A 57671-nucleotide genomic window follows, 5' to 3' on the forward strand; every position below is an offset into this window, starting at 1 on the left:
CCCCCGGTGTCAGGATAGTTGTCGTGTCTTCTGATCGAGTGAGTTGATGGTCCGGGGGCGGGAAAGAAGAAAGGAATGGCTCGTTACTCATCCGAGCGCAAGGCCGCGTTGCTGAAGAAGCTGTTGCCGCCGCTCAACCTGTCGGTGGCGGAACTGGCCCGGCTGGAGGGAATCTCGGAACAGACTCTGTACAATTGGCGCAAGCAAGCTAAAGCAGAAGGGGCCGCTGTGCCAGGAGACAAGAAGTTACCCGATGACTGGCCAGCCGAAGCCAAGTTCGCCGTTGTGGTCGAGACCGCGATGCTGTCCGAGATCGAGCTGAGCGAATACTGCCGCAGCAAGGGGTTGTATCCGGAACAAGTCAAAGCCTGGCAGCAAGCGTGCATTGCCGGCCAGCAGTCGAGTCGTGAACAGAAACTGGCCGAGCAGGCGCAGGCGCGGGCCGATAAGAAACGGATCAAAGAGCTGGAACGTGAGCTCAAGCGTAAAGAGAAGGCACTGGCCGAGGCCGCCGCGCTACTGGTGCTGCGAAAAAAACTGAATGCCTATTGGGGGGACGACAGCGAGGAAGAATGACCTCGTTGCCGGATAGGCAGCAATTCGTCACCTGGTTTGAAGAAGCGGTGGCGGCGGGCGCCAGTCAAACCGCTGCCTGCGCCGAGTTGAATCTGTCGTTACGGACGATTCAGCGCTGGACACAGGAAGGCACGGTGCGGGCCGATGCCCGCCCCAGCGCGGACCGGCCGACGCCGGCCAATGCGCTGAGTCAGGACGAGCGGGACGCCATCCTGGCGCTGTGCAACAGCCCGGAGTATGCAAGCCTGCCGCCGAGCCAGATCGTGCCGAGGCTGGCAGACAAGGGCCTCTACCTGGCATCGGAGTCGACCTTCTACCGCGTGCTGAGCGCGGCCGATCAGCAGCATCGACGCGGGCGTAGCCAGCCGCCGCAGCGACGTGAGCCGCCAACCACGTACGTGGCGACGGCGTCCAGGCAAGTGTGGTCGTGGGACATCACGTATCTGCCGTCGCCGGTGCGGGGCCAGTATTACTACCTGTACCTGATCGAGGATGTCTACAGCCGCAAAGCGGTCGGTTGGGAAGTCTACGAGCAGGAGTGTGGCGCGCGGGCTGCTGCGCTGTTGCAGCGGACGGTGCTGCGCGAATCATGCCTGTACCAGCCGTTGGTACTGCACTCGGACAACGGTGCGCCGATGAAGTCGGCAACCATGCTGAGCAAGATGTACGAGCTGGGCGTGACACCGTCACGCGGGCGTCCCCGAGTGAGCAACGACAATCCGTACTCGGAATCGCTGTTTCGCACGCTGAAGTACTGCCCGCAATGGCCGAAGGATGGCTTTGCCGATCTGGAGGCGGCACGGGCCTGGGTGAGGGAGTTCATTCGCTGGTACAACCACGAGCACCGGCATAGCCGAATTCGCTTCGTGACGCCGGCGGAGCGGCATGACGGTAAGGACAGGGAAATCCTGGCGAAGCGGGATGCTCTGTATCGGCGAACCCGAGAATGCCGTCCGGAGCGCTGGTCTCGCAATACGCGCAATTGGCAACCGGTCGGTGCTGTGGCACTGAATCCAGAACGGGTAGAAATGCCGCTGAGGCTTGCAGCCTAAAAACGGTTTACGCGACAACTACGTTGACAAACGCCGNGCTCTCGATGCAGCCGAGCGAAGTCGGGTTGGACATGGTCACGCAGTTTCTGAGGCGCGACCAGAAGTCGCCGTTCCAGCTCGACCTCCTCCAGGGTCTGGACGGTGGGCCAGTCGAGTCCGGCAGCGGCGGCCAGACCGACATACTTGGTAACGACGCCCTTGGAGAGCTGCAACACCTTGGCGATCTGCTCGTGAGAGAGCTTGGCGTCGAGTTTGAGCCGCAGTACATCTTTCATCTTACGCATAGAGATCCTTGGTGCGGGCATGCTCTCTCCGTGCAAATGGGAGGAGCGTACCCGTTCAGGTTGCTGATATGCGTAATACCAATGCAGTGCAGTACGATGCCGTTCCGGCATCGTGACCGGTGATTCCGGTATCGTGACCGATGATTCCGGAAGGCGCCGAAATCGGTCACGTTCGACCGGAATGGGCGGTCACGATAGACCGGAAAGACCGGTCACGTTCCTCCGGAATCAGCGGTCACGTTGGTCCGGAATACTCAGAATCAGGTCAACAAGCTATTTGGAGAGCTCATCCGCAACTGCACGAACTCGAGCTGCCAAAATTTCAGCTGGAATATGCGACTTGTCTAGTGCCCCGGAAGCTACAGCTGCAGTATCAATTTGCTGACATGCGGCTAGGCAATTGCGCAACAAAGTAGCTTGGTGATACTGCTGTTTGCCCGGTTCGCTGTGTGCACGGGCATCAGCTTCGCACACAAGAAGGAATTCATGGAACCGCTTGGGGCGGCGGAATGCATCGGTGTGGGTCAGTAGCTCGACCACGAGTTGGGCATCCAGTTCTACCGACAGATGAGCCTCTAGGTGATAACGGCAAGCTAGGACCGCCAAGTCTCGGCATTCGGTGGGCACCTTGAGACGGTCCGAAACCTCCTTAACCTTCTTCCAATTGGTATTTGGAACAACATGGTCGCTATCCGGCCTAGGAGCCCAGAACCCGACATTCAGCAACATTAAAGCGAATCGTGCAGTCAGCGGGAAGTCACATTTAGCTGCGTAATCTAGAACCCAACAAACCCTCTCTGCAATGGTGGAATCGGAAAGAGGACTAGTTGAGTCAAATAGTTGCATGTCGCCATCTAACTCATTGTTTTCATTTTGGTAGTTGCCATATTGGGGTGTATAAGGGTGATAGTCGGCGCGTTGCGGCACGCCGAACAGCGCGTCCAGCTCCGGTAGCAGCCGTGCCAGCGCGCCGCAGTCGCGCAGCACGGTGAACATGCGCGACGGCCTGGCCGTCATCAGGCCCTTGGCCAGCTCCTGCCATACCCGTTCCGCCACCAGCGCGTCGGCCTCGCCGACGGCCACCATGTCACGCATCAGCTGCATGGTCTCCTCGGCGACGGCGAAGTCGAAACGCGCGGCAAAGCGCGCCAGGCGCAGGATGCGCACCGGGTCTTCGGCGAAGGCCGGGCTGACGTGGCGCAGCAGCCGCGCCTGCAGGTCGGCCTGGCCGCCGTAGGGGTCGGTCAGCTGGCCGTGTTCGTCCTCGGCGATGGCGTTGATGGTGAGGTCGCGGCGGATCAGGTCTTCCTCCAGCGTCACCTCGGGCGAGGTGTGGAACACGAAGCCGTGGTAGCCGCGCCCGCTCTTGCGCTCGGTGCGCGCCAGCGCGTACTCCTCCTGCGTTTGCGGGTGCAGGAAGACCGGGAAGTCCTTGCCCACCGGGCGGAAGCCGCGCGCCTGCATCATCTCCGGCGTGGCGCCGACCACCACCCAGTCGCGGTCGGCCACCGGCAGCCCCAGCAGGCGGTCGCGCACGGCGCCGCCGACGATGTAGCACTTCATCGGCGGGCCGCCTGCGCGCGGTAACGGTCGAGCTGGCGGTTGAACTCGCGCTCGCCCAGATAAAGCGGCGCCACCGCCTCCAGTGCCGCCGGGCTGAAGCCGAGCAGTGCCGGGAACGGCTGCTGGCTGACGTTATCGACCCGCAGCGAGCGCACGTTGTCGCGGCTCAGCGGCGGCGTGCCCGGCAGCAGTTCCATCAGCGTCGCCTGCAGCATGGCGAGGCCCTCCGGCAGCGCGATCAGCGTGCGCGGATGGCCGGCAAGGTTGGCCGCATAGGCCACCAGCTGGCGCAGGGTGTAGGTGTTGGGGCCGGTCAGCTCCAGCGTCTGGCCGATGCTGGCGTCCTGTTCCAGGCACACGCGCACCGCGCGGGCGACGTCTTCCACCCACACCGGCGCGAAGCGGGTGTCGGCGCCGGCCAGCGGGATGAAGGGCGCGACGGCGGCCAGGTGGGCAAACAGGGTCAGGAAGCTGTCGCCGGCGCCGAAAATCACCGACGGGCGCAGGATGGTGACGTCCAGGCCGCTATCGCGCAGCAGGCGCTCGGCCTTGCCCTTGGTCTGCTGGTAGTCGCTGGGGGCGGTCTCGCCGGCGCCCAGCGCGCTGATGTGGACGACGCGGCGGATGCCCAGCTTCTGGCAGGCGGCGATGATCTTGCCAACCAGCTGCACGTGCGCCTTCTCGAAGTCGCTGCGCGAGCCGTGCAGGATGCCGACCATGCTGACCACCGCGTCGTGGCCGGTGAGGAATTGCTCCAGCTGTGCGGCGTCGTGGACGTTGGTCTCGATCAGGTCCGCGCCCGGCAGGTGCAGCAGCAGGCCCTTGTGCCGCTCGCGGCGGCGGGTGGCGATGCTCAGCTGCGCACCGTAGCGGGTCAGCTCTTCGGCCACGTAGCTGCCGACAAAGCCGGTGCCGCCGATCACGGCGATTCTGTTGAATTGGTGCATGTTCTTGTCCTTTCGGAGCCTTGGTCAGCGTGCCGGGATGGTGCCCAGCCGCGATTTCAGCGTGTTGCCGGGCTGGCGGAACGCGCCGGCGTAATAGACCGCATTGGCCATCACCTTCTGAACATAGTCGCGGGTCTCGCTAAACGGAATGGTTTCCGCGTAAATGGCGCCTTCCAGCGGCATCGCCGCCTGCCAGCCGCGGGCGCGGCCTGGGCCGGCGTTGTAGGCGGCGGTGGCCAGTACCGGGTGGCTGGACAGGTTGTCCAGCACGTGGCGCAGGTACCAGGTGCCGAGGCGGATGTTGGTGTCCACGTCGTTGACCTGGTAGCTCGGCAGCCCCATCTTGCCGGCCACCCATTTCGCGGTTGCCGGCATCAGCTGCATCAGGCCGCTGGCGCCGACGCCGGAGCGGGCGACGTTGAGGAAGCGACTCTCCTGGCGGATCAAGCCGTAGACCCAGGCCTCGTCGATTTCCAGCTGGCTGGCGTAGCGGCGGGTGGTGTCGCGGTACGGGGTCAGGAAGCGCAGGCTGAAATCATGGGTACGCACGGTGCGTTCAGCGGCGTAGATCGCCATGTCGTAGAGGTGGCGCTCCAGCGCGATCTCGGCGGCGGCCAGCAGCTGCTCGTCGTTGCGACCGCGCAGCGCCCAGCGCCACACGCGGCGGCCGTCTTCGCGCCATTCCGGCTTGTTGTTGCGCAGCGACAGCTCGAACAGCGCCAGCGCGTGCTGGATGTCGGGATCGGCCAGCAGCTGGCGCTGCAGGGCCGGTGGGGTCGGGCTGCGGCTGAGCGGCGCTTCCAGCGTGGTGCCCAGTTCTTCCTTGGCCAGCAGGCCGTAGTAGTTATGCTCGAAGCTGATCCTGATCAAGAGCGGCGTGGCTTCGTTGCCGCGGCCCAGCGCCTGCAGGCTGCGCGCGCGCCAGTACTGCCAGGCGCCCTTGCCGGCCAGTTCTTCCGGCAGGCGGCGGCTCAGCTGCTCCAGCCGCGCCCAGTCCTGCTGGCGCAGCGCGACGCGCAGCCACCATTCCCATTGCTCTTCAGTCAGCTGCTGCGGGTCGGCGCGCTCAAAGGCGTCCAGTGCCTGCGGCATGTTCAGCCGCTGCGCGCTGCGCAGTGCCAGCTGGCCGTAGAGGAAGCCGCTTTGCGCCTTGCTGAACATCGCCTCGCTGGCGGCGGCCCGTTCCAGCGCCGCTACCGGGTTGTTCTTGCCGAGGGTCAGCAGCTGCTGCACCTGCTGTTCGGCACCGCCGGGGGTGAAGAAGCGCTCGCCAAGGTTGGCCGCAGCCGCCAGCCGTCGTGCCACGGTCAGATAGTTGCCGGCCAGCAGCAGGCGCATGCGTGCCTCGGTCTGTGCCGGGGGCAGGATGCCGCGGGTTGCCTGTTCTTCCACCAGTCGCGCGCAGCCGTCGGACAGGCGCACGTTCTGCCACAGCTCCGGTGCGCTGGCCACGGTCTGGCGGCGGTTGAGGGTGGCGACGTCCAGCCAGCAGCCGCTGTCGGCGTCGCGCGCCTCGCTGCCCAGTGCCGGCGCCACGCGCAGGATGCCGTCCCAGTCGCCGCGCTTGCCCAGCGACTGTACCCAGTCGTTGAGCAGCCGCTCGCGCAGGAAGGCGTTGCCGCCGTTGCTGATGAAGGCGCGGCTCGGGTTGTCGTCGCCGTTGTCGAGCGCCAGTCGCGCCTGCCAGTAGCCGGGCCACGCGGCGAGCGGATCGCGGTCGCCGCTGCCGTCGCCGAGGCTGGCCAGCCGGGCGCTGTCGTTGTTGCGGAAGGCTTCGCGCGCGGCCTGCAGCGTGCTGTCGCTGACGGCGTGGGCAAAGCAGGGCAGCAGGGCGAAAGCCAGCAGGGTCAGGGGGTGTCGCATGGTCATTTTCGCCAGAAGGTTGGGGTAAACAGGATCAGGATGGTGAAGATCTCCAGACGGCCCAGCAACATGGCAAAGGTGCAGACCCAGGTCTGAAAATCACTTAGACCGGAATAATTGCTGGCAGGTCCCACCTGTCCCAGGCCGGGGCCGGCGTTGTTGATGCAGGCCACGATGGCGGTGAAGGACGAGATGAAATCCAGGCCGCTGGCAATCAGGGTAAAGGTCAGCAGCACCACGCTGATGAAGTACACGAAGATGAAGCCGAGCACGGAAAAGGCCACGCTGTCCGGAATGGTCCGTCCGCCCAGCATCAGCGGCAGCACCGCGCGCGGGTGCAGCAGGGTGCTCATCTCGCGATAGCCCTGCCGGGTCAGGATCAGGGTGCGGATCATCTTGATGCCGCCGCCGGTGGAGCCGGAGCTGGCGGTCAGGCAGGACAGGAACAGCATCCACAGCGGCACCAGGATCGGCCACTGCGCGTAGTCGGTGCTGGCAAAGCCGGAATCGGTGGCGATGGATATCAGGTTGAAGGAAACATGGCGCAGCGCGGCCGGCAGGCTGTAGATGCCCAGCCACCACAGCCACAGGCTGAGCACCAGGATGCTGCCGGCCAGCAGGGCGACGATATGGCGGGCCTCGGTATCGTGCAGATAGCTCTTCAGGCTGCGGCTGCGCCACGCCAGGAAGTGGGTGGCAAAGTTCAGCGCCGCCAGCACCATGAAGCCGGACAGGATGACCTCGATCGCTACCGAGTTGAAATAGCCGACGCTGGCATCATGGGTGGAGAAGCCGCCCAGCGACAAGGCCGCAAACGCGTGGCAGACGGCGTCCAGCCCGTTCATGCCGGCCAGCCACAGGCTCAGTGCGCAGGCGGCGGTCAGCCCGGCGTACACGTACCACAGGTTGGCCGCAGTCTGGGCGATGCGCGGCGCCAGCTTGCTGTCCTTCATCGGGCCGGGCGTTTCCGCCTTGTACAGCTGCATGCCGCCGATGCCCAGCATCGGCAGGATAGCCACCGCCAGCACGATGATACCCATGCCGCCGACCCAGTTCAGGAAGTGGCGCCAGAAATTGATGGCCGGCGGCAGCCGGTCCAGGCCGGGAATCAGCGTGGCGCCGGTGGTGGTCAGCCCGGACATGGCCTCGAAAAAGGCATTGGTGAAGCTCATGCCCGGGATGTAGAGCAGCAGCGGCACGGCGGACATGGTGGCAAAGGTCAGCCACAGCAGGGTGACCAGGGTAAAGCCGTCGCGTGGCTTCAGCTCGCGCTCGAAGCGACGGGTGAGCAGCCACAGCACGCTGCCGAAGGCGCCGCCGGCCAGTGCTGAGTAGGCAAAGTCGATGGCAGTGCCGTCGTCATACAGCCAGGACACCGCGCAGGGGATGGCGAACAGCAGCGAGTACAACAGCATCAGCTTGGACAGCACGTGCAGGATGGGCAGCAGCTTGCTCATTCAATCCACCTGCTCGTAAAGCTCAATCGGCAAGCCGTCCGGATCGGCCAGAAAGGTAAAGCGCTGGCCGGTGTATTCGTCCACCCGCACCGCTTCGCACTCGACGCCGGCCGCCTGCAAGCGGGCGATTTCCTCGTCCAGGTTGTCCACGCGCAGGGCCAGGTGGCGCAGGCCGCAGGCCTCCGGCCGGCTTGGCCGCGGCGGCGGGGTGGGAAAGCTGAACAGCTCGATCTGGCTGCCGTCGGGCAGCGCCAGGTTGAGCTTCCACGACTCGCGCGCCTGGCGGTAGTGCTCGGACAGCACGGCAAAACCCAGCGTGGCGGTATAGAAGGCACGGGCGCGCGGGTAGTCCGCGGTGATGATGGCAAGGTGGTGGATGCCGCGAATGGCCATCAGAAGAACCCCAGTTTCACTTGCGTGAGTTTTTCGATCTGCCGCACCTTGTGGCGGCCGTGCACAAAGAAGATCACGTGGTCTTCCGCCTGCAGTTGCAGGTCGTGATGCGCCATCAGCACCTGCTGGCCGCGGATGACCGCGCTGATGCTGCAACCGTCCGGCAAATCGATGGCGTCCAGCCGGCAGCCAACCAGGCTGGAGGTTTTTCCGTCGCCGTGGATGACCACCTCCATCACTTCCGCCGCACCGCGGCGTACCGGTTGTGCGGCCACCACGTCGCCGCGACGCAGGTGGGCGAGGATGGAGCCGATGGTGGACAGGTAGGGCGAAATCACGATGTCGATGCGATTGCCTTCCAGCAGGTCGACATAGCTGGAGCGGTTCACCAGCGCGATCACCCGTCGCGCGCCCATGCGCTTGGCCAGCAGCGTGGACATCAGGTTGTCCTCGTCGTCGTTGGTCAGCGCGCAGAACACGTCCATCTCGTCGATGTTTTCGCTTTCCAGCAGACCCTCGTCGGTGGCTTCACCGTGCAGCACCAGGGCCTTGGGCAGGTTTTCCGCCAGCCAGCGTGCGCGCTGGCTGCCGTGCTCGATCAGCTTGACCTCGTACTTGGCGGACAGCATGCGGGCCAGCCGGTAGCCGATATTGCCGCCGCCGGCGATCATCACCCGGCGCACCGGCTTCTCGCTGGCGCGCAGTTCGTTGAGCATGGCGGCCACGTCCGGGCGGGCGGCGATGAAGAACACCTCGTCGTCCGCCTCGATCACGGTGTCGCCGTCGGGGCGCACCAGCTTGTCCTTGCGGTAGATGGCGCAGATGCGGCAATCGGCTTCCGGCATGTCCTCGCGCAGCTGGCGCAGCGGCTTGCCCAGCAGCTTGCCGCCGGCCACCGCGCGCGCCACCACCAGCTGCACCTTGCCGCCGGCAAAGTCCAGCACCTGCAGCGCGCGCGGATAGGCCAGCACGCGCAGCAGGTTGTCGGTGACGATCTGCTCCGGGCAGATGGCGTGCTCGACGCCGAACTGGCGCATCACCGGCATGTCGCCATCCACGTAGCCGGTAGCGCGCAGGCGGGCAATGCGGGTGGGGACGTTGTAGCGCTGCTCGGCCAGCGCGCAGGCAACCAGATTGGTTTCGTCATTGCGCGTCAGTGCCAGCAGCATTTCGGCTTCGCCGATGCCGGCGTCCTGCAGCACCGACGGATGTGCGGCATTGCCCGGTACGGTGCGGATATCCAGCTTGTCCTGCAACAGCTTCAGCAGGTCGCTGTCCTGATCGACGATGGTGACATCGTTGCCTTCGCTGACCAGATTCTCCGCCACACTGGCACCAACTTGTCCTCCTCCCAGAATCAGGATTCTCATCCGTATCGTGTCCTTGCTGGCCGCGATCGCGACGGCATTGTGTTGGTAGGGTGCGGTGACGCCATTGGCATCATCGCGGCGGGCCGGCCATTTTAGCGGCTGCCTGCCGCCTTGTGCCGCGGCAGGGTGATTGAAAAACATAATCGCCGGCTTGGCGATAATTAATTGGAAGGCAGGCTGCCTGCACGGCAAGATACCGGCGGTGGCGGAGGGCCGTCCGGCTGTCGCCACGGCCAGTGAGTGCTGGTTTTGCATTGGTGCTGCTTGCGTGCCCTGCGGCAGCACGGTTTTCGAGGGAGAGCTTGCCGCTCTCCCGTTTTTTTTGTGGTATAGCGCTGCGGTAGCCGTGCTCAGCGCGTGGCTGGCGGAGTGCCGGCGTCGTCGCTGGTGTCGTCGCTGGTGTCGTCGCTGGTGTCGTCGCTGGTGTCGTCGTCCATCAGGATGCGGTGCGCCGGGCCTTCCAGATCGTCGAACTGGCCGGAGCGGGTCGACCACCAGAACAGCACGCCGATGAAAAACACCAGCACGATGCTCATCGGTATCAGTAAGTACAGGCTTTCCATCATTTATCCCGTTTGATCAGACGCAGGGCGTTGCCCACCACCAGCAAGGAGCTGAGCGCCATGCCGAGGCTGGCCAGCCACGGCGTGACCCAGCCGGCGATGGCCAGCGGCAGCGCCAGCAGATTATACAGCGCCGCCCACCACAGGTTCTGGCGGATGATGTGCATGGTGCGCTGCGCCAGCGCCAGCGTCGCCGGCAGGCGACCCAGCTCATCGTGGATCAGGATCAGGTCGCCGCTGGCGCGGGCGACATCGGTACCGCCGCCCATCGCCAGCGACACGTCGGCGCGCGCCAGCACCGGCGCGTCGTTGACGCCGTCGCCTATCATCAGCACGCGGCGGCCCTGCAGCTGCAGCTGGCTGACGTAGGCCAGTTTGTCTTCCGGCGTGGCCGCGGCGCGCGCGTGATCCAGACCAAGGTTGGCCGCAAGGTGTTCGACCGCAGGCGCGGCGTCGCCGGACAGCAGGTGCAGGGTCAGGCCGCGGCGCTGCAGCTGCTGCACCACGGCGGCGGCCTCGGCGCGCGGCTGGTCGCCGATGGCGAACAGGGCGACGATCTCGTCGTCGTGGCCCAGCGCGATGCAGGTTGCCGCCGCCGGCCAGTTATCCGGAATGGCTGGCGCGCGGCTGCTGACGAACTCCGGCCGCCCCAGGCGCCAGACGGTGTCCCGCAGGCGGGCGCTGATGCCCTGGCCGGGGGTGTTGACTACGTCGCCCAGCGCCGGCAGCGGCGCCGCGTTGGCGGCCAGCAGTGCCCGTGCGATCGGGTGCTCGGAGCCGGATTCGATCGCCGCCGCCAGCGCCAGCGCGGCGCCGTTGTCGAGCGAGCCGAAGGTCTGTAGTTGCAATAGCTGCATGCGGCCGTGGGTGAGGGTGCCGGTCTTGTCAAACACCACGTCGCTGATTTTGCTCAGTGTTTCCAGTGCATGGCCGCGGGCGGTGAGCACGCCCAGCTGTGCCAGGTGGCCGGTGGCGGCGGTGAGCGCCGCCGGTGTCGCCAGCGACAGCGCGCAGGGGCAGGAGATCACCAGCACCGCGACGGTGATCCACAGCACGCGCGCCGGCTCGTACCAGTACCAGCCGGCGAAGGTGGCCAGCGCCACCAGCAGCAGCGCGGCGACAAACACGCTGGCGAAGCGGTCGGCCAGCAGCGCCAGGCGCGGTTTTTCCGCCAGCGCCTGGTCCAGCAGCCGCACGATGCCGGCCAGCCGGGTGCCCTGGCCGATGCGGTTGACCTCGATCACCAGCGGGCTGGCGCTGTTGACGCTGCCGGCGACTACTTCCTCGCCGATGCGGCGCGCGACCGGCAGGCTCTCGCCGCTGAGCAGCGACTCGTCGATGCTGGACTGGCCGTCGCGGATGATGCCGTCGGCGGGAATGGTCTCGCCGGGCTTGACCAGCAGCAGGTCGCCCAGCGCAAGGTTGGCCGCAGCCACCTCGCTGCTGTCGCGCGAGGCCGGCCAGTTGTCCAGGCGGTGGGCGAAGGCCGGCAGCAGCTTGACCAGCCGCTCGGTGGCCTCGCCGGTCTTGCGTCGTGCCACGCCTTCCAGGTAGCGCCCGCCCAGCAGCAGGAACACGAACATCGACACCGAGTCGAAGTAGATGCCGTGTTCGATGCGGTTGATCAGCGCCCAGAAGCTGGCGAAGAAGGCGGTGAGTATGCCGATGGTGACCGGGGTGTCCATGCCGGCGCGGCGTGTCTTCAGGTCGCGCCAGGTGGCGCGATAGAACGGAGTGGCGGAGTAGATCACCACCGGCACGGTCAGCACGAAGCTGGCCCAGTGCAGCAGCCACAGGTATTGCGCCTCGATCTCGCCGTCCGGCGCCATGTACACCGGCACCGCGTACATCATCACCTGCATCATCGACAGCCCGGCGACCCACAGCCGGTTCAGTGCCTGCTTGCGCTCCTTCTGGTGCAGTGCTTCCTGGCGCGAGGCGTCGTAGGGATGGGCGCGGTAGCCGATGGCGGCGATGGCTTCCAGGATGGCGGACAGCTGCAGCCGGCTGTTGTCCCAGCGTACGCGGGCGCGGTGGGTCGCGTAGTTGATGTCCACCGTCAGCACGCCGGGCAGGCGGCGCAGGTGCTGCTCGTTGAGCCAGACGCAGGCGGCGCAGGTAATGCCTTCCAGCATCAGCGCCGCTTCGCGGACCTGTCCGCTTTCGAGGTGGACGAAGCTTTTCTGCAGTTCGTCGTTGTCGTACAGCTGCATCTGTTGCAGCAGCTCGGCCGGCAACGCCTCGGCCTGGCGGCCGCCTTCGGTGCGGTGCTGGTAGTAATCGTCCAGCCCGGCGTCGATGATGGTCTGCGCCACGGCCTGGCAGCCGGCGCAGCAGGTTTGCTGGTGGAGTTGGCGGTAACGGACGGGGTAGTCGGCATCGGCGGGGACGGGAAGCCCGCAGTGGAAACAGGGTGCGCTCATGGCGTGCTATTGTAATGCAAGTGCACATGCTTAGCTTGCGGAGGGTCGATGATGTCTATGCAGGCCGTGATTCAACAGGCCCCGGGCGGGGTGGAAACGCTGGAACTGGCGTTGATCGAAAAACCGCAGCCGCAGCCGGGCCAGCTGCGGGTCAGGGTGTTGGCCGCCGGGGTGAACCGGGCGGATCTGGTGCAGCGCGAAGGGCATTATCCGCCGCCGCCGGGCGCGTCGCCGCTGCTGGGGCTGGAGGTGGCCGGCATTGTCGATGCCGTCAACGGCCCGTCGCGCTTTCAGCAGGGCGATGCCGTGTTCGGGCTGGTGGCGGGCGGGGGCTATGCCGAATACGCGCTGCTGGACAGCGCGGTGGCGATTCCGAAGCCGGACTGGCTGAGCTGGGTCGAGGCCGCCAGCCTGCCGGAGGCGTGGATGACGGCGTGGCTGAACCTGGTCGAGCTGGCCGAGCTGCAGGAGGGCGAACGGGCGCTGATCCACGCCGGCGCCAGCGGTGTCGGCGCGGCGGCGATCCAGCTGGCCGGCCTGCTCGGCGCCGAGGTGGTGGCCAGCGCCGGCAGCGAGGAGAAACGCTGCTACTGCCAGTCGCTGGGCGCGATGCTGACCATTGATAGCCGGCAGCCAGGCTTTGCGGCCAACCTCAAGGCCGCCGGCGGTGTCGACGTGATCCTCGATCCGGTGGGGGCGGCGCTGTTTGCCGACAATCTGGCCAGCCTGCGTGCCGACGGCCGGCTGCTGCTGATCGGGGTGCTGGGCGGCAGCAAGAGCGAGATCAATCTGGCGCAGCTACTGATGAAGCGCTTGCGGGTGCAGGGCTCGACCCTGCGCACCCAGCCGCTGGCGCGGCGCGCCCAGCTGGCGCAGGCGCTGGAAACGCAGGTGCTGCCGGCGCTGCAGTCCGGTCGCGCCTGCGTGACGCTGGACAGCAGCTATCCGCTGGCAGCGGTGGCCGAGGCGCACCAGTATCTGGCCGACAACCGCAATCTCGGCAAGGTGGTGCTGACGCTATTCCCTGTCACGGCAGCGTAATCTGGCGCCCCTATGATGCAGTGCATCAGCAAACGGTGTTCACTTTCTGCTGAATGGATAGGGGTGGGGGCAATCTTTGGACGGATTGCCCCGTTTTTTTTGCTCAGTCCTGTGTCGGCGCCAGCGCCTCGATCAGCGCCACTTCCTGGGTGTAGCTCAGCTGTTGCAGCTGGCGCAGCAGCGCGGCGCCATCGACGCCGTGCTTGCGGTCCAGTTCGTCCTGCAATAGCCGGTTTTCCACCGCCAGCCACAGGCCGCGGCAGGATTCGGCGGATTCGAAGGTCACGCCGCGCAATACTTCGGCGATCAGCAGCAACTCCTCGTCGCTGAACTGGCGCGACAGCAGCGCCTGTTCGCGGCGGACGATCTCGGCGTAGCGCTCGCACATCTGCTGGATGCGCGCGTCCAGCGGCGGCTCGGCCGCGTGCTGCTCCAGCGCTTCGGCGTTGAACCAGGCGGCGGCGTCGAGGGTGACGGCGTCGGCGGCTTCCTGCCAGCTGTCGCGTAGCGCGGCGGCGAAGCGGGCGTCGTCGGCGAAGCTCAACTCCGGCCAGTCCATCGCAGGCGGCTGCTCGTGCTGCAGCAGGGCGTCGTTGGCCAGCAGCTCGCCATCCTCGCTGCAGCGGACCTCGGCACGCCAGCTGCCGGCCTCGCCGGTGGCGAGGTTGTCGACCAGCACCTCCAGATAGGGCAGGGCCAGCGGCTGGCCCTCGTCGGCGGTGACCAGGCGGATGGCAATGTCGAACAGGACGCGTTTTTCCAGGCGCAGCAGCTGCAGGCCCTGGTCGTGGCGCAGCAGGCTGTAGTGGTCGCCGTGGTCGTAGACGGCGATGTCGTGCGGGTCGCGTGCGGCACGATACAGGCTGGCGCCCAACTCCCGGGCCATCTGGTTGATGTCCAGCGTCCCACTCGCAAAACGCTGCTGTTTGCCGGCATGAGTGTGCCAAAGCGCATTCCAGTCGTACATTGTGTTGCCCTCTTGATGAAACGCCGCAAGTGTACCGAAATAAAGCCACCCCAAGCGGTGAACTGTAACCTTGTTTGTGCTATGATTCGCGCGACTTTTTAAAACTACGTGTTCCCATGACCCGACAAATTCGTAACATCGCCATTATCGCCCACGTTGACCACGGCAAAACCACGCTGGTTGACCAGTTGCTGCGTCAATCCGGTACTTTCCGTGAAAACCAGCAAGTTGACGAACGTGTAATGGACTCCAACGATCTTGAAAAAGAGCGTGGCATTACCATTCTGTCCAAAAACACCGCCGTCGAGTACGAAGGTGTGCACATCAACATCGTTGACACCCCTGGTCACGCCGACTTCGGCGGCGAAGTAGAGCGCGTTCTGGGCATGGTGGATGGCGTACTGCTGCTGGTGGATGCCGTTGAAGGCCCGATGCCGCAAACCCGTTTCGTGACCAAGAAGGCACTGGCCCTGGGCCTGCGTCCTATCGTGGTGATCAACAAGGTAGACCGTCCGGGCGCACGTCCGGACTGGGTGGTAGACCAGACTTTCGACCTGTTCGACAAGCTGGGCGCCAACGACGAACAGATGGACTTCCCGGTGATCTACGCTTCCGGCCTGAACGGCTTTGCCAAGCTGGAACTGGAAGAAGTCTCCGACAACATGCGCCCGCTGTTCGAGACCGTGCTCAAGCACGTACCGACTCCGGCCGGCGATGCCGACGCCCCGCTGCAGTTCCAGATCTCCGCACTGGACTACTCGACCTACACCGGCCGCATGGGTATCGGTCGCGTGCTGAACGGCCGCATCAAGCCGGGCCAGCAAGTGGTAGTCATGAACCACGAAGACCAGGTTGCTGCCGGTCGTATCAACCAGGTACTGGGCTATCGCGGTCTGGAACGTGTACCGGTTGAAAGCGCCGAAGCGGGCGACATCATCATCATCTCCGGTATCGAAGACATCGGTATCGGCGTGACCATCTGCGACAAGGACCAGCCGGTAGGCCTGCCGGTGCTGGGTGTGGACGAGCCGACCCTGACCATGGACTTTATGGTCAACTCCTCGCCACTGGCCGGTACCGAAGGCAAGTTCGTGACTTCGCGCCAGATCCGCGATCGTCTGACCAAAGAGCTGCTGACCAACGTGGCACTGCGTGTCGAAGACACCGAAGACTCCGACGTGTTCCGCGTTTCCGGTCGTGGTGAACTGCACCTGACCATCCTGCTGGAAACCATGCGTCGTGAAGGCTTTGAAATCGCCGTGGCCAAGCCACGCGTGGTTTACAAGGACATCAACGGCGAGAAGTGCGAGCCGTACGAAAACCTGACCATCGACCTGGAAGACAACCACCAAGGCGGCGTGATGGAAGAAATCGGTCGTCGCCGTGGCGAACTGACCAATATGGAATCGGACGGCATGGGCCGTACCCGTCTGGAATACCATATTCCGGCACGTGGCCTGATCGGCTTCCAGTCCGACTTCATGACCATGACCCGCGGTACCGGCCTGATGAGCCACGTGTTTGACGACTACGCACCGGTGAAACCGGACATGCCAGGTCGTCACAACGGCGTGCTGATCTCGCAGGAAAACGGCGACGCCGTGGCCTACGCACTGTGGAAGCTGGAAGACCGCGGCCGCATGTTCGTATCCCCGGGCGACAAGCTGTACGAAGGCATGATCATCGGTATCCACAGCCGCGACAACGACCTGGTGGTAAACCCGGTCAAGGGCAAGCAGCTGACCAACGTGCGTGCCTCCGGTACCGACGAAGCCGTGCGCCTGACCACCCCGATCAAGATGACTCTGGAATCGGCCGTGGAATTCATCGACGACGACGAACTGGTGGAAATCACGCCGAAGTCGATCCGTATTCGCAAGCGTTTCCTGAACGAATCCGATCGTCGCCGCATGAACAAGGCTGCCGCCAACTAATCGGCAGGCCGGAGCCGGCAACGGTTTCCGGCAAAACCGCCCGTCAGACCAGGTCTGGCGGGCGGTTTTGCTGTGGCAAGGTTGGCCGCAAGGCTTGCGGCCAACCTTGCCCTGTGCCGGCGATCCGGCTCAGCGGTTGTGGAACACGATGTCGCAGGCAAGGCCGGTTTTCTGCAGCGCTTTCTGTGTCGCCAGATTGATGATCAGCGGGTTGCGGACATTGGCGCGCAGCTGCGACAGCGCCGGGTTGGCTTCGTCGCTCGGTGGCTCGCGGTAGATGGTCAGCAGGATGGCGGCGTCCTCCTGACGGCTCAGCGCCAGCGCCGCGACCTCGTTCTCGCTCAGCTCGATCTCGTAGCGGATGCCGAGTTTCTGCGGGTCGGTCACGCTGAACAGCACGTCGGGGTTGTCCAGCGACTGCATCCAGAATACGTTGGGGCTGTCGCTGTCGGCCTCATGGAACAGCTTGAAGCGGGTGCAGTTCTCGAAGGCGGGCAGGCCGGCCTCGAAAGTGATGATGGTGTTTTCATCGACTTCGACCTGGCCGAGCAGGCTGGAATTGAACAGCATGGTGCGTCTCCTCATGACATCGTGAACCGGCATTATGCAATAGCCGCGGGTATTGTTGGCTGACAAATGTCAGTTGTATCGGGTGCGGCAGTTGCCAGTGGCCCGGCCGGCCGATACCCTGCAGTGCTGCTTGCAATCGGGGTGTGCCGGATGGCTCACCTGCATGAATCGCAACGGGCAATGCAATGAGCGGTCTCGCCGCTTCCGGCAGCCCCTCTCAACCGGAGCGTAATCCCGATGTTGCAACAACTGTTTCGTTACTTGTGCGCGCGGCGGCCGCTGGCCATCGGCTGCATGATCATCGGCAGCCTGCTGTTCGTGCTGGCTTCTGCGCTGCAGCAAGCGGCGGCCGGCAGTGTGCCGCTGCTGCTGCTGTCCATCGTGCTGATGGTGCTGGGCGTGGCCGGCCAGATGCTGGGCCTTCTGGCGCTGATGCGCAGCGGAAAGCGCTAAAAATGCTACAAAAACAGTAACTTGATGTCGCTGTTGTGTTGTGTGGCCGGCTTGACGCTGTGCGGCGCGGCGCGCATAATCGCAGCGCAACAAAACATTCATCAAAAGGCTCCGCGACGGAGCCTTTTGCTTTGGCTTGACTCCGGGATAATCAGACATGGATGCACAGGCGTTTCTGCTGCAGCTGGAAAGCAATACCCTGCCAGTGGCCGAGTTCAATCATCGTACCCACTTGCTGGCGGCATGGTCATACCGTCAGTTTTATCCGGCGCGCGAGGCGGCAGCCCGCTGCGCACGGGCCTTGTCACGTTATGCGATGGCGCAAGGTGCGGCGGATCAGTATCACCACACGCTGACCATGGCCAGCCTGACGCTGGTCTACGATCGTCTCGACACCATGCCGGAGTGCCTGGATAGCTGGCAGGATTTCGTTGCGGCCAACCCTGACCTGCTTGATGGCCTGCCGGCATTGTTGCGGCAGCATTATTCCGAACATAAACTCAACGGCGACATCGCGCGTCGTGCTTTTGTCGAGCCTGACCTCGCCCCGCTACCGATGTCCTGTCTGTTGCACTGAACCACTGAAGAAGCCCCCGATGAAAGCTCCCGAGCTGTTACTGCCTGCCGGCACGCTGGACAAAATGCGTGCCGCCTACGATTTTGGTGCCGATGCGGTGTACGCCGGCCAGCCGCGCTATTCCCTGCGCGCACGCAACAACGACTTCAAGCTGGAAGAGCTGCGCACCGGCATCGAGGAGGCGCACGCCCGCGGCAAGAAGCTGTTCGTGGCCAGCAATATCCTGCCGCACAACAGCAAGATCAAGACCTATATGTCGGACATGGAGCCGGTGATCGAGATGAAGCCGGACGCGCTGATCATGGCCGACCCCGGCCTGATCATGATGGTGCGCGAACGTTGGCCGCATGTGCCCATCCACCTGTCGGTGCAGGCCAATACCACCAACTACATGGGGGTGAAGTTCTGGCAGAAGATGGGCGTGGAGCGCATCATCCTGTCGCGCGAGCTGTCCCTCGACGAAATCGCCGAGATCCGCCAGCAGTGCCCGGACATGGAGCTGGAAGTGTTCGTGCACGGCGCGCTGTGCATTGCCTACTCCGGCCGCTGCCTGCTGTCCGGCTACTTCAACCACCGCGACCCGAACCAGGGCACCTGTACCAACGCCTGCCGCTGGGACTACAAGGTGCACGACACCCAGGGCGACGACGCCGGTGACGTGAAGCCGCAGAAGATCGACTTCGACTTTGGCAAGGCGCTGGAAGAAGCCAACCAGAGTTTCTCGTCCTGCGGTAGCCAGCAGCGCCACCCGCTGGCCGACAAGACCTATTTGATCGAAGAAGCCAACCGCCCCGGCGAGCTGATGCCGATCATCGAGGATGAGCACGGCACCTACATCATGAACTCCAAGGACCTGCGCGCGGTGGAGCAGGTGGAGAAGCTGGTCAAGATCGGCGTCGATTCGCTGAAGATCGAAGGCCGCACCAAGAGCCTGTACTATGTGGCGCGCACCGCGCAGACCTACCGCCGCGCCATCGACGACGCCGTGGCTGGTCGTCCGTTCGACTACAGCCTGCTGGCCGAGCTGGAAGGCCTGGCCAACCGCGGCTACACCCCGGGCTTCCTCGAACGCCACCAGACGCAGGAACACCAGAACTACCTGTCCGGCCATTCCATTGCCAAGCAGAGCCAGTACGTCGGTGACGTGATGGAAGTGGACGCCGACGGCTGGGCGCTGATCGATGTGAAAAACCGCTTCGCCGTCGGCGACCGCGTGGAAATCATCCACCCGAGCGGCAACCGCACCGTGGAACTCACCGCGATGACCCGCAACGGCGAAGCCGCCAGCGTGGCGCCGGGCAACGGCGTGAAGGTGAAAATCCCCGGCATGGCCGGCATGGAGAGGGCGCTGCTGGCGCGCCTGTTCTGAGCCGTATCCCCGCCGTTGCGGCCAACCTTTGTGGTGCAAAGGTTGGCCGCAGCCACGGTTAGCCCGTACAATTTGTGCATTGCATCCCGGCCGGGCGCCCCTTGCGTCCGGCCTTTGATTTTTCAGGACCGATATGACCATTCAGCAACTGATCAATGACCGTGTGGTGGCCGCGCTGGCCGCCGTCGGCGTCGAGGGCGCCAATGCTGCGATCCAGACCGCCTCCAAGCCGGAATTCGGCGACTATCAGGCCAACGGCGTGATGGGCGCGGCCAAGGCGCTGAAGACCAACCCGCGCACGCTGGCGGAGCAGGTGGTGGCCAAGCTGGACCTGGCCGGTATCGCCAGCAAGATCGAGATCGCCGGCCCCGGCTTCATCAACATCCACCTCGACCCGGCCTTTGTCGCCGCGCGCCTGCAGACGGCGCTGCACGACGACGCGCTGGGCATCGCCAAGGCGGCGCCGCAAAAGGTGATGGTCGAGTATTCGTCGGTCAACCTGGCCAAGGAAATGCACATCGGCCACCTGCGTGGCGGCATCATCGGCGACGCGCTGGTGCGGGTGAACAGCTTTATCGGTCATGACGTCATTCGCCAGAACCACGTCGGCGACTGGGGTACCCAGTTCGGCATGCTGGTGGCGCACATGGTGGAATCGCGCGCCGCGGGCGAGGCCGAGCTGGAGCTGAAGGACCTGGACGTGTTCTACAAGCACTCCAAAAAACGCTTCGACGAAGACCCGGCCTTCGCCGACCTGGCGCGCGACTACGTGGTGCGCCTGCAGTCGGGCGACGCCGAGGTGCTGGCGCTGTGGCAGCAGTTCGTCAAGCTGTCGCTGGCGCACTGCAACGCCATCTACCGCAAGCTGGGCCTGCTGCTGACCGACGACGACGTGCGCGGCGAGAGCTTCTACAACGACGACCTGCCGGTGCTGGTGGAAGAGCTGCGCCAGCAGGGCCTGCTGACCGAGAGCCAGGGCGCGCAGGTGGTGTTCCTCGACGAGTTCAAGAACAAGGAAGGCGAGCCGGCGGCCTACATCGTGCAGAAGCAGGGCGGTGGTTACCTGTACGCCACCACCGATCTGGGTGCGATCCGCTTCCGTACCCGCCAGCTGGGGCTGGATCGCTGCCTGTACGTGGTCGATTCGCGTCAGAGCCTGCACTTCCAGCAGCTGTTCACCACTGCGCGCAAGGCCGGCTTCCTGCGCGCCGATGCGCAGTTCGAGCACATCGGCCACGGCACCATCATGGGTCCGGACGGCAAGCCGCTGAAGACCCGCTCCGGCGACAGCGTGAAGCTGGTCGACCTGCTGGACGAGGCCATCGAACGCGCCTACGCGCTGGTGTCGGACAAGAGTCCGGAGATGGCGGAAAGCGAACGCCGCCAGATCGCCGAGGCGGTCGGCATCGGCGCCCTGAAGTACGCCGACCTGTCCAAGAGCCGCAACACCGACTACATCTTCGACTGGGACGCGATGCTCAGCTTCGAGGGCAATACCGCGCCTTACCTGCAGTACGCCTACACCCGCGTGCAGAGCGTGCTGCGCAAGGCCGAGGACTACAATCCGGCGGCCGCCATCGTCATCGGCGAAGCGGCAGAGAAGCAGCTGGCGGTGGCGCTGACCCAGTTCGAGGATGTGCTGAAAACCGTGGCCGACGGCAGCCAGCCGCACCACCTGTGCAGCTACCTGTACAGCGTGGCGACGCTGTTCTCGCGCTTCTACGAAGCCTGCCCGATCCTGAAGAGCGAGGGCGAGGTGCGCCACAGCCGTCTGCAGCTGGCGGCGCTGACCGGCAAGACGCTGAAAACAGGCCTCGGCCTGCTCGGCATCACGGCACTGGAAGTGATGTAGCGCACCGTATCGGCAAGGTTGGCCGCAAGGCCGGTCGTGCTGCAGCGGGCCGTTTTTCGCGCGCTGCATCCGGGCAAGACCGGCCGTTGCGATAAAACAAGTGTCAACCGACCCTGGCGTTGCGGCCAACCTTGCGCAAGGTTGGCCGCAGATTCTGTGACAGGCTGGCTCAGCACTCGACGATGTTGACCGGTACCTCGATCACGTTGATCGCCAGGCCGCCGCGCGCGGTTTCCTTGTACTTGGTGCTCATGTCGCGGCCGGTGTCGCGCATGGTCTTGATCACGCGGTCCAGCGACACGAAGTGCTGGCCGTCGCCGCGCAGCGCCATGCGCGCCGCGTTGATGGCCTTGATCGACGCCATCGCGTTGCGCTCGATGCACGGCACCTGCACCAGGCCACCGACCGGATCGCAGGTCAGCCCCAGATTGTGTTCCATGCCGATCTCGGCGGCGTTTTCCACCTGCTCCGGCGTGCCACCCAGCACTTCGGCCAGGCCGCCGGCCGCCATCGAACAGGCGGAGCCGACTTCGCCCTGGCAGCCGACTTCGGCGCCGGAGATGGAGGCGTTGAGCTTGAACAGGATGCCGATGGCGCCGGCGGTGAGCAGGAAGCGCACGATGCCGTCATCGCTGGCGCCGGGGATGAAGCGCGCGTAGTAGTGCAGTACCGCCGGGATGATGCCGGCGGCGCCGTTGGTCGGCGCGGTCACCACGCGGCCGCCGGCGGCGTTTTCCTCGTTCACCGCCAGTGCGTACAGGTTGACCCAGTCCAGCACCGTCAGCGGGTCGCGCAGTGCGGCTTCCGGCGCCGACAGCAGCTTGCGGTGCATGTCGGCGGCGCGGCGCTTGACCTTCATGCCGCCGGGCAGGATGCCTTCACGCTCGCAGCCGCGCTTCACGCAGGCCTGCATCACGTGCCAGATGCCCAGCAGGCCGGCGCGTACTTCTTCCTCGCTGCGCCACGCCAGCTCGTTCTCCAGCATGATCTGGCTGATGCTCTTGCCGTGGCGCTGGCACAGCGCCAGCAGCTCGGCGCCGCTCTTGAACGGGTGCTTCAGCTCGGTGACACCGGGCGGCACGAAGCCGGCGTCGATTGCCGCCTCGTCGACCACGAAGCCGCCACCGACCGAGTAGTAGGCGCGCTTGGACAGGCTGCTGCCGTCGGCGGCAAACGCCTCGAAAATCATGCCGTTAGGGTGATAGGGCAGCGCCTTGCGCTTGTGCAGGATCAGGTGTTCGGACTCGATGAAGTCGATCTCGTGCATACCCAACAGCGCAATGCGTTTGTTGTTGCGGATGGCGGCCAGCATGCCGTCGACGGCGTCGGTATCGACCAGATCCGGGTGTTCGCCCTGCAGCCCGAGCAGCACCGCCACATCGCTGCCGTGGCCTTTGCCGGTGGCACCGAGAGAACCGAACATTTCGGATTTGACGCTGGCGGTCTGCGTCAACAGGCCGTCCTTTTCCAGCCGGGCGACGAATTGCCGTGCCGCGCGCATCGGGCCGACGGTGTGGGAGCTGGAGGGGCCGATGCCGATCTTGAACAAATCAAAAACACTGATTGCCATGTTGCTTCTCTTGATGTGGTGCCTGCGGGGCAGGGCCTGTTTTAACTATAGTCGGGCGCCATCGGCATGATGGCGCCCGCTGCTGCTTAGCGGTAAACCGGGAAGGCGGCGCACAGCTCCGCCACCTGGCGTTTCACGCGGGCGGCGACATCGGCGTTGTCGATGTCGTCGAGGATGTCGCACACCCAGTGCGCCACCTGGCCGGCCTCCGCTTCCTTGAAGCCGCGGCTGGTGATGGCCGGGCTGCCGATGCGGATGCCGCTGGTGACGAACGGGCTTTGCGGGTCGTTCGGTACCGCGTTCTTGTTGACAGTGATGCAGGCTGCGCCGAGCGCGGCGTCGGCGGCCTTGCCGGTGAGGCCCTTGTCGATCAGGCTCAGCAGGAACAGGTGGTCGTCGGTCTTGCCGGACACGATGCTGTAGCCACGGTCCTGGAACACCGCCACCATGGCGCGGGCGTTGGCCAGCACCTGCTTCTGGTAATCAACGAATTCCGGCTGCAGCGCCTCCTGGAATGCCACCGCCTTGGCGGCGATGACGTGCATCAGCGGGCCGCCCTGGATGCCGGGGAAGACCAGCGACTGCAGTTTCTTTTCCAGCTCCGGGTTGGATGCAGCGAGGATCAGGCCGCCGCGCGGGCCGCGCAGCGTCTTGTGGGTGGTGGTGGTGACCACGTGCGCGTGTGGCACCGGGTTCGGGTACAGGCCGGCGGCCACCAGGCCGGCGACGTGCGCCATGTCGACAAAGAAATACGCGCCGACGCTGTCGGCGATCTCGCGCATGCGCTTCCAGTCCACGATCAGCGAGTAGGCGGAGAAGCCGGCAACCAGCATCTTTGGCTGGTGTTCTGTGGCCAGACGCTGCACTTCGTCGTAGTCGATCTCGCCGGTCTCCACGTTGATGCCGTACTGCACCGCGTTGTAGATCTTGCCGGAGAAGTTGACCTTGGCGCCGTGGGTGAGGTGGCCGCCGTGCGCCAGGCTCATGCCCAGCACGGTGTCGCCCGGTTGCAGCAGGGCCATGTACACCGCGGCGTTGGCCTGACTGCCGGAGTGCGGCTGCACGTTGGCGTAGTCGGCGCCGAACAGCTGTTTGGCGCGGTCGATGGCCAGTTGCTCGGCGACATCGACGTGCTCGCAGCCGCCGTAGTAGCGTTTGCCGGGGTAGCCCTCGGCGTACTTGTTGGTCAGCTGGCTGCCCTGCGCCTGCATCACGCGCGGGCTGGTGTAGTTCTCGGAGGCGATCAGCTCGATGTGGTCTTCCTGGCGTTGCGCCTCGGCCTGCATCGCGGCCCACAGTGCGTCGTCGAAACCGGCAATCTCCATCTCTTTGGTAAACATCGTGCATTCCTTTTTCTTGGCGCGAACGGCAAAGGTTGGCCGCAACCGCGCTGGTGGTGGCGGCAGGGTCGGGCAGGGCGTTGACGCATGGATGTGCGGCGTAAAGGACAATGGCGCCCGCCCGGCGTCTGCCGGACGATGCCCCTCTGTCCCTTTGCCTGAGAGATTGCGGCGCACGGTGTACCCACCGGGCCATGCTTCCTTCGGCGAGATCCGGCCTTGCGGCTGATCTACTCTCCAGAGTGCCAGACGTCGCTGCAGTTCTTTTGCCTGAGAGTTTCCGGGGCGATTCCCCTTCGGCGCTGTCAGCGAATGACAGTCTCTCCTGCAGCGGCTTGATTGGCTGGTCGCAATCTAGTGAAGCGGCGCGCGGCTGTCAACGCGCCGACGACAGTATTCAATGTGCTGTTGCAGCAAAAAACCCTGCCGCAAACGCGCCGATCCAGTCAGATCGGGCATTCGCCAGGGTTTGCACTGCAAAACCGCACACCTATATAAGGTGCGCGGTCGCGGCGTGAATCAGACGCTGGCGACGGTAAAGCGCTGGCGATGGTGTTGCGGCTGCAGCGCCTCGTCCACCACCGCCACGGCGAGGTCGGCGTCGCTGATGCCGGCCGGCGCCTCGCCCGCCATCAGCAGCTCGTTGCCGCCGAGACGGTACTGGCCGCTGCGCGCGCCCGGCGCCAGCAGCGCCGGCGGCGACACGAACACCCAGTCCAGCTGCGTTTCCTGTAGCAGCAGGTTCAGCGCCTGGCGTGCGCCCTCGGCGCCTTCCTTGTATTCCGCCGGGAAGTGCGGGGTGTCGATCAGCTGCACGCCGGGGGCGACGAACAGGCTGCCGGCGCCGCCGATCTCGATGAAGCGCGGCACGCCGGCGGCCTTGACCCCGGCGACGATGGCCTGGTGGCCGGCGAGGAACAGTTCGCGGATGTCGGCCTTGTCCCAGCCGGGGTTGAAGGCGCTGATCACCACGTCGTGGCCGGCGACGGCACGGGCCACCGCGTCGGCGTCGTAGGCATCGGCAGCCACCACCTCAAGGTTGGCCGCAGCAGCGATGCGCTCCGGACGGCTGGCGATGGCGGTGACGGCGACATGGCGCGACAGCAGTTCTTTCAGGATGGCCGAGCCGACAAAGCCGCTGGCGCCGATCAGTGCGATTTTCATGAGTGCTCCTTGCTGCCCGCTGACGGGCGGTGATTGATGAGGGCAGTGTAATTGCCGATTTACATTCTGATAATCCGTCGTAAAATTGATTGATTGTTAATTTGAAATAATGAATATGGACGAATTGCGCAGCATAGCGGTGTTTGCCCGGGTGATCGAGAAAGGCTCGATGAACGCGGCGGCGCAGAGCCTCGGCATCACGCCGTCGGCAGTCAGCCAGCATCTGCGGCGGCTGGAGCAGCGCCACGGCGTCACCCTGCTGCAGCGCACTACGCGCAAGCTGACGCTGACCGAAGCCGGGCAGCTGTTCTATCAGGGCTGTGCCGCGATGCTGGCGGCGGCACGACAGGCGGAGCAGCAGCTGTCGGCGCTGCGCGACGCGCCGGTGGGCGAGCTGCGCATCTCCGCGCCCAGCGGCCTCGCCGGCGGCGTGCTCAGCAGCGCACTGGCGCCCTTGCTTGAGGCCAACCCCGGCCTCAGCCTGCGATTATTCTTTCACGACGAGATGGTGGACCTGCTGGAGTTGCAGATTGATCTTGCGATCCGGGCCGGCAAGCTGAAGGATTCGTCGCTGGTGGCGCGCCATCTGGCCGACTGGCGTTTTGTCATTTGCGCGTCACCGGTCTATGTTACAAAACATGGTCTGCCGCAGACGCCGGCCGAACTGCTGCAGCATGACTGGGTCGGGGTGGCGTCGCATGAAAGCCTGAGCCGCCTGCAGTTGACGCGCGGTACGGAAACGGTGGATTTGTCGATGCCGCCACGCATCAGCAGCAACAATATCCTGTCGGCGCGTGCCTTCGTGCTGGAAGGTCTGGGCCTGTCCTTGCAACCGGAGCCGGAAGTGCGCAGGGAGCTGGCTGCCGGTCTGCTGCAGCCGGTGCTGGGCGAATGGAGCCTGCCGGAGTTGCCGTTGTGGATGGTGACCCCGCGGCGCGAGGGGCAGCCTGCAAAAGTGCGACATGCCATGTCGGCATTGCAGGCGACCTTGGGCGGTGAACGTCATTTTTGACATTTGCAAGGGTGATTTGTTGCTGTATTTTGCTTTTATTGTTGTATATAAATGCTGCAAAGTGAATATTGTACGCAGAATACAAAATTCCACTCGTAACAAAATGCCATGTAATGGCTTTGTGGGTATAAACAAATAACCATGGGCGTGCTTGGTAGTACTATGCCGCACCATAACTAACAAAATTTCAGTGGGGAACTCACATCATGATGTCATTGCGTACTCGCCTGATGGCCTTCGTACTGCTGGTGCTGACGGTGCTGGCGGTCATGTTCTGTGCTGTCGCGTACTGGAAGATGAGCGATGCTCTGTCCAGTGCGATCCGTAACGAAATCACCCAGGCTGCCAATAACAAGGCGAGCTTTGTTGCCGAGTGGGTATCCACTCGCCAGAAGATCGTCGCCGCGACACTGCCGCGCTTCGGTACCGGTGAGTTGCAGCCGGTACTGGACCAGGCGCGTGATGCCGGCGGTTTTGACGACATGTACATCGGCCAGCCGGACAAGACCATGACCCAGTTCACCGGCGCCGCCAAGGTGCCGGACGGCTATGACCCGACCGGACGGCCGTGGTATCTGGCAGCCAAAGATGCGACCGGCCCGATCGCATCTCCTCCCTATATCGATGCCGCTACCAAGCGCCCGATCATCACCTTCGCCCAGGCGCGCAAGGATGGCGGCCAGCTGGTGGCTGTCGCCGGGGGAGACGTGACGCTGCAGCGCGTGGTCGATGAAGTGGTTGCCGCCAAGCTGCCGGGTGACGGCTATGCCTTCCTGGTAACCGGTGACGGCACCGTGATTGCGCACCCGGAAAAAGAATCCGGTCTGAAAAAGATCGGTGAGGTAGTGGCCGGCTACGACATGAACGCGGTGAGCAAGGAAGGCCAGATCGAAGAAGTGTCGATCAATGGTGATTCCACCCTGACCGCGCTGTACCCGGTAGGCAAGACCGGCTGGTTCCTCGGTGTGATGGTGCCGGTGGCAGCGGCAATGGCACCGGTGACACAGTTGCTGATGGTGATGGTTGGCCTGCTGGTAATCGGCCTGGTGGTGTCCGGCATTTTTGCCTACGCCGGTGTCGCAAAAATGCTGTCCGGTCTGTCGGTGCTGCGCAATGCGATGCGCGAAGTGGCCAGCGGCCATGGCGACCTGACCAAGACGCTGCCGGTTGGCAATCGCGACGAAGTCGGCCAGATTGCCGAAGCCTTCAACCAGTTCGTGGCCAAGCTGCGTGACATGTTCCTCACCGTGCGCGATGAATCCGATTCGCTGGCACGGGATGCCGCCGACCTGAACCGTGTGGCGGAGCAGATCGCCCAGGATTCGCGCGTGCAGTCGTCCGAGCTGTCGTCGACCGCCGCCACCATCGAGCAGATCACCGTCAGCATCAACCACATCGCCGATCATGTCGGCGAAACCGAGGCGCTGGTGTCGCGTTCGCGTGACAACTCGCTGGATTCGCACCGTGCGATGGCGGAAGTGGCGCACGAAGTGGAATCCATTGTCGGTGCGGTGTCGTCACTGCAGGGCGTGATGTCCAGCCTGTCCGGCCAGTCCGAGCAGATCAAGGGCATCGTCGGCGTGATCCGCGACATCGCCGACCAGACCAATATGCTGGCGCTGAATGCGGCAATCGAAGCGGCACGTGCCGGTGAGCAGGGTCGCGGCTTTGCCGTGGTGGCCGACGAAGTGCGCAAGCTGGCGGAGCGTACCGCCAGCGCCACGGTGCAGATCGCCGAGCTGATCGATACCGTGATCCAGAAAACCGGCGAGGCGATCAGCCATGCCGACGCCACCAACGCGAAAGTGGAAACCGGCGTTACCCTGTCGCGTGAAGCGGCCGGCAAGGTAGAGCAGATCAAGGGCAATGCCGAAGAGATCTCGACCCGTATGAGTGAAATCACGTCCTCCACTGCCGAGCAGGGTATCGCCACCAACGAAATGGCACGCAGCGCCGAGCGGGTCAACTCGATGGCGCAGCAGACCGACAGCAGCCTGCAGGAAGCACTGGCGACGATCCAGGTACTGGCCAGCCGCGGCGACCAGCTGAAGGCACTGGTATCGCAATTCCGTCTGTGATACATCTTGCATGCAGCAAGCCCCGGCCTGTGCCGGGGTTTTTCTTTTTGTGGAGTCTGTTCAATGTTTGCCAATCCTTTTGCCCGTTTCCAGGATGCCCCGGTCGTACTGGACGGCGCGATGGCGTCCGAGCTGGAACGTCGCGGTTGTGACCTGAATGACGCGCTGTGGTCGGCGCGGGTGCTGATCGAGCAGCCGGAGCTGATCCGCCAGGTGCATTTCGACTACTTTGTCGCTGGTGCCGATGTCGCCACCACCGCCAGCTACCAGGCGTCGTTCAGCGGCTTTGCCAGGCGCGGCCTGGATGAAGCCGCCGCCGCGGAACTGATGCAGCGCTCGGTGCAGCTGGCGCAGCAGGCGCGCGACGACTTCTGGGCCGATGCGGCCAACCATGCCGGTCGCCAGCCGCCGCTGGTCGCCGCATCGGTGGGGCCGTACGGCGCGATGCTGGCCGATGGTTCCGAATACCGTGGCGATTACGGTCGCAGTGAAACCGAGCTGATGGACTTCCATCGCCCGCGCATTGCCGCCTTGCTGGCCGCCGCGCCGGATCTGCTGGCGTGCGAGACCATTCCGTGCGCGGTGGAAGCGCGCGCCATCGCCCGCGTGCTGCAGCAGGACTTTCCGCAGGCGGCGGCGTGGATCAGCTTCTCCTGCCGTGATGACGCCAACCTGAGCGACGGCACGCCCTTACTGGCGGCGGTGGCCGAGCTGGAAGCCTATCCGCAGATCGTGGCGGTGGGCGTCAATTGCACCGCACCGCGCCATATCGTGCCGCTGCTGCAAACGTTGGCCGCACAGACCGGCAAGCGGCTGCTGACCTATCCCAACTCTGGCGAAGCCTACGACGCGGTGACCAAGACCTGGCACGGCAGCAGCGATCCTATGGCCTTCGCCGAGGCCGCGCGGCAGTGGCGGCTGGCCGGTGCCAGCTGCATCGGCGGCTGCTGCCGCACCTCGCCGGACGACATCCGTGCGCTGGCCGGCTGGCTGCGCGGTCAGCGCCGGTAAAGGTTGGCCGCAGGCTGGCCAGGCCTGCAACTGCAAACGCACATAAGAACGCCGCGCCATCATCCATGTGGTGCGGTGTTTTCTTGCTGGCTGATCGATGGCAGGCATGCAGGTACGATGGTTGCCGGATTGCTGCGTGAGAGGGCAGTTTTTGTAGCATGTTGCCGCATTTATATTGCGACGGAACGGCTTGTTGGGATTTTTTAGTGCAAGTTTTTTTGCGGCAAGGGTTTTTTTGATCCGTTTTTGTTGTTATTGGCGCCTGCTTGGCTACAATCTGCGGTTGACGTATTGGATTGTGGATATTTTGAGATGACAAGTGCCAGCCATACCCTGTTGGATCATTCACGCAGCGACGTTTCCCACACCTTGCTGGAAGACATTCTGGCGATCCTGGTCGGCACGCTGCTGGTGGCCTTCGGCGTGGCGATGTTCAAGCAGGCCGGCCTGCTCACCGGCAGCACCGCCGGCATCGCCTTCCTGATCCACTACCAGAGCGGCGTCCCGTTCGGGGTGGTGTTCTCGCTGATCAATGTGCCGTTCTACTGGCTGGCGGTGAAGCGCATGGGCTGGGCGTTCACCATCAAGACCTTTATCGCGGTCAGCCTGCTGTCGCTGTTTTCCGGGCTGCACGCGCAGTTTGCCCATTTCGGGCCGCTGGACCCGTTCTACAGCGGCGTGGTCGGCGGCCTGATGATGGGCATGGGTTTTATCGCGCTGTTCCGCCACAAGGCGAGCCTGGGCGGCATCAACATCCTGGCGCTGTACCTGCAGGATCGCCACGGCATCCGAGCGGGCAAGCTGCAGCTGGGCGTCGATCTGCTGATCCTGCTGGCGTCGCTGTTCATGGTCAGCGTGCCGGCCTTGTTCGGCTCCATCCTCGGCGCGCTGGCGCTGAACATGGTGATCGGTTTCAATCATCGTCCCGACCGCTACATCGCGATGTAAGCCTCAGGCGCCGGGCAGCGGCGGCAGCCGGCGCAGGTGCAGCGCGATGGCCAGCGCCGCCAGCAGCAACAGGCCGAGGCAGGCGGCCACGCCCGGCCAGCGGTGCGATTCCCACAGCACGCCGGACAGGGTGCCCATCACGCTGGAGCCGGCGTAGTAGGCGGTCAGGTAGCACGCCGACGCCAGCGCCCGTGCCTGCAGCGCGCGGCGCCCGACCCAGCTGCTGGCCACCGAGTGCGCGCCGAAGAAGCCGAAGGTGAACAGCGCGACGCCGCCGACCACCAGCCACAGCCGCTGCGGCAGCGTCAGCAGCAGGCCGGCCGCCATCACCACGATCATCAGCCACAGCATATTGCGCCGTCCGAGACGGTCGGCGAGGGTGCCGGCCCACGCCGACGACCAGATCCCCACCACGTACAGCAGGAACACCAGGCCGATCTGGCTCTGGCCGAGGCCGAACGGCGCCTGCAGCAGGCGGTAGCCGAGATAGTTGTACAGGCTGACGAAGCAGCCCATCAGCAGGAAGGCGGACAGGAACAGCCACGGCAGGCCGGCATCGGCAAAATGACGGCGGCCGCTGTGCCACAGCTGCGCGAGATTGCCGCGCGAAGGCTGAAAGTGGCGCGACGCCGGCAGCTGCTTCCACACCAGCGCCGCCGCCAGCAGGCCGAGACCGCCCAGTACCGCCAGCGCCAGCCGCCAGCCGGCGACATCGGCCAGCAGCGCTGCCAGATAGCGGCCGCTCATGCCGCCCAGCGCATTGCCGGCGATGTACAGCCCCAGCGCCTTGCCCAGCGAGCTGGCTTCCACTTCCTCACTCAGATAGGCCATCGCCACCGCCGGCAGGCCGGCCAGCACCATGCCGAAGGCTGCGCGCGACCAGACCAGCGTGCCAAGGCTCTGCGCCAGTGTTGCGGCCAAGGTCAGCAGCGCCCCGGCCAGCAAGGCGGCCACCATCAGCGGCTTGCGACCGAGCCGGTCGGCCAGCAGGCTGGCCGGGATCAGCATCAGCGCCAGCGACAGCGTGCCGGCAGAGAGCACGGTACTGGCGCGGGCGGCGCCGCTGCCGAATTCGGCCGAAAACAGCGGCAGCAGCGGCTGCACGCCATAGAGCATGGCGAAGGTGGCAAAACCGGCGCAGAACAGCGCCCAGCCGGTGCGGTGGTAGGCGGCGGAGCCGGCGACCAGCTTGCCGCTGATGGGCGCGACCGGCGGGGCGGGATAAGGGGACGGCTGGGGAGCGCAATAACTGGTCATGGCGAGGCACCGTGCAGGAGACCAGCCGATGCTAGGCTTGGTCGTTCAGATGGTCCAATATATATTTCAGTGGTAATTCATATCTGAAAGCGATTAATGGAGCTGCGTCACCTGCGTTATTTCGTCACCGTGGCCGAGGAGTTGCACTTCACCCGCGCCGCCGAACGGCTGCACATCGGCCAGCCGCCGCTCAGCCAGCAAATCCAGGCGCTGGAGGCGGAGCTGGGGGTGCAGTTGTTCCTGCGCAGCAAGCGGCGGGTGCTGCTGACCACGGCCGGCGAACGCCTGCTGTCGCGGGCGCGGCGCCTGCTGGCCGATGCCGAGGCCGCCGCCGAGGAGGCGCGCCGTGCCGGCCGCGGCGAGGTCGGCGAGCTGTACATCGCGTTTACCTCATCGATGCCGCTGGCCGGCGTGCTGCCGGACAGCCTGCGTCACTATCGCGAACGTTATCCGGCAGTCAGCCTCAAGCTGGAGGAAATGTTCAGCGGCGACCAGTACCTCGCGTTGCAGCAGCAGCGTCTGGATGTCGGCTTCGTGCGCTACAACGGCGACGAGGTGGTGCCCGGCGTTTCCCGTCGCGAACTGCGCCGCGACCGGCTGTGCGTGGTGATCCGTCGCGACCATCCGCTGGCGGCGCGTACCCGGCTGGCGTTTGCCGAGCTCTGCGACGAGGGCTTCATCGTCTATCCGCCGGGGGTGTCGACCGGGCTGCCGGCGCTGATCCGGCAACTGGCGCAGGCGGCCGGCTTCCAGCCGCGCATTGCGCAGACCTCCGGCGAGGCGATGACGCAGATCGCGCTGGTCGCCGCCGGGCTGGGCATCGCCATCCTGCCGTCGCCGCTGTCTTGCGTGCAGCTGGACGGGGTGTGTTACATCCCTCTTGCCGACGATGCTGCCTACCTGTCGATGGCAGTGGCTACCCGTGAGCAGGATTCATCGCCGCTGGTAACGGCCTTTCTGGGCGTGTTGCCGACGTTGGCCGCAACCGCGCCGTAGCGGGGTCTGCATAGCGCCTGATTTGCGGCAACTGTGGCCGGCGGCAGAGGGGCGGGCTATGGTGATAACACCGGCTTTGCTGTATTTTTAGCCTCACCCCGCATGTGGTTGTAGCACTGGAGCATGCTGTTACGGCAGCAAGAACGATAAGAAAAACAAAGGAGGACGCGTGAATACGTTCGACGAAAATACCACGGTGCTGATAATTGAGGATTCGTATACCGTACGGCAGTCCCTGCGCGCGATGCTTGGTCAGGTCGGCATTGCCCGTTCCGAGGCGGCGGTCAATGCCGCCGACGGCCTGCAGCGGATACGGCGCAAGCAGTTCGACGTCGTGCTGTGCGACTACAACCTGGGCGAGGGCATGAGCGGGCAGGAACTGCTTGAGCTGCTGCGCCGCAGCAATGCCTATCCGCTGACCTCGGTGTGGATCATGATCACCGGTGAGCGCAAATACGAGCGCGTGGTCGCCGCCGCCGAGGTGGCGCCGGACGACTACATCCTGAAGCCGTTCTCCAGCCAGACCCTGTTCGACCGCCTGCGCCTGGCGCTGCAGCGCAAACTGTTCCTGCGCCCGGCCCATCTCAAGCTGCTGGCCGGCGAGGTGCCGCAGGCGCTGCAAATCCTGCGCCAGCTGGAGAGTGTTGCCGAAAACAATGTGCAGGTGATGGACGTGCTGCGGCTGATGGCGGAAACCTACATGCTTAACGACCAGTTCAGCGAGGCGCGGCAGGTCTACGAGAAGATCCTGGCGATGAAGGCGATTCCGTGGGCGAAGATGGGCATGGTACGCATCCTGAAGGAGCAGGATGACATCGAACAGAGTACGGTCATTCTTAACGAGATCATCGCCGAGGCTCCCAACTATACCGATGCCTATGACGCACTGGCGCATAACCTGACCCACGGAGGCCAGTTCCAGGAGGCGCTGTCGATCCTGGAAAAAGCAGTGGCGTTGTCGCCGCGCAACTTCCAGCGCCTGTGTGCCTGTGGCGAGACGGCGCTGAACGTCGGTGACCCGTTGAAGGCGGCCACCTATCTGGAAAAAGCGGTGCTGATCGGGCGTAACAACAGCGCCTTCGGCCCCGGCGTGATGGTCGACCTGCTGCAGGCCTATAGCGAGGGCGAGCAGCTGGAGAAGATGGACCGCCTGTCGCAGGAACTGGGCGGCCTGCTCAAGGGCGAGGCCGACCAGTTCCTGCTGCTGGTCTGTCGCGCGCTGTCGGCCCTGGGGCGCAAGCGCTACACCGACGCCATGGCGCTGCTGAAGCAGGCGGCGGCCTTTTTGCTGCAGCCGCAAACCGGCTGGCGCGACGCCACCCGCTTCATCGAGGCGGTGGCCCGGCTGCCGCAGGATCTTGACGGTTACTGTGCCGGCGAATGGCTGCAGCAGCTGGCGCTGCGCTTCGTGAAAAACCACCAGGACGTCACGCTGATGACCGCGCTGTCGCGCGACAACCAGGTGATGATCGCGGCGATTGAGGCGGCGCATACCACGCTGCAGACAGCTAACGACCAGGCAGTGGCGATGACGAAGAACGGCCAGAAACAGCAGGCGGCACTGATGCTGTACGGTGTGGCGATGCAAACCCGCAACGACCGTCTCGGCATGAACGCCTGTTCGCTGCTGCTGCAGGACAGCGCGCCGGAGAGCCTGGACAAGGTGCTGCAGCTGATGCAATGGCTGCCGCAGGACCACGAACGGGTGCAGGGCTTCAACACCATCCTGGCCAGGCGCGAGATCCTGCCCGAAGGCTGAGCCGGCGGCAGGTCACGAAAAAGCCCGGATCGGCGATCCGGGCTTTTACATGGTGCGGGGCAGTGGCGATTCAGCCAACGAAGCGCATCTTGTAGCTCTTGGCCTTGATCTTGCCGGCCGACAGCCGCTCCATCGCCTGCTGTGCGATGCCGCGTTCCAGCGCGACAAAGGTGCAGAACTCGAACACCATGATCTTGCCGACCTGGCTGCCGGCAATGCCGCCTTCGCCGGTCAGCGCGCCGAGGATGTCGCCCGGGCGCAGCTTGTCACGTTTGCCGCCGCCGATTTCCAGCGTCAGCATTGGTGGCAGCAGCGGGCCGCCGGGTGCCGGTTTCAGCTCGCTGACTTCGCCCCAGATCAGCGGCGACTTCTGGTATTCCTCTACCGCCGAGGCGCGGCGCGCGTCGCTGGGGCTGACCAGGGTCAGCGCCAGGCCGTGCTTGTCGCCACGGCCGGTGCGGCCGATACGGTGGATGTGGATTTCCGGATCGTGCGCGACGTCGACGTTGATCACCAGATCAAGGTCCTTGATGTCCAGGCCGCGGGCGGCGACGTCGGTGGCGACCAGCACCGTGGTGCTCTTGTTGGCAAAGCGCGCCAGGATCTGGTCGCGGTCGCGCTGCTCCAACTCACCGTAAAGCGCCAGTGCGGAGAAGCCGGCCTGTTCCAGTTCGGCTACCAGCTCCTTGCAGCGCAGCTTGGTGTTGCAGAACGCCAGCGCCGACGTTGGCCGCACGCTTTGCAGCGCGCGCGCCACCACGTCCAGACGCTGGTCGGGGTCGATCTCGTAAAACCACTGCTCGATCTTGCTGTCGTCGTGCAGCGATTCCACCTTCACCTGCTGCGGGTTCTTCATGAACTGCTCGGCCAGCTTGCGGATATTGTCCGGGTAGGTGGCAGAGAACATCAGCGTCTGACGCTGGCGCGGGCAGGCGCGCACGATGCCGACGATTTCCTCGATGAAGCCCATGTCCACCATGCGGTCGGCTTCGTCCAGCACCAGCGTCTGCACGCCGCTGAGGTTCAGCGATTCGCGGAACAGGTGGTCCTGCAGCCGGCCGGGGGTGCCGACCACGATGTGGGCGCCGTGCTCCAGCGAGGCGCGCTGCGGTGCCATCGGCGTGCCGCCACACAGGGTGATGACCTTGATGTTGTCGATGGCGCGCGCCAGGCGGCGGATTTCCTGCGCCACCTGGTCGGCCAGCTCGCGCGTCGGGCACAGTACCAGTGCCTGTACGCCGAACCAGCGCGGATTCAGGCTGTTGATCAGGCCCAGTGCGAACGCCGCCGTCTTGCCGCTGCCGGTCTTGGCTTGCGCGATCACGTCACTGCCATCGAGGATGGCGGGCAGGCTTTCGGCCTGGATCGGCGTCATGCTGTGGTAGCCGAGGCTGTCCAGATTGGAGAGCAGGTTTTTCGGCAGGGGGAGCGAGGAGAATTTGGCTTTGTTCACAATGACTTGGCGTTGATTAATCAGCAAGGGGCGGAGTGTAGCAGCAAGGGCGGCTGCGGCCAACCTTTAGGCGGTGGCGGGTGGCAAATCGGTGCCCGGGCGCAGGGTCGGCCTGCTGCGGCGCCTGGAGTAGGGGCCGTCGGCGCCGAATGCAAACCACCCCGCCGCAGCGGGGTGGTTCACGAGGGCGACAAGCCTGGCTGCAGGCGTCAGTTCAGGCGCAGCGGCACGTACAGCGTGCTGTCCTGGCGGCGCACCAGCAGCGCGATATTGCCCTTGGCGTTTTGCAGCGCGCGCTCGAAGCTGCGGATGTTGCCGATCTCCGTCTGGTTCAGGCCGATGATCACGTCGCCATTCTGCAGGCCGGCCTGCGCCGACACGCCCTGAGCCTGCTGGATCACCAGCCCGCCGCGCACACCCAGTGCCTCCTTGTCTTCCGCGCTCAGCTCGGACAGGGTCAGCCCCAGCTGGTCGAAGCGGTAGCTCTGCGGCAGCGCCGGGCTGTTGTTGCCCTGCGGCGTTGCCAGCTGTTCGCCCGGCAGCTCGATCAGGGTGGCGTCGATATTGCGCTCGCTGCCCTTGCGCCACACGCCCAGCTTGATGGTGGCGCCCGGCGGCTGGTCGCCGACCATGCGCGGCAGGTCGCGCGAGTTTTCCACCAGCTGGCCGTTGAGGCGCAGGATGATGTCGCCCACCAGCAGGCCGGCCTTGCTGGCCGGGCCTTGCGGTTCGACGCGAACCACCAGCGCGCCGCGCGGACGGTCAAGGCCGAAGGACTGCGCCAGCTCTTTCGATACTTCCTGGATGTGTACGCCCAGCTGGCCACGGCTGACCTTGCCGCTGGTCTTCAGCTGGTCGGCCACCTTCATCGCCAGGTCGATCGGGATCGCGAACGAGATGCCCATGAAACCGCCGGAGCGGCTGTAGATCTGAGAGTTGATGCCGACCACTTCGCCCTTCAGGTTGAACAGCGGGCCGCCGGAGTTGCCGGGGTTGATCGCCACGTCGGTCTGGATGAAGGGCACGTAGCTCTCGTCCGGCAGGCTGCGGCCCTTGGCCGACACGATGCCAGCGGTGACGGTGTTCTCGAAGCCGAACGGCGCGCCGATGGCGGCCACCCATTCGCCGACCTTCAGCGCGTCCGGGGTGCCGATCTTGACGGTCGGCAGGTTGGCCGCGTCGATCTTCAGCACCGCCACGTCGGTGCGCTTGTCGAGGCCGATCAGGCGGGCGCGCAGTTCACGCTTGTCGGTGAGCATCACCTTGATCTGGCTGCTGCCGCTGACCACATGGGCATTGGTGAGGATGTAGCCGTCCTGGCTGAAGATAAAACCGGAGCCGAAGGACACGCTGTCCTGCGGCGCCGGATCCTGCTGCGCGTTCGGCGGCATGAAGCGGCGGAAGAATTCGTACAGCGGATCGTCTTCCGGCACCGGAATCGGCAGCTCGCTCTGGCGCGGGGTGTTGTCGGCGCGGCTGGCCTGGATGTTGACCACGGACGGGCCTTCGCGCTCCACCAGCAGGGTGAAGTCGGGCAGCAGCATGGCGACCTGGCCGTTTGCCTGCGCCGGAATGGCGACGGTGGAAACCGGCTTTTCGTCTTTGAACAGGCCTTCGATCTTGCCGCAGCCACCCAGGGCAGCGGCGATGGCGGCCACGATGACCAGCCTTGCGTACGGATTCACCTCGGTATTCCTTTTAATGGTGTACTTTGCAGATGAGGTTTTGCGGCGAAACTTCAACTGCGTGAAAACTATCATAACGGTTTTGCCGGATATTCGCAGAGATCCGCGATGATGCAGCGCCAGCACTCCGGCTTGCGCGCCTTGCACACGTAGCGGCCGTGCAGGATCAGCCAGTGGTGGGCATTGAGCCGGTATTCGGCCGGGATCAGCCGTGCCAGCTTGTCCTCCACCTCGCGCACGTCCTTGCCGGGGGCGAGGCGGGTGCGGTTGGCGACGCGGAAGATGTGGGTGTCGACGGCGATGGTCGGCTGGCCGAAGGCGGTGTTGAGCACCACGTTGGCGGTCTTGCGGCCAACCCCGGGCAGCGCCTCCAGCGCCTCGCGCTGTTGCGGCACCTCGCCGCCGTGCTGTTCCAGCAGAATGCGGCAGGTGGCGATGGTGTTCTTGGCCTTGGTGCGGTACAGGCCGATGGTCTTGATGTATTCCTCCAGCCCTGCCACGCCCAGCGCCAGCATCTTGTCCGGTGTCGGCGCCACCGGGAACAGCAGCCGGGTGGCCTTGTTGACGCCGACGTCGGTGGCCTGTGCCGACAGCAGCACGGCGATCAGTAGCTGGAACGGCGTCGCGTACTCCAGCTCGGTGGTGGGGTGCGGGTTCTGCGCTTGCAGGCGGGCAAAGATCTCGGCGCGGATGGCTTTGTTCATTCGGTACTCGCTACGCTTGAAATCGGGGATGCGCTCTGGCTGGCGCGCTGGGCGGCGCGGCGGCGGGCGCGTTCGTCCAGCCAGTTCTTGGCGGCGATCAGCAGCGCGAGGCCGATGAAGCCGCCCGGCGGCAGCATCGCCAGCAGGAACTGGTAGTTGGCCCCGGCCGGCACCAGGTGCAGCACCAGCGCGTGGCCGGCGTCGCCCAGCAGCAGGTGCGCGCCGTCAAACAGCGTGCCCTTGCCCAGTATTTCGCGCAATGCGCCCAGCAGCAGCAGCACCAGCGTCAACCCCAGCCCCATCATCAGGCCGTCCAGCGCCGCCGCGCGCACGCTGTTGCGCGAGGCAAACGCCTCGGCCCGTGCCAGCACGATGCAGTTGGTGGTGATCAGCGGAATGAAAATGCCGAGCACCAGGTACAGGCCGTGCAGCCAGGCGTTCATCGCCAGATCGACGCAGGTTACCAGCGTGGCGATGATGATGATGAACACCGGGTTGCGGATGTCGTTGGGGATCCACTGCCGCGCGGCGGCCACCGCGCTGCCGGAGAGGGTGGTCACCAGCGTGGTGGCCAGCCCCAGCGCCAGCGCGTTGACGGCGGTGTTGCTGATCGCCAGCACCGGGCACAGCCCCAGCAGCTGCACGAGGCCAGGGTTCTGTTTCCACAGTGCGTTGTGGCAGAGGTCGCGCCAGCGGCTGGCGCTTGCGGGTGTGGTCATGGCGTGTCCCGGGGGAGCAAGGTGGCGTGGTAGCGGTGGAAGGCGGCCACGGTGCGGCCAACCGCGGCGGTGACGGCGCGGGCGGAAACGGTGGCGCCGCTGACGTAGTCGAATTCGCCGCCGTCCTTGCGCACTCGCCACGACGGCAGGTTGGCCGCACCCTTGCCGCCGAACTGGTGCGCCCAGTCGCTGCGCGCGATGTCGATGTAATCGCCAAGGCCGGGGGTTTCCTGGTGCTTGACCACCCGTACCGCGTGCACGCTGCCATCCGGCAGCAGGCCGATCAGCAGGCGGATGCGGCCGCTATAGCCGTCCGGCGCCACATTTTCAAATATCAGACCGCTGACGCGGCCCTGGTGGCGCGCGGTGTAGAACGTCAGTGCCTCGCGGCTGCCGAAGGCCTGCTGGATGACAGTCGGCAGCGGCTGGCGGCTGGCGGGCAGCACGTTGTCGAAGCTGTCCGCGGGCAGCGTCTGCGCCAGCAGTGCACTCTGCGCCGCTATCTCGTTGTCGGCGACGGTGCGGTGGGTGGCCAGCCAGGTGCTGCCCAGCAGCAGCGTGGCGGTAGCGGCGAAGCCGGCCAGGATCAGCGCGCTGCGTTGCGCCTGTTGCCACGGGCGGCGCATCAGGAACGCCCCTTGCGATGGCCGAACACTGCGGGCCGGGTGTACTGGTCCAGCAGCGGCACCGTCATGTTCATCAGCAGCACGGCGAAGGCAATGCCGTCCGGGAAATTGCCGAACACGCGGATGACGTAAGTCAGCAGCCCGACGCCAAAGCCGAAGATCAGCCGCCCCCTGGGCGTGCTGGCGCCGGACACCGGATCGGTGACGATGAAGGCCGCCGCCAGCAGGGTGCCGCCTTGCAGCAGGTGCAGCAGCGGCGACGCGTACTGTGCCGGCTGCCACAGCCACAGCGGCAGCGCCAGTGCCAGCAGCCCGGCCAGCATCGCCAGCGGTGTCTGCCACGGGATCAGCTTCTGCCGCCATAGCCACAGGCCGCCGGCCAGCCAGCCCAGCGCGATCAGCCCCTGCGCCGACGATTGCGGCAGCAGTCCGGCTAGCGCCTGGCCTTGGCGTAGCCCGGTCTTGAGCACGTCCAGCGGCGTGGCGCTGCTGATCGCGTCCGGCACGCTGCCGGCAGGCAGCGTGTGCAGGAAGATCCACTGCCACTGCGCGGCGGCGTCCAGCGGCAGCTGCGGGCTGCCCCACTGCGCCATCTGCGCCGGGAACGACACCACCATCAGCGCAAAGCCGGCCATCGCCGGGTTGAACGGGTTGTTGCCGAGGCCGCCGTACAGCTGCTTGGCGACGATGATGGCGAACAGGGTGGCGACCACGATCATCCACCAGCCGCCCAGCGGCGGCAGCGACAGCGCCAGCAGCCAGGCGGTGACGATGGCGGACAGGTCCTTCAGCGCCGGCAGTACCGCCACGCCGCGCAGGCGCAGCATGGCGGCCTCGGCCGCCAGCGCGGTGAGGCTGGCCAGCAGCAGCTGCAGCAGCACGCCGACGCCGTGGCAGTAGACGGACAGGGCGATGCCGGGCAGCAGCGCGGCGAGGACTTTCAGCATCACCGTGGATACGGTGGCCGGCTTGGCGATATGGGTCGAGTGGATGGCGGTCATGGGTCGGGTTGCTGGTTGGCGCGGGCATCGTCGGCGGCGGCCTTGCGCGCGGCGGCGCGGGCCATCGCCGCGGCAATCGCTGCCTGCTTGGCGTCGTCGAGTCCGCTGCTGGTTGGTGGCGGGGCGGGGGGCTGGCCGCTGGCGGCCTTGGCTTGGTCGGCGGCGGCCTTGCGCGCGGCGGCACGCGCCATCGCCGCGGCAATCGCCGCCTGCTTGGCGTCATTCAGGCCGCTGCTGTGCTGCTCCGGCAGCGGTGCCGCTTCGCGCTGCGCGGCGGCCCGTGCCATGGCGGCGGCGATGGCGGCCTGTTTCGGGTCGGCAGGCACAACGTTGGCCGCAGCGCTGTGGCTGGCTGCCTGTCGCGCGGCGGCCTGGGCCGCCTTGTCGGCGAGGCGTTGCGCCTTTTCCGCCTTGTCGCGCTGCAGGCGGAACTGGCGGAACTCGTGGCGCTGGCGCGCCAGGTTGGCCGCGTTCTTGTCGCGCTCGGCGGCCCAGATCTCGCTCTTGGCGAAACGGTAGTAGTCGACCAGCGGAATCTGGCTGGGGCAGACGTAGCTGCAGGCGCCGCATTCGATGCAGTCGAACAGCTGCCACTGCTGTGCCTTGTCGAAGTTTTTGGCCTTGGCGAACCAGAACAGGTCCATCGGCTGCAGCGACACCGGGCAGGCGCTGGCGCAGTCGCCGCAGCGGATGCAGGCCTGCGCCTGCGGCCGCGGCGGGAACAGCGCCGGCGACTTGACGAGCAGGCAGTTGCCGGCCTTGGTCAGCCCGGCGGCAAGGTCGGGCAGGGTGAAACCCATCAGCGGCCCGCCCATCACCACTTCGTGGCTGTCGCGGTGTGGCCGCGCCAGCGCCAGCAGCTGGTCCAGCGGGGTGCCGATCAGCGCCTCGACGTTGGCCGCAGCCTCCACCGCACCGGTGAGGGTGACGATGCGGCTGATCAGCGGCTCGCCGTGCAGCACCGCGCGGCCGATGGCGTAGACGGTGGCGACGTTGAAACACTGCACACCGTGTTCGGTGGCGCGCACGCCGTGCGGGATGGCCTTGCCGGTCAGGATGCGGATCAGCTGCTTGGCGCCGCCGCTGGGGTATTTGGTCGGCACCGCCACCACGCCGAAACCGTGTGCGGCAGCGGCGGCCTGCATCGCGGCGATGGCCTGCGGCTTGTTGTCCTCGATGCCGATCAGCACCTGGCGCGCCTGCAGCGCATGGCGGGTGACGGCGATGCCGTCGCAGATGGCGTCGGCGCGCTCGCGCATCAGGCGGTCGTCGCAGCTGATGTAGGGTTCGCACTCGGCGCCGTTGATGACCAGCGTTTCCAGCGGGCTGACGCCGAGCTTCAGGTGGCTGGGGAATACCGCACCGCCGAGGCCGACGATGCCCATCTGCGCCAGGAAGTCGCGGATTTCGGCGCCGCTGCGCTGCGGCCAGTCGTGCAGCGGCTGGCGCTCGATCCAGCGCTCCTCCCCGTCGCTGTCGAGGGTGATGGCCAGCTCCGGCAGGCCGGACGGGTGGGCAAACGGCTGCGGCGCGATGGCGGTGACCACGCCGGAAGTCGGCGCGTGCACCGCGGCCGACAGGCGGCCGTCGGCACTGGCGATCAGCTGGCCCTTGGCGACGCGGTCGCCGACGGCGACACAGGGACGCGCGGCGTTGCCCATGCCCTGGCGCAGCGCGACGTGCAGCTGTGGCGGCAGCGGCGCCTGGCGGATCGGCGTGGCGCTGGATTGCGCCTTGTTTTCCGGCGGGTGGATGCCGCCGGGGAAGTCGAACAGCGGCATCATCGCGTGGCCCCGCTGCTGACGTTCCTGATCGGGATGGTGGGGTAGCGCCACTGCCAGTTGGTCAGCTCGCTGCCCGGCGGAATCATGCGGATGCAGTCGACCGGACAGGGCGCCAGGCATAGCTCGCAGCCGGTGCACTCGCTGGCGATCACGGTGTGCATCTGCCTGGCGGCGCCGAGAATGGCGTCCACCGGACAGGCCTGGATGCACAGGGTGCAGCCGATACAGGTAGCCTCGTCGATCAGCGCCACCGCCTTCGCTTTCGGCTGCGGTGCGTCCGCGCCAAACGGTTTGAACTCGACGCCGAGCAGCTCGGCCAGTTTGCGGATGCCGTCCTCGCCGCCGGGCGGGCACTTGTTGATGTCGTCGCTGCCGGCGGCCAGCGCCTCGGCGTAGGGGCGACAGCCGGGATGGTTGCACTGGCCGCACTGCGTCTGCGGCAGGATGGCGTCGATCTTGTCCAGCAGCGGATCGGCCTTGACGCTAAAGCGCACCGAGGCATAGCCGAGAATGGCGCCCAGCAGCAGCGCCAGCAGCAGCATCAGCGCCACCGCGATCAGCAATTGGCTCATTGCACCAGCCCCCCGAAACCCATGAACGCGAGGCTCATCAGCCCGGCGGTGACCAGCGCGATCGCGGTGCCGCGAAACGGCAGCGGCACGTCGGCGCCTTCCAGCCGTTCGCGCATGGCGCCGAACAGGATCAGGATCAGCGAGAAGCCGAGTGCGGAGCCGAGGCCGAACACCAGTGCCTCGGCAAAGCTGTGCTGCGCCTGCACGTTGAGCAGCGGCACGCCCAGCACCGCGCAGTTGGTGGTGATCAGCGGCAGGTAGATGCCCAGCGACTGGTACAGCACCGGGCTGGTCTTGTGGATCACCATTTCGGTGAACTGCACGATGGCGGCGATCACCACGATGAAGGACAGCGTGCGCAGGTATTCGAGATCGAGTGCGACCAGCAGCAGGTTGATCAGGTGGCTGCTGCCGGAGGCCAGTGTCAGCACGAAGGCGGTGGCGGCACCCATGCCGATGGCGGCTTCCAGCTTTCTGGATACCCCCATGAACGGGCACAGCCCGAGCATGCGCACCAGTACCACGTTGTTGACGAGTACGGTGCTGACCAGCAGCAAAAAGTAGTGTTGCAAATCCATTCCGGGGTCCGGTAAGCGTTATCCGCGGATTATCCGTGTTCGCCGGTGCCGCTTCAACCTTGAACAGGTTCTAAGTCGGTGGCCGGCTTCTGTCACGGCCGGGTAGGCGACATGAGCGACAGACTGGCGAAATGACTTGCGGCCAACGTTGGCCGCAATGTGCGGGCCTCTTGCTTTTTGTCGGCTGCCGCCGTCGTATGGGCTATGGTGGTACAAGCTGGCCGGCATGGCGGCGCGGTTTGACCGCAGACAAAAACGCTGCGGATGCCGCTTGAAAAGCCATGCGGGCTGCCCAAGTTTGTCATCATCAAACTGCAAGCAAGGAGCCTGTGATGCGTTTCGACAAACTCACCACCAAATTCCAGCAGGCGCTGGGCGATTCCCAGAGCCTGGCCCTGGCCGGCGACAATGCCTATATCGAGCCGCAGCACCTGCTGCTGGCGATGCTGGACGACGCCGACAGCGGCATCGTCAGCCTGCTGGCGCGTGCCGGCGTCAATGTGACCGCACTGAAAGGCAGCCTGCGCGACGCGGTGGCGCGCCTGCCCAAGGTGTCCGGTACCGGTGGCGAGGTCACCGTGTCGCGCGACCTGACCAATCTGCTGAACCTCGCCGACAAGGCGGCGATGAAGCGCGGCGACCAGTTCATCGCCAGCGAGCTGTTCCTGCTGGTGCTGGCCGAGGACAAGGGCGAGACCGGCCGCCTGCTGAAACAGCATGGCGGCAACAGCGCGGCGATCCACGCCGCGGTGGATGCGGTGCGCGGCGGCGACGCGGTCAACAGTGCCGATGCCGAAGAGCAGCGCGAGGCGCTGAAGAGGTACACGCTGGACCTGACCGAGCGCGCGCGGCAGGGCAAGCTGGACCCGGTGATCGGCCGCGACGACGAGATCCGCCGTGCCATCCAGGTGCTGCAGCGCCGCACCAAGAACAACCCGGTGCTGATCGGCGAGCCGGGTGTCGGCAAGACCGCCATCGTCGAAGGCCTGGCACAGCGCATCGTCAACGGCGAGGTGCCGGAAAGCCTGAAACACAAAAAATTGCTGGTACTGGACATGGCCGGCCTGATCGCCGGCGCCAAGTTCCGCGGCGAGTTCGAAGAGCGGCTGAAGGCGGTGCTGAACGACATTGCCAAGGATGAGGGCAGCATCATCCTGTTCATCGACGAAATCCACACCATGGTCGGCGCCGGCAAGGCCGAGGGGGCGATGGATGCCGGCAACATGCTGAAGCCGGCGCTGGCGCGCGGCGAACTGCACTGCCTGGGTGCCACCACGCTGGATGAATACCGCAAGTACATCGAGAAGGACGCTGCGCTGGAGCGTCGCTTCCAGAAAGTGCTGGTCGACGAGCCGACGGTGGAGGACACCATCGCCATCCTGCGCGGCCTGCAGGAAAAGTACGAGATTCACCACGGGGTGGACATTACCGACCCGGCCATCGTCGCCGCTGCCGAGCTGTCGCACCGCTACATTACCGACCGTTTCCTGCCGGACAAGGCCATCGACCTGATCGACGAGGCCGCCTCCAAGATCAAGATGGAGCTGGACTCCAAGCCGGAGGAAATGGACAAGCTCGACCGCCGCCTGATCCAGCTGAAGATCGAGCGCGAGGCGGTGAAGCGCGAAACCGACGAAGCGTCGAAGAAACGCCTGCAGCTGATCGAGGAAGAAATCGGCGGCCTGTCGCGTGAGTACGCCGACCTGGAGGAAATCTGGAAGGCCGAGAAAGCCAGCCAGCAGGGCAGCCAGTCGATCAAGGAAGAGATCGAGCGCCTGAAGGTGGAAATGGACGAACTCAAGCGCCAGGGCGACTGGCAGAAGCTGGCGGAACTGCAGTACGGCAAGCTGCCGCAGCTGGAAGGCCGGCTGAAGGATGCCGAGGCCGCCGGTAGCGGCGATGCCAAGCCCAACCGCCTGCTGCGCACCCAGGTCGGCGCCGAGGAAATTGCCGAGGTGATTTCGCGCATGACCGGCATCCCGGTGTCCAAGATGCTGACCGGCGAGCGCGAGAAACTGCTGCACATGGAAGAGGTGCTGCACCAGCGCGTGGTGGGACAGGACGAGGCGGTGACGGTGGTGGCCGATGCCATCCGCCGCTCGCGTTCCGGCCTTGCCGACCCCAACCGCCCGTACGGCTCCTTCCTGTTCCTCGGCCCCACCGGCGTGGGCAAGACCGAGCTGTGCAAGGCGCTGGCCGGCTTCCTGTTCGACAGCGAGGAGCACCTGATCCGCGTCGACATGTCGGAGTACATGGAGAAACACTCCGTAGCCCGCCTGATCGGTGCGCCGCCGGGCTACGTCGGTTACGAGGAGGGCGGCATGCTCACCGAACAGGTACGCCGCAAGCCGTACAGCGTGATCCTGCTCGACGAAGTGGAAAAGGCGCACCCGGACGTGTTCAACGTGCTGCTGCAGGTGCTGGACGACGGCCGCCTGACCGACGGCCAGGGCCGCACCGTGGACTTCAAGAACACGGTGATCGTGATGACCTCCAACATGGGCAGCCAGCATATCCAGGCCATGGCCAGCGACGACTACCAAGTGGTGAAACTGGCGGTACTGGCGGAGGTGAAATCGCACTTCCGTCCGGAGTTCATCAACCGTATCGACGAGATGGTTGTGTTCCATGCGCTGGCGGAGGCGCAGATCAAGTCCATCGCCCGCATCCAGCTGAAGCGGCTGGAGCAGCGTCTGGCCAAGCTGGAACTGAGCCTGCAGGTGAGCGAGGACGCGCTGAGCCTGATTGCGGAAGCTGGCTTCGATCCGGTTTACGGCGCACGGCCGCTGAAACGCGCCATCCAGAGCGAGATCGAAAACCCGCTGGCGAAGGCGATCCTGGCCGGGCACTACCTGCCGAAGGCGACGGTGCTGGTGGATGCGCGCGGCGGGCAGCTGGTGTTTGACTAAGCCGGTTGGCTGTTGACGCGTCGTAGACCAGGGTTGGCCGCAAGGCGTAGAGGCTTGCGGCCAACCTTTTTGTGCCTTAGCGGCGGATCACGCTGTCGCCCGGCTCGAAGTTGGTGCTGCGGATCGGGCTTTGTGCGCTGATGTAGGCCTTCAGCATGTCGGCGTCGACAAAGCCGGTGTCGACAAAACCGGGCTTGCCGGCGAGGCGCGGGTAGCCGTCGCCGCCGGCGGCCATGAAGCTGTTGATCGCCATGCGGTAGATCCTGGCCGGGTCGATGGCCTTGCCGCCGATGCGGGCCTGCTTCACTTCACCGTTCTCGATCAGCAGTTGCACGCCGGCAAACTGGGCGAAGGCACCGGCGCCGGCGCTCATTTTCGCGGCGGCGGCGAGGTAGTCCAGCGCGTCCTTGCCGCTGAAGTCGATGAAGGTGAGGGTGCTGCCGAACGGGAACACCTTCAGCACGTCCTTGTAGGTGAGCTTGCCGGCCGGCAGCGAGTCACGGATGCCGCCGGAGTTGACCACCGCAAAATCGGCGCGGGCCTTGTCCATCATCGCCATCGCGGTGAACACGCCGAGGCTGGTCGGCTGTTTGCGCACCTCGCTGCGGTCGCCGTTAAGCTTGCCGTCGCTGCTGCCCACTTCCACGCCCAGCGCCGCCTGGCCCTTGTCCTGATAGGGCTTGAGGAAGCCCAGCAGCGCCAGGTCCTCGGCGATCTCGGCGGTGTACGGCACCTTCTGGCTGCTGCCGTCCGCGCGCTTGACCGTCTGTTTCAGGTTGACCGGCAGCAGTTGGTACTTGAGCAGCGTCAGTTCGCCGTTGCGGTACTCGAAATCGGCGCGGCCAACGTATTTGCCCCATTCGTGCGCCTGCACGATCCAGGCGCCGTTCTGGCGGTCCGGGGCGCACGGCTGGCCGGGGACGTAGGCGTCGTTGCGCACGTTCTCGGCCTGCATGCACACCGGGTTCTGGCTGTGGCCGCCGACGATGAGGTCGAAGCCCTGCACCGCACGCGCCATCTCCACGTCGCCCGCGGCATTCACGCCGTGGTTGCCGTCGGGGTAATGGCCCATGTGGGTGGCGGCGATCACGACATTGGCGCGCGCCTTCAGCTCCGGCATCAGCGCGGCGGCCTCGGCGGCCGGCTGGCGGAATTCCACGCCCTTGACATTGTCGGGGCTGACCAGCTTCCAGGTGTCGTCGGTGGTCAGGCCCATCACCGCCACCTTGACGCCGCCGAGGTTGAAGATCTGGTACGGCTGGAACAGGCGCCGGCCGTCCTTGTAAACGTTGGCCGCCAGCATCGGGAAGTCGATCCAGCGCTGCTGTTTCTGCAGCACCGCCAGCGGCTTGTCGAACTCGTGGTTGCCGACCGCCATCGCGTCGTAGCCCAGCTTGTTCATGCCCTTGAAGTCAGGCTCGGCGTCCTGCAGGTCGGATTCCGGTACCCCGGTGTTCACGTCGCCGCCGTCCAGCAACAGGCTGTAGCCGCCCTGGGCCTTGACCTCGGCGCGGATGCCGTCGATCAGCGTCTTGCGCGCGGCCATGCCGTATTCACCATCGCTGTTTTTCCAGAAGCGGCCGTGGTGGTCGTTGGTGTGCAGGATGGTGATGCGGTAGGTCTGGTCCGGCTGATAGCCGCCCAGGCTGCTGCAGCCGCCGATGCCCAGTGCCAGCAGTGACAGGCCGATGGTGGTGATGCGTGCCTTCATCTCGTTAACCCCTCAGTAAACGCGTAATGACGAAAAAATGGCAGGACATCGAGTCCTGCCATGCTTTGCATCATTAACTTAGCGTATCTGCGGGGATCATGCCATCCCGGATGCTTATTTTGCCCAGCTGTCTTTCAGACCGACGGTGCGGTTGAACACGATCTTGCTGCCCGGCTGGTGCTCAAGGCGGTCAGTGACGAAGTAGCCGATGCGCTCGAACTGGTAGCGCGTTTCCGGCGCCGCGTCGCGGACCGCCGGTTCCACGTAGCCGGTGATGGTCTGCAGCGAGTCCGGATTGAGGAACTGCATGAAGTCGACGTATTCGCCATCTTCGCCGCGCACCGCGTCCGGACGCGGCTCGTTGAACAGGCGGTCGTAGAGGCGCACTTCTGCGGCGATGGCGTGGTTGGCCGCCAGCCAGTGGATCACGCCCTTCACCTTGCGGCCAACCGGGTTCTGCCCCAGCGTGTCGTGGTCGATGGAGCATTTCAGCTCGATCACCTTGCCATCCGCGTCCTTGATCACCTCGTCACACTTGATCACGTAGCTGTAGCGCAGGCGCACTTCGCCGCCGACGGTCAGGCGCTGCCACTTCGGCGGCGGCACTTCGGCGAAGTCGTCGCGTTCGATGTAGATCTCGCGCGCGATCAGCACTTCGCGCTCGCCGAATTCCGGGTGGTGTGGATGGTACGGCGCGCTGCGGCTGGCGGTGACGCCGTCCTGGAAGTTGGTGAGGGTGACCTTGATCGGGTCCAGCACCGCCATCACGCGCGGCGATTCGTTTTCCAGCATCTCGCGTACCGCGCCTTCGAGGATGGCCAGATCGATGATGTTTTCACCGCGCGACACGCCGATGCGCTGCGAGAACAGGCGGATGCCGGCCGGGCTGTAGCCGCGGCGGCGCATGCCTTCGATGGTCGGCATGCGCGGGTCGTCCCAGCCGCTGACCTTGCCTTCGGTGACCAGCGCGTTCAGCTTGCGCTTGGAGGTTAGCGCGTACAGCAGCTCCAGACGCGAGAATTCGTACTGGCGCGGGTGGCAGCCGATGCTGATGTTATCCAGCACCCAGTCGTACAGCGGGCGGTGGTCTTCGAACTCCAGCGTGCACAGCGAGTGGGTGATGCCCTCGATCGCGTCCGAGATGCAGTGGGTGTAGTCGTACATCGGGTAGATGCACCACGCGTCGCCGGTACGGTGGTGATGCGCGCGGCGGATGCGGTAGATCACCGGGTCGCGCAGGTTCACGTTGCCGGAACTCATGTCGATCTTCAGGCGCAGCGTCTTGCTGCCGTCGGCGAATTCGCCGTTCTTCATGCGCGTGAACAGGTCGAGGTTTTCCGCCACGCTACGCTCGCGGTACGGGCTGTTCTTGCCCGGTTCGGTCAGGCTGCCGCGGTATTCGCGCATCTGTTCGGCGTTGAGATCGCAGACGAAGGCGTGGCCGGTCTTGATCAGCTCGATCGCGTAGTCGTACAGCTGCTGGAAGTAGTCGGAGGCGTAGCGCACCTCGCCGTCCCACTGGAAGCCAAGCCAGGCCACGCTGTCCTTGATGGACTGCACGTACTCGTCGGATTCCTTCTCCGGGTTGGTGTCGTCCATGCGCAGGTTGCACTTGCCCTGGTAGTCCTCGGCCAGGCCGAAGTTCAGGCAGATCGACTTGGCGTGGCCGATGTGCAGGTAGCCGTTGGGTTCCGGCGGGAAACGGGTAACGATGCTGCTGTGTTTGCCGGAGGCAAGGTCTTCATCGATGATGGCGCGGATGAAGTTGCTGATGACGGGCGCGTTGTTTTCTACGGACATGGTGATGAATTCGGTCGGCAATAATCTGATCTTGCGATTGTACCCGATTCGCCTGTTGCCGCGCAGTGGGCGCTTCGCTTGCGGCCAACGTTGGCCGCAAGCGGCTCAGGCATTCCACAGCTTCAAGAGGAAGGCGGGGCGCACGCCGGCTTCCTGTGGCGACACCGGCTGGCTGATGGCGTAGTCGGCAAGGCCGGTGTTGCGCGGCATCGGCTCGCCGTACACCTCGCCGTTGGCGGCGCGCACGCTGGCGACGCGCGGCTGGGTGTTGTTGCCGTCGGCGGCGCGGTGGGTGACGATGGCGATTTCCTGGTTGGCCAGCCGCACGAAACTGCCGGGTGGATAGATGCCCAGCTCCTTGATCAGCAGCGCGACAAAGCGCGAATCGAACTCGCTGAATTCGCCCTTGTACAGCCGTGCCAGCGCGATTGACGGCAGCCGGCCGGCGCGGTGCGCCTGGCTGATCAGCAGCGAGGTCAGTACGTCGGTGAGGCGGATCAGGTGCGCGCCGGGATCGATCTCTTCCTTCTTCAGACCATAGGGATAACCGGCGCCATTCCATTCCTCGTGGTGCTGCTGCACCAGCAGGTGCCAGCGCTCGTTCTCCACGCCCAGGTCGCGCAGCAGCGCGGAGGACAGCAGCGGGTGGCCGTACATCTGCTGTTGCTGCTCGTTGCTGAGCTTGGCCTGCTGCTTGGTCAGCTCGCTGTGCAGCCCGGTGGCGGAGATGTTCATGGTCAGCGCCGCGCACAGCAGCACCTGCATCTCGTCGGCCGGCAGCTTCAGGCGCCGCCCCAGCACCGCGAGGATAGCGGCGGTGTGCAGGCTGTGGGTACTGCCATAGTCCTGGATCGGCACCAGCAGGCAGGCGGCAATCAGCCCGTCCGGCTGTTGTGCTGCCAGTGCGGCCAGCCGCTGCGCTACCTGTGTCACTTGCGCCTCGAACTCGCTGACGTGGAAGTAATGATTGAGCAGGCCTCGCATCTTGTGCGCCAGGCTGTCCATCTCCACCAGCGGGTTGCGGCCGCGGCTTTCGCGTTCCTTGCGCAACTGCTCCTGCTGCTTTTCGCGGCGTTCGCGCAATTCGCGTTCGGCGGCAGCCATTTTGGCATCGCTGCTGATTTCGCCGTTGGCCAGCAGGCGCTGTTTCTGTTCCTCGGTCAGCACGTAGTGGCCGCGCTTGACCAGCAGCACGCCGCTCTTGTGGTACACGTCCATCTGCAATTCCTTGCCGACGATGACGTGGCTGGCGCTCAGTTTGGTAGTCGTTGTTTCACTCATAAGCTGCGAGTCCGGCCCTTGTGATGACGTATCTGTGTGTGGGTGCGAATGGTCTTGTTATGGTGGTGTCCGGCGCGGCCGCGGCGCTGATGCCTGCATGCGGCGGCCGCGGGAGCGCGATCAGCGCAGGTTTTTCGGCAGTTCGTCCCACAGTTTCAACAGCCGCTTCACCGATACCGGATACGGCGTTTTCAGCTCCTGGGCAAACAGGCCGACGCGCAGCTCCTCAATATGCCAGCGAAACTGTTGCAACGCCAAGCTGGCACCGCCGCGCTCGTTTTCTTCCGCCATGCGCACTTCCCATTTCTGCCACAGGTCACGGATCTCGGCGCCGCGCTGGCCGTCGCGCTGCGCGTTGGCCGGCTGCTTGTCCATGCGCAGGCTCATTGCCTTCATGTAGCGCGGCAGCTGCGGCAGCTGGCTCCACGGCGTGGCGGTGAGGAAGCCCTTGTACACCAGCCGGCCTAGCTGTTGCGTCAGATCAAAGCCGAGGCGGTGCTTCTGCAGCTTGGGCAGCAGCGACTGGTATTCGGCGGCGATCTGGTTCAGGTAGCTGGTCACCGCCTGTGTCACCGCCGGCAGCCGGGTACGGGCGCGCGCCTTCTGCTCGTTGAATGCCTTTTCGGTGCGCGGCAGCTCGTCGTCGCCGATGAAGGCGCGGTCGCAGATGGCGGCGATGGCGTCCTGCAGCAGCTCGTCGACATTGCACACGTTGCGCAGCTGCAAGCCAAGCTGGGTCATGCCCGGCAGGCCCTTGTTCAGCTGCTTCATGTGCTCCTTCAACTGGTACTGCAGCAGGCGCACCACGCCGCGGCGGTGCTCAAGGTTGGCCGCGGTCTCGGTGTCGAACAGGCGGATCGCCACCCGTTCGCCCTTGGCGTCGGTCTCGATGGTCAGCGCCGGGAAGCCGGTCAGCTGCTGGCGACCGCGCGCGAACTGGATCGCCTGCGGCAGCTCGCCAAAGTCCCACGCCTCGACATTGTCGCGCTCGAACTCGGCGCTGGTGTCGCGGAAGGTCAGCTGCGCCGCCTGGCCGAACTGCTTCTGCAGCGCGAGCAGGTCGCGGCCCATGCCGATTTCCTGCTTGCCGTCATCGACGATGCGGAAGTTGAACAGCAGGTGCGGCGGCAGTTCCATGGTGGCAAATTCCAGCGGGTCCACTTTCAGCCCGCCGGTGTGGCGCAGGATGAAGTGCGCCAGCTGCGGCGCGATCGGCTGCTGGGTGTCCGGGTTGCTCAGCAGGAACTGGGTCACGAAATCCGGCACCGGTACGCAGCAACGGCGAATCTGCTTCGGCAGGCCCTTGATCATCGCCTGCAGCTTTTCTCGGATCATGCCCGGCACCAGCCATTCGAATTCCGCCGGCTGCAGGGTGTTGAGTACCGCCAGCGGCAGGTCAATGGTGACGCCATCCAGCGGGTGGTTCGGCTCGAAACGGTAGCGCAGGCGGCAGCGGCTCTCGGCCAGCTCGCGCCATTCCGGGAACTGGTTTTCCGACACGTGTTCGGCGGCGTGGCGCATCAGCTCGTCGCGGGTCAGGAACAGGATTTTCGGGTTCTGCTGTTCCGCTTCCTTGCGCCACGCCTCGAAGCTGGCGGCATCGACAACGTCTGACCCAAGACGCTCGGCGTAGAACGCGTACAGCGCGTCCTCGTCCACCAGCACGTCCTGGCGTCGCGCCTTGTGCTCCAGCTGCTCCACCTCGCGGATCAGCTGCTGGTTGCGCTGGAAGAACGGCGCGTTGCTGACGTACTCCATCGCCACCAGCGCGCCGCGGATGAACAGCTCGCGGGCTTCTTCTGGCGCGATGCGGCCGTAGCTGACCGGGCGGCGCGCGATCAGCGTCAGGCCGAACAGTGTCACCCGCTCGCTGGCCACCACCTCGCCGCGCGATTTTTCCCAGTGCGGCTCGAAGTGGTGCAGCTTGACCAGGTGCGGCGCGACGGCCTCTACCCACTCCGGCTCGATGCGCGCCACGCAGCGGCCGTACAGCTTGGTGGTTTCCACCAGCTCGGCGGTGACGATCCATTTCGGGCGTACCTTTTTCAGGCCGGTGCCGGGGAACACCAGGAAGCTGCCGCCGCGCGCGCCGGTGTAGTCGTCGCTCTCCTGCGACTTCATGCCGATATTGCCGATCAGGCCGGTGAGCAGCGCCTTGTGCAGCTTCTCGTAGGCCAGCAGATCGGCCTGCGCGCGTTTCTTCGGCGTGGTCTCAAGGTTGGCCGCAACCGCCGCCGGCGCGTGCGCCTTGTCTTTCTCGATCAGGTTCAGCTCGCTGGCGATGTCGGCCAGCTGCGCGTGCAGCTCGCGCCACTCGCGCATGCGCAGGTGCGACAGGAAGTGCTCGTGGCAGAGGTTGACCAGCTGGCGGTTGCTGGTCTTGTTGGCCAGCGCGTTGCTGAAGAAATCCCACAGGTGCAGGTAGGACAGGAAGTCGGACTTCTCGTCGTTGAAGCGGGCCTGCGCGCGATCGGCGGCCTCGCGCGCCTCGAACGGCCGCTCGCGCGGGTCCTGGATCGACAGCCCGGCGGCGATGATCAGCACCTCGCGCACGCAGTGGTGCTCGCGGCCGGCCAGCAGCATGCGGCCAACCTTGGGGTCGACCGGAATGCGCGCCAGCTCGGTGCCGACCGGTGTCAGCTGCAGCTGTTCGTCCACCGCGCCCAGCTCCTGCAACACCTGGTAGCCGTCGGCGATCAGGCGGCTGGACGGCGGTTCGATGAACGGGAATTCGTCGACCTTGCCCAGGCGCAGCGCGGCCATGCGCAGGATCACCGCGGCCAGGCTGCAGCGCACGATTTCGGGGTCGGTAAACGCCGGGCGGGCGTTGAAGTCGTCTTCGGCGTACAGCCGCACGCAGACGCCGGCTTCGATCCGGCCGCAACGGCCGGCACGCTGGCGCGCGGCCGCCTGCGAGATTTTCTCTACTTGTAATTGCTCGACCTTGGCGCGCGGGCTGTAGCGCTTGATGCGGGCGTGGCCGGTGTCGATCACGTACTTGATGCCAGGCACCGTCAGCGAGGTCTCGGCCACGTTGGTGGCCAGCACGATGCGGCGGCCACCGGACGGCTTGAAAATCTTCTGCTGGTCTTCATTGGACAGCCGTGCAAACAGCGGCAGGATCTCGTAGTGACGGATGCCGCTGCGGCGCAGCTTGTCGGCGGTGTCGCGGATTTCGCGTTCGCCGGGCAGGAACACCAGGATGTCGCCGGCGCCATGACGCGAGATTTCGTCGACGGCGTCGACGATGGCGTCCTCCATCTCCACCTCGCGCTCGTCCTCGTCGCGCTGCTTCAGCGGCCGGTAGCGTACCTCCACCGGGAAGGTGCGGCCGGACACTTCCAGCACCGGCGCGCCGTCGAAGTGGCGGGCGAAGCGGTCGGCGTCGATGGTGGCCGAGGTGATGATGATCTTGAGGTCGGGCCGGCGCGGCAGCAGCTGCTTCAGGTAGCCGAGCAAAAAGTCGATGTTGAGGCTGCGTTCGTGCGCCTCGTCGATGATGATGGTGTCGTAGGCTTCCAGGTAACGGTCGGTCTGCGTCTCCGCCAGCAGGATGCCGTCGGTCATCAGCTTGATCACGTTGCGCTCGGACTGCTTGTCGTTGAAGCGCACCTTGAAGCCGACGTGGGTGCCCAGCTCCGAGCCCAGCTCCTGCGCGATGCGCGTTGCCACCGAGCGTGCGGCCAAGCGGCGTGGCTGGGTGTGGCCGATCAGGCCGTACACGCCGCGCCCCAGCTCCAGGCAGATCTTCGGCAGCTGCGTGGTCTTGCCGGAGCCGGTCTCGCCGCAGATGATCACCACCTGGTTGGCCGCGATCGCCGCCTTGATGTCGTCCAGCTTCTGGTTGACCGGCAGCGCGTCGTCAAAGGTTGGCCGCGGCCGGTGTTCGGCGCGCACGGCGGCGCGGCCGGCGGAACGGGCGATGTGCGCGGCAATGTCGGCCAGCTGGCGGTCGGACGGCTGGTTCTTCTTCAGGCGCTGTTCGATGTCCTGCAGCTTGCGCTTGAGACCGTGGCGGTCGCGCAGCAGGCAGGTGGCAAGGGCGGCTTTGAGTTCGGGCAGGGTGGGGGTGGTCATGCGGGCTTCTTGAAAGAGCGGCGACAGAAGGGCGAGAGTATAGCAGGCGGGCCGGTGTCCGGTGGGCAGGCATGGCCGCCACCGGCCCTAATCGGCGATCAGCAGCGGCACGCCGCTGTGCTGCAGACTGGCCAGTTTGTGCGGCTCGGCGTCGGCCTCGATCACCAGCCGGCCGATGTCGCGCATGGCGGCCACCGCGAACGGTGACGCGGTGCCGAGCTTCTCGTTGGTGACGGCGAGCACGATCTGGTTGCACTGGCCGACCAGCACGCGCTTGAACGCCGCTTCCTCGGCGATGGTGGTGCCGACGCCCAGTTCGATGTCCACCGAGCAGGTGCCGAGAAAGCACACGTCGGGGCGCATGTCCTGCACCGCCAGCGTCGGGATGCTGCCCAGCGTGCCGCCGACGCGGTGATCCATGCGCCCGCCGATGACCAGCACCTCGAACTGGCTGCGGCCGAACAGCACCGCGGCGATCGGGATCGAGTTGGTGGCCACCGTCAGCGGCATGTCCGGCAGCGCGCGCGCGATTTCCAGATTGGTGGTGCCGGCGTCGAGGAACACGAACTGCCCCGGTTGCAGCAGGCGCACCGCCGTTGCGGCCAACCTTGCCTTGCGCGCCACGTTCTCGTGGCTGCGCTCGATAAAGCTGCCGGTATTGGGTGTCATCGCGATGGCACCGCCATAGACACGCTGGCAGATGCCGGTGGCGGCCAGCTCGCGCAGGTCGCGGCGGATGGAGTCCTCGGACACGCCCAGCGTCTGCGCCAGTTCGGCGGCCAGTACGCGGCCTTCCTGCTGCAGGCGCTGGCGGATGTACTGGTGGCGGTCGCTGGGCAGGGCGATCGCCGGCGGACGTTCTTTGCGTGCTTCGGTGTTCATGAGGGCGGCCTCGGTTAAAACAGGCAACATCGTGCAGCACTGTGCAGCCGTGGTCAAATCCGGTGCGGTTCATGGCAATATTTCTGCCGGTTTGTGCGTGATTGTTTGCCTGTTTGTTCGTGAAGGTGCACAATCATGCCTGTTGTCGCCATTTTTTCTCTGGGGGAGATTGACATGTTCCGCGCCATTGCCACCGATCTTGACGGCACCTTGCTGGATGCCGAATCCCGCATCACCCCGCGCAGCGTTGCCGCCCTGCGGCGCGCCCACGCCGCCGGCTGCAGGCTGATCATCGCCACCGGTCGCCACTACCGCGACGTGCAGTTCCTGCTGGATGGCATCGCACTGCCGATTAGCGTGATCAGCGCCAACGGCGCACGGGTGCACGCGGTGGATGGCACGCCGCTGGCGGCGGCCAACCTGGCGCCGGCGCTGGTGCAAAAGCTGGTGCAGCCGGCGCTGGTGCGCGACGTGGAGCTGGCGTTGTATCTGGACGACCGCAAGCTGGCCTGCCGCTACACCGGCTCGCTCAATGGCTATCTCGACCGCGCCGAGGTGCACGCCAGCCTGGCCGACTACCATGGCCGCGACGTGGCCAAGATCATCTATTGCGGCGAGCCGGCGCAACTGCGGCTGGTGGAGCAGGACATCCGCTACCGCTTCGACGGCCAGCTGGCGCTGACCTATTCGCAGGACTGCTATCTGGAAGTGATGGCGCCGGGGGTGAGCAAGGGCCAGGCGCTGCAGCAGCTGCTGGCCGGCATGGACATCGCGGCAGAGGATTGCGCGGCGTTTGGCGACGCGATGAACGACGTCGAGATGCTGCAGCTGGTCGGCCACCCGCACCTGATGGCCAATGCCAGCCAGCATCTGCAGCAGCAGGTGCCGCGCGGGCGGCACATCGGCCACCACGCTGAGTCGGCGGTGGCGGCGGTGCTGGAGAGCCGTTTCGCCGCGTATGGCGTCTGAGCGATTGCCGGCCCCTGAATGACAAAGCCGCCCGGTCTCCCCGGGCGGCTTTTGCTTTGGTGCGTCGCGCTCAGGCGGCCATGCCGCGGAACTGGCGCACGCTGTCGCCCAGCTCCGCCATCAGCTGGTCCAGCCGCACCGTGGCGTGGGCGATGGTGTCGGTTTCTCCGGACAGGCTGCGGGTGGCATCGCCGACGGCGCCGATATCGCCGGCAAAGCGGGCAAAGCCGTCATTCTGGCTTTGTTCCGCTTGCGATACCTGGCGCAGCAGGCCGACCAGCGCGTGGGTGTCGCTGATGATGCCGCTCAGCCGCTGTTGCGCATCGACGGTGTTCTCGCGGCCGCTGCGCATCTGCGCGTTGCCTTCGCGGATCGCCTCGATTGCCTGCTTGGTGCCGTTCACGATCAGCTGGATCTTCTGTTCGATGTCCAGCGTCGCGCCCTGGGTGCGCTCGGCCAGCTTGCGCACCTCGTCGGCGACCACGGCAAAGCCGCGGCCCAGCTCGCCGGCACGGGCGGCCTCGATCGCCG

At 65.4% G+C, this 57671-nt stretch carries 44 protein-coding genes, 1 pseudogene and 1 riboswitch (1 of these 46 running past the window's edge); of the genes and pseudogenes, 15 read left to right on the top strand and 30 right to left on the bottom strand.

Annotation, left to right across the window (positions count from 1 at the left end):
• The first annotated feature begins 75 nt into the window (after positions 1-75).
• A protein-coding gene (locus tag IE083_RS01495) for an IS3 family transposase (RefSeq protein WP_189351875.1) occupies positions 76-1628 on the top strand; the annotation gives its coding sequence in 2 pieces (ribosomal slippage) (positions 76-538 and positions 538-1628; 1554 coding nt in all).
• A 38-nt stretch (positions 1629-1666) separates the two neighbouring features.
• Here the strand turns inward: IE083_RS01495 and IE083_RS01500 are convergent.
• From IE083_RS01500 to IE083_RS01540, 9 genes and pseudogenes are all read right to left on the bottom strand, one after another.
• A pseudogene (locus IE083_RS01500) lies at positions 1667-1933 on the bottom strand (IS21 family transposase); the annotation flags it as partial.
• A 252-nt stretch (positions 1934-2185) separates the two neighbouring features.
• On the bottom strand, positions 2186-3475 hold the full coding sequence (locus IE083_RS01505; protein WP_189351876.1) for a tRNA nucleotidyltransferase/poly(A) polymerase-related protein: 1290 nt from the start codon (positions 3473-3475) through the stop codon (positions 2186-2188).
• Positions 3472-4422 carry a complex I NDUFA9 subunit family protein gene (locus IE083_RS01510; RefSeq protein ID WP_189351877.1) on the bottom strand — a complete coding sequence of 317 codons (951 nt, stop codon included), beginning with the start codon at positions 4420-4422 and terminating at the stop codon, positions 3472-3474. Before IE083_RS01510 ends, IE083_RS01505 begins: the two co-directional genes overlap by 4 nt.
• A 24-nt stretch (positions 4423-4446) precedes the next feature.
• Positions 4447-6285 carry a lytic transglycosylase domain-containing protein gene (locus IE083_RS01515; protein ID WP_229799539.1) on the bottom strand — a complete coding sequence of 613 codons (1839 nt, stop codon included), beginning with the start codon at positions 6283-6285 and terminating at the stop codon, positions 4447-4449.
• A gap of 2 nt (positions 6286-6287) precedes the next feature.
• Positions 6288-7742 (bottom strand): TrkH family potassium uptake protein, encoded by a 1455-nt coding sequence (locus IE083_RS01520; protein WP_189351879.1) that lies wholly within the window; start codon positions 7740-7742, stop codon positions 6288-6290.
• Complete coding sequence (gloA2, locus tag IE083_RS01525) at positions 7743-8135, bottom strand: SMU1112c/YaeR family gloxylase I-like metalloprotein (RefSeq protein ID WP_189351880.1); 393 nt, start codon at positions 8133-8135, stop codon at positions 7743-7745. It lies immediately after the preceding gene.
• Positions 8135-9505: a Trk system potassium transporter TrkA gene (trkA, locus tag IE083_RS01530; protein ID WP_189351881.1), complete on the bottom strand. Its 1371-nt coding sequence runs from the start codon at positions 9503-9505 to the stop codon at positions 8135-8137. The genes gloA2 and trkA overlap by 1 nt, the downstream gene beginning before the upstream one ends.
• A gap of 350 nt (positions 9506-9855) precedes the next feature.
• Positions 9856-10068: a cbb3-type cytochrome oxidase assembly protein CcoS gene (gene ccoS, locus IE083_RS01535; protein ID WP_189351968.1), complete on the bottom strand. Its 213-nt coding sequence runs from the start codon at positions 10066-10068 to the stop codon at positions 9856-9858.
• Complete coding sequence (locus IE083_RS01540) at positions 10068-12491, bottom strand: heavy metal translocating P-type ATPase (protein ID WP_189351882.1); 2424 nt, start codon at positions 12489-12491, stop codon at positions 10068-10070. The genes ccoS and IE083_RS01540 overlap by 1 nt, the downstream gene beginning before the upstream one ends.
• A 48-nt stretch (positions 12492-12539) precedes the next feature.
• Here IE083_RS01540 and IE083_RS01545 point away from each other — a divergent pair, with 48 nt between their 5' ends.
• Positions 12540-13532 carry an NAD(P)H-quinone oxidoreductase gene (locus IE083_RS01545; protein ID WP_229799540.1) on the top strand — a complete coding sequence of 331 codons (993 nt, stop codon included), beginning with the start codon at positions 12540-12542 and terminating at the stop codon, positions 13530-13532.
• Positions 13533-13635: 103 nt separating this feature from the next.
• Here the strand turns inward: IE083_RS01545 and IE083_RS01550 are convergent, their stop codons facing one another.
• Positions 13636-14499 (bottom strand): hypothetical protein, encoded by an 864-nt coding sequence (locus IE083_RS01550; RefSeq protein ID WP_189351883.1) that lies wholly within the window; start codon positions 14497-14499, stop codon positions 13636-13638.
• A 116-nt stretch (positions 14500-14615) separates the two neighbouring features.
• Here IE083_RS01550 and typA point away from each other — a divergent pair, with 116 nt between their 5' ends.
• Entirely contained in the window at positions 14616-16433 is a 1818-nt protein-coding gene (typA, locus tag IE083_RS01555; RefSeq protein WP_189351884.1) for a translational GTPase TypA, read from the top strand.
• Between the two features lie 129 nt (positions 16434-16562).
• Here the strand turns inward: typA and fliW are convergent, their stop codons facing one another.
• Positions 16563-17003, bottom strand: a complete 441-nt coding sequence (gene fliW, locus IE083_RS01560) for a flagellar assembly protein FliW (protein ID WP_189351885.1) — start codon at positions 17001-17003, stop codon at positions 16563-16565.
• A gap of 237 nt (positions 17004-17240) precedes the next feature.
• Between fliW and IE083_RS01565 the strand changes: the two genes are divergently transcribed.
• From IE083_RS01565 to argS, 4 genes are all read left to right on the top strand, one after another.
• Positions 17241-17456 (top strand): hypothetical protein, encoded by a 216-nt coding sequence (locus tag IE083_RS01565; protein ID WP_189351886.1) that lies wholly within the window; start codon positions 17241-17243, stop codon positions 17454-17456.
• A 157-nt stretch (positions 17457-17613) separates the two neighbouring features.
• The gene (locus IE083_RS01570) at positions 17614-18033 is read left to right on the top strand and encodes a hypothetical protein (protein WP_189351887.1); all 420 of its coding nucleotides are present in this window, start codon (positions 17614-17616) and stop codon (positions 18031-18033) included.
• Between the two features lie 19 nt (positions 18034-18052).
• Positions 18053-19402, top strand: a complete 1350-nt coding sequence (gene trhP, locus IE083_RS01575) for a prephenate-dependent tRNA uridine(34) hydroxylase TrhP (RefSeq protein WP_189351888.1) — start codon at positions 18053-18055, stop codon at positions 19400-19402.
• A gap of 133 nt (positions 19403-19535) precedes the next feature.
• The gene (gene argS / locus IE083_RS01580; RefSeq protein WP_189351889.1) at positions 19536-21254 is read left to right on the top strand and encodes an arginine--tRNA ligase; all 1719 of its coding nucleotides are present in this window, start codon (positions 19536-19538) and stop codon (positions 21252-21254) included.
• A 169-nt stretch (positions 21255-21423) separates the two neighbouring features.
• On the opposite strand, the gene IE083_RS01585 is transcribed toward argS, so the two are convergent.
• The 3 genes from IE083_RS01585 to IE083_RS01595 form a co-directional block, all read right to left on the bottom strand.
• Complete coding sequence (locus IE083_RS01585; RefSeq protein ID WP_189351890.1) at positions 21424-22824, bottom strand: L-serine ammonia-lyase; 1401 nt, start codon at positions 22822-22824, stop codon at positions 21424-21426.
• Positions 22825-22910: 86 nt separating this feature from the next.
• Positions 22911-24164: a serine hydroxymethyltransferase gene (gene glyA / locus IE083_RS01590; RefSeq protein WP_189351891.1), complete on the bottom strand. Its 1254-nt coding sequence runs from the start codon at positions 24162-24164 to the stop codon at positions 22911-22913.
• Positions 24165-24412: 248 nt separating this feature from the next.
• Positions 24413-24502: riboswitch (glycine riboswitch) on the bottom strand.
• A gap of 181 nt (positions 24503-24683) precedes the next feature.
• Positions 24684-25328: an NAD(P)-dependent oxidoreductase gene (locus IE083_RS01595; protein WP_189351892.1), complete on the bottom strand. Its 645-nt coding sequence runs from the start codon at positions 25326-25328 to the stop codon at positions 24684-24686.
• 115 nt (positions 25329-25443) lie between these two features.
• On the opposite strand from IE083_RS01595, the gene IE083_RS01600 reads away from it, so the two are divergent.
• The 4 genes from IE083_RS01600 (at position 25444) to IE083_RS01615 (ending at position 30377) form a co-directional block, all read left to right on the top strand.
• Entirely contained in the window at positions 25444-26340 is an 897-nt protein-coding gene (locus IE083_RS01600; RefSeq protein WP_189351893.1) for a LysR family transcriptional regulator, read from the top strand.
• A gap of 206 nt (positions 26341-26546) precedes the next feature.
• The gene (locus IE083_RS01605; protein WP_229799541.1) at positions 26547-28418 is read left to right on the top strand and encodes a methyl-accepting chemotaxis protein; all 1872 of its coding nucleotides are present in this window, start codon (positions 26547-26549) and stop codon (positions 28416-28418) included.
• Between the two features lie 63 nt (positions 28419-28481).
• Positions 28482-29429: a homocysteine S-methyltransferase gene (gene mmuM / locus IE083_RS01610; RefSeq protein WP_189351894.1), complete on the top strand. Its 948-nt coding sequence runs from the start codon at positions 28482-28484 to the stop codon at positions 29427-29429.
• A gap of 312 nt (positions 29430-29741) precedes the next feature.
• Positions 29742-30377 carry a YitT family protein gene (locus IE083_RS01615; RefSeq protein WP_189351895.1) on the top strand — a complete coding sequence of 212 codons (636 nt, stop codon included), beginning with the start codon at positions 29742-29744 and terminating at the stop codon, positions 30375-30377.
• Between the two features lie 3 nt (positions 30378-30380).
• Here IE083_RS01615 and IE083_RS01620 read toward each other — a convergent pair whose 3' ends face one another.
• Positions 30381-31634 (bottom strand): MFS transporter, encoded by a 1254-nt coding sequence (locus tag IE083_RS01620; RefSeq protein WP_189351896.1) that lies wholly within the window; start codon positions 31632-31634, stop codon positions 30381-30383.
• Positions 31635-31730: 96 nt separating this feature from the next.
• On the opposite strand from IE083_RS01620, the gene IE083_RS01625 reads away from it, so the two are divergent.
• Positions 31731-32630 carry a LysR family transcriptional regulator gene (locus IE083_RS01625; protein WP_189351897.1) on the top strand — a complete coding sequence of 300 codons (900 nt, stop codon included), beginning with the start codon at positions 31731-31733 and terminating at the stop codon, positions 32628-32630.
• Positions 32631-32799: 169 nt separating this feature from the next.
• Positions 32800-34389, top strand: a complete 1590-nt coding sequence (locus IE083_RS01630; RefSeq protein WP_229799542.1) for a response regulator — start codon at positions 32800-32802, stop codon at positions 34387-34389.
• Positions 34390-34459: 70 nt separating this feature from the next.
• Here IE083_RS01630 and dbpA read toward each other — a convergent pair whose 3' ends face one another.
• From dbpA to rsxA, 9 genes are all read right to left on the bottom strand, one after another.
• Positions 34460-35842: an ATP-dependent RNA helicase DbpA gene (gene dbpA / locus IE083_RS01635; protein WP_189351898.1), complete on the bottom strand. Its 1383-nt coding sequence runs from the start codon at positions 35840-35842 to the stop codon at positions 34460-34462.
• A 209-nt stretch (positions 35843-36051) separates the two neighbouring features.
• Entirely contained in the window at positions 36052-37527 is a 1476-nt protein-coding gene (locus IE083_RS01640; RefSeq protein WP_229799543.1) for a DegQ family serine endoprotease, read from the bottom strand.
• Between the two features lie 71 nt (positions 37528-37598).
• The gene (gene nth, locus IE083_RS01645) at positions 37599-38231 is read right to left on the bottom strand and encodes an endonuclease III (protein WP_189351900.1); all 633 of its coding nucleotides are present in this window, start codon (positions 38229-38231) and stop codon (positions 37599-37601) included.
• Positions 38228-38950: an electron transport complex subunit E gene (locus IE083_RS01650; RefSeq protein ID WP_189351901.1), complete on the bottom strand. Its 723-nt coding sequence runs from the start codon at positions 38948-38950 to the stop codon at positions 38228-38230. The genes nth and IE083_RS01650 overlap by 4 nt, the downstream gene beginning before the upstream one ends.
• Complete coding sequence (locus tag IE083_RS01655) at positions 38947-39576, bottom strand: RnfABCDGE type electron transport complex subunit G (RefSeq protein WP_189351902.1); 630 nt, start codon at positions 39574-39576, stop codon at positions 38947-38949. Before IE083_RS01655 ends, IE083_RS01650 begins: the two co-directional genes overlap by 4 nt.
• Positions 39576-40577: an RnfABCDGE type electron transport complex subunit D gene (locus tag IE083_RS01660; protein WP_189351903.1), complete on the bottom strand. Its 1002-nt coding sequence runs from the start codon at positions 40575-40577 to the stop codon at positions 39576-39578. The genes IE083_RS01655 and IE083_RS01660 overlap by 1 nt, the downstream gene beginning before the upstream one ends.
• Positions 40574-42361 carry an electron transport complex subunit RsxC gene (gene rsxC, locus IE083_RS01665; RefSeq protein ID WP_189351904.1) on the bottom strand — a complete coding sequence of 596 codons (1788 nt, stop codon included), beginning with the start codon at positions 42359-42361 and terminating at the stop codon, positions 40574-40576. The genes IE083_RS01660 and rsxC overlap by 4 nt, the downstream gene beginning before the upstream one ends.
• Positions 42358-42933: an electron transport complex subunit RsxB gene (gene rsxB / locus IE083_RS01670; protein ID WP_189351905.1), complete on the bottom strand. Its 576-nt coding sequence runs from the start codon at positions 42931-42933 to the stop codon at positions 42358-42360. Before rsxB ends, rsxC begins: the two co-directional genes overlap by 4 nt.
• The gene (rsxA, locus tag IE083_RS01675; protein WP_229799544.1) at positions 42930-43511 is read right to left on the bottom strand and encodes an electron transport complex subunit RsxA; all 582 of its coding nucleotides are present in this window, start codon (positions 43509-43511) and stop codon (positions 42930-42932) included. Before rsxA ends, rsxB begins: the two co-directional genes overlap by 4 nt.
• A gap of 332 nt (positions 43512-43843) precedes the next feature.
• Between rsxA and clpB the strand changes: the two genes are divergently transcribed.
• Entirely contained in the window at positions 43844-46420 is a 2577-nt protein-coding gene (gene clpB, locus IE083_RS01680; RefSeq protein ID WP_189351906.1) for an ATP-dependent chaperone ClpB, read from the top strand.
• 76 nt (positions 46421-46496) lie between these two features.
• Here the strand turns inward: clpB and ushA are convergent, their stop codons facing one another.
• From ushA to IE083_RS01705, 5 genes are all read right to left on the bottom strand, one after another.
• Positions 46497-48131, bottom strand: coding sequence for a bifunctional UDP-sugar hydrolase/5'-nucleotidase UshA (gene ushA, locus IE083_RS01685; protein WP_189351907.1), 1635 nt, complete (start codon positions 48129-48131; stop codon positions 46497-46499).
• A 114-nt stretch (positions 48132-48245) separates the two neighbouring features.
• Positions 48246-49931, bottom strand: a complete 1686-nt coding sequence (locus IE083_RS01690) for a glutamine--tRNA ligase/YqeY domain fusion protein (RefSeq protein WP_189351908.1) — start codon at positions 49929-49931, stop codon at positions 48246-48248.
• A gap of 105 nt (positions 49932-50036) precedes the next feature.
• Positions 50037-51212: an HD-GYP domain-containing protein gene (locus IE083_RS01695; RefSeq protein ID WP_189351909.1), complete on the bottom strand. Its 1176-nt coding sequence runs from the start codon at positions 51210-51212 to the stop codon at positions 50037-50039.
• Positions 51213-51332: 120 nt separating this feature from the next.
• Positions 51333-55289, bottom strand: coding sequence for an ATP-dependent RNA helicase HrpA (hrpA, locus tag IE083_RS01700; protein WP_189351910.1), 3957 nt, complete (start codon positions 55287-55289; stop codon positions 51333-51335).
• Between the two features lie 87 nt (positions 55290-55376).
• A complete protein-coding gene (locus IE083_RS01705) occupies positions 55377-56171 on the bottom strand; it encodes a DeoR/GlpR family DNA-binding transcription regulator (RefSeq protein WP_189351911.1) in 795 nt (264 codons plus the stop codon).
• A 174-nt stretch (positions 56172-56345) separates the two neighbouring features.
• Between IE083_RS01705 and IE083_RS01710 the strand changes: the two genes are divergently transcribed.
• Positions 56346-57140: a Cof-type HAD-IIB family hydrolase gene (locus IE083_RS01710; protein ID WP_189351912.1), complete on the top strand. Its 795-nt coding sequence runs from the start codon at positions 56346-56348 to the stop codon at positions 57138-57140.
• A gap of 70 nt (positions 57141-57210) precedes the next feature.
• Here the strand turns inward: IE083_RS01710 and IE083_RS01715 are convergent, their stop codons facing one another.
• Positions 57211-57671, bottom strand: partial view of a methyl-accepting chemotaxis protein gene (locus IE083_RS01715; protein WP_189351913.1) — the final stretch only. The gene runs 1018 nt beyond the window's last position; the window shows 461 of its 1479 coding nt (coding positions 1019-1479); its start codon lies beyond the right edge, outside the window; its stop codon occupies positions 57211-57213.

The organism is Vogesella fluminis (genome assembly GCF_014652335.1).
Taxonomy (GTDB): Bacteria; Pseudomonadota; Gammaproteobacteria; order Burkholderiales; family Chromobacteriaceae; genus Vogesella; species Vogesella fluminis.

Coding starts and splice junctions, on each gene's coding strand:
- clpB (WP_189351906.1), top strand. CDS start 43,844: ATGCGTTTCGACAAACTCACCACCAAATTCCAGCAGGCGCTGGGCGAT.
- IE083_RS01515 (WP_229799539.1), bottom strand. CDS start 6,285: ATGCGACACCCCCTGACCCTGCTGGCTTTCGCCCTGCTGCCCTGCTTT.
- IE083_RS01585 (WP_189351890.1), bottom strand. CDS start 22,824: ATGGCAATCAGTGTTTTTGATTTGTTCAAGATCGGCATCGGCCCCTCC.
- trkA (WP_189351881.1), bottom strand. CDS start 9,505: ATGAGAATCCTGATTCTGGGAGGAGGACAAGTTGGTGCCAGTGTGGCG.
- rsxC (WP_189351904.1), bottom strand. CDS start 42,361: ATGATGCCGCTGTTCGACTTCCCCGGCGGCATCCACCCGCCGGAAAAC.
- IE083_RS01595 (WP_189351892.1), bottom strand. CDS start 25,328: ATGAAAATCGCACTGATCGGCGCCAGCGGCTTTGTCGGCTCGGCCATC.
- IE083_RS01625 (WP_189351897.1), top strand. CDS start 31,731: ATGGAGCTGCGTCACCTGCGTTATTTCGTCACCGTGGCCGAGGAGTTG.
- IE083_RS01570 (WP_189351887.1), top strand. CDS start 17,614: ATGGATGCACAGGCGTTTCTGCTGCAGCTGGAAAGCAATACCCTGCCA.
- IE083_RS01710 (WP_189351912.1), top strand. CDS start 56,346: ATGTTCCGCGCCATTGCCACCGATCTTGACGGCACCTTGCTGGATGCC.
- IE083_RS01520 (WP_189351879.1), bottom strand. CDS start 7,742: ATGAGCAAGCTGCTGCCCATCCTGCACGTGCTGTCCAAGCTGATGCTG.
- rsxA (WP_229799544.1), bottom strand. CDS start 43,511: ATGGATTTGCAACACTACTTTTTGCTGCTGGTCAGCACCGTACTCGTC.
- IE083_RS01705 (WP_189351911.1), bottom strand. CDS start 56,171: ATGAACACCGAAGCACGCAAAGAACGTCCGCCGGCGATCGCCCTGCCC.
- fliW (WP_189351885.1), bottom strand. CDS start 17,003: ATGCTGTTCAATTCCAGCCTGCTCGGCCAGGTCGAAGTCGATGAAAAC.
- trhP (WP_189351888.1), top strand. CDS start 18,053: ATGAAAGCTCCCGAGCTGTTACTGCCTGCCGGCACGCTGGACAAAATG.
- IE083_RS01545 (WP_229799540.1), top strand. CDS start 12,540: ATGATGTCTATGCAGGCCGTGATTCAACAGGCCCCGGGCGGGGTGGAA.
- IE083_RS01695 (WP_189351909.1), bottom strand. CDS start 51,212: ATGAGTGAAACAACGACTACCAAACTGAGCGCCAGCCACGTCATCGTC.
- argS (WP_189351889.1), top strand. CDS start 19,536: ATGACCATTCAGCAACTGATCAATGACCGTGTGGTGGCCGCGCTGGCC.
- IE083_RS01650 (WP_189351901.1), bottom strand. CDS start 38,950: ATGACCACACCCGCAAGCGCCAGCCGCTGGCGCGACCTCTGCCACAAC.
- mmuM (WP_189351894.1), top strand. CDS start 28,482: ATGTTTGCCAATCCTTTTGCCCGTTTCCAGGATGCCCCGGTCGTACTG.
- ccoS (WP_189351968.1), bottom strand. CDS start 10,068: ATGGAAAGCCTGTACTTACTGATACCGATGAGCATCGTGCTGGTGTTT.
- IE083_RS01655 (WP_189351902.1), bottom strand. CDS start 39,576: ATGCGCCGCCCGTGGCAACAGGCGCAACGCAGCGCGCTGATCCTGGCC.
- nth (WP_189351900.1), bottom strand. CDS start 38,231: ATGAACAAAGCCATCCGCGCCGAGATCTTTGCCCGCCTGCAAGCGCAG.
- rsxB (WP_189351905.1), bottom strand. CDS start 42,933: ATGAGCCAATTGCTGATCGCGGTGGCGCTGATGCTGCTGCTGGCGCTG.
- IE083_RS01605 (WP_229799541.1), top strand. CDS start 26,547: ATGATGTCATTGCGTACTCGCCTGATGGCCTTCGTACTGCTGGTGCTG.
- IE083_RS01620 (WP_189351896.1), bottom strand. CDS start 31,634: ATGACCAGTTATTGCGCTCCCCAGCCGTCCCCTTATCCCGCCCCGCCG.
- IE083_RS01550 (WP_189351883.1), bottom strand. CDS start 14,499: ATGTACGACTGGAATGCGCTTTGGCACACTCATGCCGGCAAACAGCAG.
- IE083_RS01690 (WP_189351908.1), bottom strand. CDS start 49,931: ATGTCCGTAGAAAACAACGCGCCCGTCATCAGCAACTTCATCCGCGCC.
- glyA (WP_189351891.1), bottom strand. CDS start 24,164: ATGTTTACCAAAGAGATGGAGATTGCCGGTTTCGACGACGCACTGTGG.
- hrpA (WP_189351910.1), bottom strand. CDS start 55,289: ATGACCACCCCCACCCTGCCCGAACTCAAAGCCGCCCTTGCCACCTGC.
- IE083_RS01660 (WP_189351903.1), bottom strand. CDS start 40,577: ATGACCGCCATCCACTCGACCCATATCGCCAAGCCGGCCACCGTATCC.
- IE083_RS01510 (WP_189351877.1), bottom strand. CDS start 4,422: ATGCACCAATTCAACAGAATCGCCGTGATCGGCGGCACCGGCTTTGTC.
- IE083_RS01540 (WP_189351882.1), bottom strand. CDS start 12,491: ATGAGCGCACCCTGTTTCCACTGCGGGCTTCCCGTCCCCGCCGATGCC.
- IE083_RS01615 (WP_189351895.1), top strand. CDS start 29,742: ATGACAAGTGCCAGCCATACCCTGTTGGATCATTCACGCAGCGACGTT.
- IE083_RS01565 (WP_189351886.1), top strand. CDS start 17,241: ATGTTGCAACAACTGTTTCGTTACTTGTGCGCGCGGCGGCCGCTGGCC.
- IE083_RS01600 (WP_189351893.1), top strand. CDS start 25,444: ATGGACGAATTGCGCAGCATAGCGGTGTTTGCCCGGGTGATCGAGAAA.
- IE083_RS01505 (WP_189351876.1), bottom strand. CDS start 3,475: ATGAAGTGCTACATCGTCGGCGGCGCCGTGCGCGACCGCCTGCTGGGG.
- ushA (WP_189351907.1), bottom strand. CDS start 48,131: ATGAAGGCACGCATCACCACCATCGGCCTGTCACTGCTGGCACTGGGC.
- typA (WP_189351884.1), top strand. CDS start 14,616: ATGACCCGACAAATTCGTAACATCGCCATTATCGCCCACGTTGACCAC.
- gloA2 (WP_189351880.1), bottom strand. CDS start 8,135: ATGGCCATTCGCGGCATCCACCACCTTGCCATCATCACCGCGGACTAC.